Source organism: Pacificibacter marinus, from assembly GCF_018860505.1.
GTDB classification, from domain to species: Bacteria; Pseudomonadota; Alphaproteobacteria; order Rhodobacterales; family Rhodobacteraceae; genus Celeribacter; species Celeribacter marinus_B.
The window spans coordinates 113,706-171,376 of record NZ_JAHKPU010000018.1 but is presented as its reverse complement, the minus strand read 5'-3'; the positions used below and the strand labels follow the sequence as shown (position 1 = coordinate 171,376).

General features: G+C 53.8%; 52 protein-coding genes (2 of these 52 cut by a window edge). 30 read left to right on the top strand and 22 right to left on the bottom strand.

The genetic code is table 11. The annotated features are described in order from the left end of the window. Positions 1-491, bottom strand: partial view of a pyruvate carboxylase gene (locus tag KO503_RS04785; protein ID WP_215990424.1) — the 5' end (the start) only. 2,950 nt of this gene lie to the left of the window's left edge; the window shows 491 of its 3,441 coding nt (coding positions 1-491); the start codon lies at positions 489-491; its stop codon lies beyond the left edge, outside the window. A 186-nt stretch (positions 492-677) separates the two neighbouring features. Further along, on the bottom strand, positions 678-2,192 hold the full coding sequence (locus KO503_RS04780; protein ID WP_215990423.1) for an MDR family MFS transporter: 1,515 nt from the start codon (positions 2,190-2,192) through the stop codon (positions 678-680). Between the two features lie 133 nt (positions 2,193-2,325). Between KO503_RS04780 and KO503_RS04775 the strand changes: the two genes are divergently transcribed. Together KO503_RS04775 and KO503_RS04770 are read left to right on the top strand one after the other, a co-directional pair. Beyond that, positions 2,326-2,925, top strand: coding sequence for a MarR family winged helix-turn-helix transcriptional regulator (locus KO503_RS04775; protein ID WP_215990422.1), 600 nt, complete (start codon positions 2,326-2,328; stop codon positions 2,923-2,925). Positions 2,926-3,045: 120 nt separating this feature from the next. After that, entirely contained in the window at positions 3,046-5,466 is a 2,421-nt protein-coding gene (locus KO503_RS04770; protein ID WP_215990421.1) for an ATP-dependent helicase, read from the top strand. A gap of 614 nt (positions 5,467-6,080) precedes the next feature. Here the strand turns inward: KO503_RS04770 and KO503_RS04765 are convergent. Next, positions 6,081-6,296 (bottom strand): DUF1127 domain-containing protein, encoded by a 216-nt coding sequence (locus KO503_RS04765; RefSeq protein WP_215990420.1) that lies wholly within the window; start codon positions 6,294-6,296, stop codon positions 6,081-6,083. 304 nt (positions 6,297-6,600) lie between these two features. Between KO503_RS04765 and KO503_RS04760 the strand changes: the two genes are divergently transcribed. The 8 genes from KO503_RS04760 to murD all read left to right on the top strand — a co-directional run bounded on the left by KO503_RS04760 (position 6,601) and on the right by murD (position 16,444). After that, the gene (locus KO503_RS04760; protein WP_215990419.1) at positions 6,601-7,692 is read left to right on the top strand and encodes an Mrp/NBP35 family ATP-binding protein; all 1,092 of its coding nucleotides are present in this window, start codon (positions 6,601-6,603) and stop codon (positions 7,690-7,692) included. 711 nt (positions 7,693-8,403) lie between these two features. After that, a complete protein-coding gene (gene mraZ, locus KO503_RS04755; protein WP_252729578.1) occupies positions 8,404-8,895 on the top strand; it encodes a division/cell wall cluster transcriptional repressor MraZ in 492 nt (163 codons plus the stop codon). Positions 8,896-8,898: 3 nt separating this feature from the next. Further along, complete coding sequence (gene rsmH, locus KO503_RS04750) at positions 8,899-9,900, top strand: 16S rRNA (cytosine(1402)-N(4))-methyltransferase RsmH (RefSeq protein ID WP_215990418.1); 1,002 nt, start codon at positions 8,899-8,901, stop codon at positions 9,898-9,900. Continuing rightward, entirely contained in the window at positions 9,900-10,256 is a 357-nt protein-coding gene (gene ftsL / locus KO503_RS04745; protein ID WP_215990417.1) for a cell division protein FtsL, read from the top strand. The genes rsmH and ftsL overlap by 1 nt, the downstream gene beginning before the upstream one ends. Next, entirely contained in the window at positions 10,253-12,028 is a 1,776-nt protein-coding gene (locus tag KO503_RS04740) for a peptidoglycan D,D-transpeptidase FtsI family protein (protein ID WP_215990416.1), read from the top strand. Before ftsL ends, KO503_RS04740 begins: the two co-directional genes overlap by 4 nt. A 57-nt stretch (positions 12,029-12,085) precedes the next feature. Continuing rightward, positions 12,086-13,558: a UDP-N-acetylmuramoyl-L-alanyl-D-glutamate--2,6-diaminopimelate ligase gene (locus KO503_RS04735; RefSeq protein ID WP_215990415.1), complete on the top strand. Its 1,473-nt coding sequence runs from the start codon at positions 12,086-12,088 to the stop codon at positions 13,556-13,558. A gap of 160 nt (positions 13,559-13,718) precedes the next feature. After that, positions 13,719-14,801 carry a phospho-N-acetylmuramoyl-pentapeptide-transferase gene (mraY, locus tag KO503_RS04730; protein ID WP_215990414.1) on the top strand — a complete coding sequence of 361 codons (1,083 nt, stop codon included), beginning with the start codon at positions 13,719-13,721 and terminating at the stop codon, positions 14,799-14,801. Positions 14,802-15,046: 245 nt separating this feature from the next. Next, positions 15,047-16,444, top strand: a complete 1,398-nt coding sequence (gene murD, locus KO503_RS04725; protein ID WP_215990413.1) for a UDP-N-acetylmuramoyl-L-alanine--D-glutamate ligase — start codon at positions 15,047-15,049, stop codon at positions 16,442-16,444. 4 nt (positions 16,445-16,448) lie between these two features. On the opposite strand, the gene KO503_RS04720 is transcribed toward murD, so the two are convergent. Further along, positions 16,449-17,381 carry an L-lactate dehydrogenase gene (locus KO503_RS04720; RefSeq protein WP_215990412.1) on the bottom strand — a complete coding sequence of 311 codons (933 nt, stop codon included), beginning with the start codon at positions 17,379-17,381 and terminating at the stop codon, positions 16,449-16,451. Between the two features lie 255 nt (positions 17,382-17,636). Between KO503_RS04720 and KO503_RS04715 the strand changes: the two genes are divergently transcribed. From KO503_RS04715 to recN, 12 genes are all read left to right on the top strand, one after another. Then, a complete protein-coding gene (locus tag KO503_RS04715; RefSeq protein ID WP_215990411.1) occupies positions 17,637-18,803 on the top strand; it encodes a peptidoglycan glycosyltransferase FtsW in 1,167 nt (388 codons plus the stop codon). Positions 18,804-18,827: 24 nt separating this feature from the next. Next, positions 18,828-19,919: an undecaprenyldiphospho-muramoylpentapeptide beta-N-acetylglucosaminyltransferase gene (gene murG / locus KO503_RS04710; protein ID WP_215990410.1), complete on the top strand. Its 1,092-nt coding sequence runs from the start codon at positions 18,828-18,830 to the stop codon at positions 19,917-19,919. Positions 19,920-19,971: 52 nt separating this feature from the next. Next, positions 19,972-21,375: a UDP-N-acetylmuramate--L-alanine ligase gene (gene murC, locus KO503_RS04705; protein WP_215990409.1), complete on the top strand. Its 1,404-nt coding sequence runs from the start codon at positions 19,972-19,974 to the stop codon at positions 21,373-21,375. Between the two features lie 54 nt (positions 21,376-21,429). Then, positions 21,430-21,675: a DUF2484 family protein gene (locus KO503_RS04700; protein ID WP_252730939.1), complete on the top strand. Its 246-nt coding sequence runs from the start codon at positions 21,430-21,432 to the stop codon at positions 21,673-21,675. 12 nt (positions 21,676-21,687) lie between these two features. Beyond that, a complete protein-coding gene (locus tag KO503_RS04695) occupies positions 21,688-21,939 on the top strand; it encodes a DUF2484 family protein (protein ID WP_215990408.1) in 252 nt (83 codons plus the stop codon). A 48-nt stretch (positions 21,940-21,987) separates the two neighbouring features. Next, entirely contained in the window at positions 21,988-22,938 is a 951-nt protein-coding gene (murB, locus tag KO503_RS04690) for a UDP-N-acetylmuramate dehydrogenase (protein ID WP_215990407.1), read from the top strand. 386 nt (positions 22,939-23,324) lie between these two features. Next, on the top strand, positions 23,325-24,287 hold the full coding sequence (locus tag KO503_RS04685) for a cell division protein FtsQ/DivIB (RefSeq protein ID WP_215990406.1): 963 nt from the start codon (positions 23,325-23,327) through the stop codon (positions 24,285-24,287). Between the two features lie 16 nt (positions 24,288-24,303). Next, complete coding sequence (ftsA, locus tag KO503_RS04680; protein ID WP_215990405.1) at positions 24,304-25,635, top strand: cell division protein FtsA; 1,332 nt, start codon at positions 24,304-24,306, stop codon at positions 25,633-25,635. A 469-nt stretch (positions 25,636-26,104) separates the two neighbouring features. Further along, positions 26,105-27,769 (top strand): cell division protein FtsZ, encoded by a 1,665-nt coding sequence (gene ftsZ, locus KO503_RS04675; RefSeq protein WP_215990404.1) that lies wholly within the window; start codon positions 26,105-26,107, stop codon positions 27,767-27,769. A 297-nt stretch (positions 27,770-28,066) separates the two neighbouring features. Then, a complete protein-coding gene (gene lpxC, locus KO503_RS04670) occupies positions 28,067-29,008 on the top strand; it encodes a UDP-3-O-acyl-N-acetylglucosamine deacetylase (protein WP_215990403.1) in 942 nt (313 codons plus the stop codon). 136 nt (positions 29,009-29,144) lie between these two features. Continuing rightward, on the top strand, positions 29,145-29,981 hold the full coding sequence (locus KO503_RS04665) for an outer membrane protein assembly factor BamD (protein ID WP_215990402.1): 837 nt from the start codon (positions 29,145-29,147) through the stop codon (positions 29,979-29,981). A gap of 19 nt (positions 29,982-30,000) precedes the next feature. Beyond that, a complete protein-coding gene (gene recN, locus KO503_RS04660) occupies positions 30,001-31,653 on the top strand; it encodes a DNA repair protein RecN (protein WP_215990401.1) in 1,653 nt (550 codons plus the stop codon). A gap of 16 nt (positions 31,654-31,669) precedes the next feature. Here the strand turns inward: recN and KO503_RS04655 are convergent, their stop codons facing one another. Beyond that, positions 31,670-33,040 carry an FAD-binding oxidoreductase gene (locus KO503_RS04655; protein WP_215990400.1) on the bottom strand — a complete coding sequence of 457 codons (1,371 nt, stop codon included), beginning with the start codon at positions 33,038-33,040 and terminating at the stop codon, positions 31,670-31,672. Between the two features lie 109 nt (positions 33,041-33,149). Here KO503_RS04655 and KO503_RS04650 point away from each other — a divergent pair, with 109 nt between their 5' ends. Further along, entirely contained in the window at positions 33,150-34,835 is a 1,686-nt protein-coding gene (locus KO503_RS04650) for a chloride channel protein (RefSeq protein ID WP_215990399.1), read from the top strand. A gap of 96 nt (positions 34,836-34,931) precedes the next feature. Here KO503_RS04650 and KO503_RS04645 read toward each other — a convergent pair whose 3' ends face one another. The 4 genes from KO503_RS04645 to cobS all read right to left on the bottom strand — a co-directional run bounded on the left by KO503_RS04645 (position 34,932) and on the right by cobS (position 40,277). Then, on the bottom strand, positions 34,932-35,273 hold the full coding sequence (locus tag KO503_RS04645) for a DUF427 domain-containing protein (protein ID WP_215990398.1): 342 nt from the start codon (positions 35,271-35,273) through the stop codon (positions 34,932-34,934). Between the two features lie 59 nt (positions 35,274-35,332). Further along, positions 35,333-37,120, bottom strand: coding sequence for an aminopeptidase P family protein (locus KO503_RS04640; RefSeq protein ID WP_215990397.1), 1,788 nt, complete (start codon positions 37,118-37,120; stop codon positions 35,333-35,335). 79 nt (positions 37,121-37,199) lie between these two features. Then, a complete protein-coding gene (cobT, locus tag KO503_RS04635; protein ID WP_215990396.1) occupies positions 37,200-39,074 on the bottom strand; it encodes a cobaltochelatase subunit CobT in 1,875 nt (624 codons plus the stop codon). A gap of 234 nt (positions 39,075-39,308) precedes the next feature. Then, the gene (gene cobS / locus KO503_RS04630; protein ID WP_215990395.1) at positions 39,309-40,277 is read right to left on the bottom strand and encodes a cobaltochelatase subunit CobS; all 969 of its coding nucleotides are present in this window, start codon (positions 40,275-40,277) and stop codon (positions 39,309-39,311) included. A 263-nt stretch (positions 40,278-40,540) separates the two neighbouring features. Here cobS and KO503_RS04625 point away from each other — a divergent pair, with 263 nt between their 5' ends. Continuing rightward, complete coding sequence (locus KO503_RS04625) at positions 40,541-41,107, top strand: fasciclin domain-containing protein (RefSeq protein ID WP_215990394.1); 567 nt, start codon at positions 40,541-40,543, stop codon at positions 41,105-41,107. A 153-nt stretch (positions 41,108-41,260) separates the two neighbouring features. Next, a complete protein-coding gene (locus tag KO503_RS04620) occupies positions 41,261-42,235 on the top strand; it encodes a DUF808 domain-containing protein (protein ID WP_215990393.1) in 975 nt (324 codons plus the stop codon). 109 nt (positions 42,236-42,344) lie between these two features. Here KO503_RS04620 and KO503_RS04615 read toward each other — a convergent pair whose 3' ends face one another. Beyond that, positions 42,345-42,983: a DnaJ domain-containing protein gene (locus tag KO503_RS04615; RefSeq protein ID WP_215990392.1), complete on the bottom strand. Its 639-nt coding sequence runs from the start codon at positions 42,981-42,983 to the stop codon at positions 42,345-42,347. A gap of 73 nt (positions 42,984-43,056) precedes the next feature. Here KO503_RS04615 and KO503_RS04610 point away from each other — a divergent pair, with 73 nt between their 5' ends. Continuing rightward, a complete protein-coding gene (locus KO503_RS04610; protein ID WP_215943429.1) occupies positions 43,057-43,314 on the top strand; it encodes a BolA family protein in 258 nt (85 codons plus the stop codon). Positions 43,315-43,320: 6 nt separating this feature from the next. Here KO503_RS04610 and KO503_RS04605 read toward each other — a convergent pair whose 3' ends face one another. From KO503_RS04605 to KO503_RS04580, 6 genes are all read right to left on the bottom strand, one after another. Further along, positions 43,321-43,728 (bottom strand): DUF4177 domain-containing protein, encoded by a 408-nt coding sequence (locus tag KO503_RS04605; RefSeq protein ID WP_215990391.1) that lies wholly within the window; start codon positions 43,726-43,728, stop codon positions 43,321-43,323. Between the two features lie 173 nt (positions 43,729-43,901). Beyond that, positions 43,902-45,416: an Asp-tRNA(Asn)/Glu-tRNA(Gln) amidotransferase subunit GatB gene (gatB, locus tag KO503_RS04600; protein WP_215990390.1), complete on the bottom strand. Its 1,515-nt coding sequence runs from the start codon at positions 45,414-45,416 to the stop codon at positions 43,902-43,904. 96 nt (positions 45,417-45,512) lie between these two features. Continuing rightward, positions 45,513-46,616, bottom strand: coding sequence for a Hint domain-containing protein (locus tag KO503_RS04595; RefSeq protein ID WP_215990389.1), 1,104 nt, complete (start codon positions 46,614-46,616; stop codon positions 45,513-45,515). Between the two features lie 280 nt (positions 46,617-46,896). Beyond that, on the bottom strand, positions 46,897-48,123 hold the full coding sequence (locus KO503_RS04590; RefSeq protein ID WP_215990388.1) for an FAD-dependent monooxygenase: 1,227 nt from the start codon (positions 48,121-48,123) through the stop codon (positions 46,897-46,899). Between the two features lie 136 nt (positions 48,124-48,259). Beyond that, complete coding sequence (locus KO503_RS04585) at positions 48,260-48,484, bottom strand: hypothetical protein (protein WP_215990387.1); 225 nt, start codon at positions 48,482-48,484, stop codon at positions 48,260-48,262. A 167-nt stretch (positions 48,485-48,651) separates the two neighbouring features. After that, a complete protein-coding gene (locus KO503_RS04580) occupies positions 48,652-49,302 on the bottom strand; it encodes a pyrimidine 5'-nucleotidase (protein ID WP_215990386.1) in 651 nt (216 codons plus the stop codon). Between the two features lie 114 nt (positions 49,303-49,416). Between KO503_RS04580 and KO503_RS04575 the strand changes: the two genes are divergently transcribed. After that, a complete protein-coding gene (locus tag KO503_RS04575; protein ID WP_215990385.1) occupies positions 49,417-50,097 on the top strand; it encodes a GntR family transcriptional regulator in 681 nt (226 codons plus the stop codon). 80 nt (positions 50,098-50,177) lie between these two features. On the opposite strand, the gene KO503_RS04570 is transcribed toward KO503_RS04575, so the two are convergent. Both KO503_RS04570 and carA read right to left on the bottom strand, forming a co-directional pair. Continuing rightward, a complete protein-coding gene (locus tag KO503_RS04570; RefSeq protein WP_215990384.1) occupies positions 50,178-52,580 on the bottom strand; it encodes a glycosyltransferase family 2 protein in 2,403 nt (800 codons plus the stop codon). Positions 52,581-52,882: 302 nt separating this feature from the next. Continuing rightward, the gene (carA, locus tag KO503_RS04565; protein ID WP_215990383.1) at positions 52,883-54,046 is read right to left on the bottom strand and encodes a glutamine-hydrolyzing carbamoyl-phosphate synthase small subunit; all 1,164 of its coding nucleotides are present in this window, start codon (positions 54,044-54,046) and stop codon (positions 52,883-52,885) included. 200 nt (positions 54,047-54,246) lie between these two features. On the opposite strand from carA, the gene KO503_RS04560 reads away from it, so the two are divergent. Together KO503_RS04560 and KO503_RS04555 are read left to right on the top strand one after the other, a co-directional pair. Beyond that, positions 54,247-54,705 (top strand): GatB/YqeY domain-containing protein, encoded by a 459-nt coding sequence (locus KO503_RS04560; protein WP_215990382.1) that lies wholly within the window; start codon positions 54,247-54,249, stop codon positions 54,703-54,705. Positions 54,706-54,897: 192 nt separating this feature from the next. Beyond that, on the top strand, positions 54,898-55,086 hold the full coding sequence (locus KO503_RS04555) for a hypothetical protein (protein WP_215990381.1): 189 nt from the start codon (positions 54,898-54,900) through the stop codon (positions 55,084-55,086). Between the two features lie 22 nt (positions 55,087-55,108). Here KO503_RS04555 and KO503_RS04550 read toward each other — a convergent pair whose 3' ends face one another. The 3 genes from KO503_RS04550 to KO503_RS04540 form a co-directional block, all read right to left on the bottom strand. Then, complete coding sequence (locus tag KO503_RS04550) at positions 55,109-55,645, bottom strand: DUF2244 domain-containing protein (RefSeq protein ID WP_215990380.1); 537 nt, start codon at positions 55,643-55,645, stop codon at positions 55,109-55,111. A 22-nt stretch (positions 55,646-55,667) separates the two neighbouring features. After that, positions 55,668-56,357 (bottom strand): DUF4336 domain-containing protein, encoded by a 690-nt coding sequence (locus tag KO503_RS04545; RefSeq protein ID WP_215990379.1) that lies wholly within the window; start codon positions 56,355-56,357, stop codon positions 55,668-55,670. Positions 56,358-56,449: 92 nt separating this feature from the next. Further along, positions 56,450-57,070, bottom strand: a complete 621-nt coding sequence (locus tag KO503_RS04540; RefSeq protein WP_215990378.1) for a cation transporter — start codon at positions 57,068-57,070, stop codon at positions 56,450-56,452. A gap of 70 nt (positions 57,071-57,140) precedes the next feature. Here KO503_RS04540 and KO503_RS04535 point away from each other — a divergent pair, with 70 nt between their 5' ends. After that, the gene (locus tag KO503_RS04535; protein WP_215990377.1) at positions 57,141-57,560 is read left to right on the top strand and encodes a MerR family transcriptional regulator; all 420 of its coding nucleotides are present in this window, start codon (positions 57,141-57,143) and stop codon (positions 57,558-57,560) included. 83 nt (positions 57,561-57,643) lie between these two features. Here the strand turns inward: KO503_RS04535 and KO503_RS04530 are convergent, their stop codons facing one another. Beyond that, positions 57,644-57,671: the end of a cytochrome c oxidase subunit I gene (locus tag KO503_RS04530; RefSeq protein ID WP_215990376.1), read on the bottom strand. The gene runs 1,664 nt beyond the window's last position; the window shows 28 of its 1,692 coding nt (coding positions 1,665-1,692); its start codon lies beyond the right edge, outside the window; it ends in the stop codon at positions 57,644-57,646.

Here is a 57,671-nt window from a genome sequence, read left to right as displayed (position 1 = left end):
CAGGACGCTTTGAGCATCAAAGGAAAGCCGACCTCTTTGGCCTCTGCGCGGATCGCATCGAAATCGTCGCCCAAGACTTCTGTGGCAGGAATAACAGGTACGCCAGCCTCAACAGCCACTTTGCGAGCAGATGCTTTGTCGCCCAACTGACGCATGGTTTTGGCTTTGGGGCCGATAAAGGTGATGCCAGCCTCGGTGCAGGCGTCTACAAATTCAGGATTTTCGGACAAAAGCCCATAGCCAGGGTGGATCGCATCGGCGCCAGATAATTTGGCGACACGGATGATTTCCTCAATAGACAGATATGCCGCAACTGGTCCCATGCCTTCGCCAATCTTATAGGCTTCGTCCGCTTTGAAGCGGTGCAGGGACAGTTTGTCTTCTTCGGCATAAATAGCGACCGTTCGTTTCCCCATTTCGTTTGCAGCGCGCATCACGCGGATCGCAATTTCGCCGCGGTTGGCGATGAGAATTTTCTTGAAGTCGGTCATAGTCTATTTTCCCCTAAGATAGTGATGACGTCGGTACGCTATGTTTTTTTCTGCGATGCAGCAAACACAAATTGCGTTTTTTGGTCGCAGTCTTGTAATGGTTGCGCAAACAAAACGAAAGGTCAGGACGTTCGAGACTTGGGAAAATAGCCTCAAACATCGATATTGCGGGAGTAAACCCTTGTTTTAACGATTTCTTGCCCCTTGGAGTTCTTCATCTTTGAGGAACAGTGAAACAATGAATGCTGTGAAAGAAAGTCCTGCTACGATCCAATATACAGGTTGGATGGCGTTGGTCACGGCGTGCGCGATCTGATCTTGAACGGCCGCTGGCAACTCTGCCAGCATTTGTGGGCCCAGTTCCGCAATCGATGTCATGCCTTCAATTTCGACACCGCCTAATGATCTCGCAACGCCTGAGGCAAAGATCGCGCCAAACAAAGCCACGGCCACTGACCCGCCGATTTGACGAAACAAAACACCCGCCGCTGTGGCCGTACCAAGATGGGTGCGTGGCACAGTGTTTTGCACGGCTGTGCTGATCACGGGAAAGTTCATCCCAAGGCCCGCGCCCATAAGGATCAGCATGGCCGAAAAGAACAGGCCGCTCATATCGCTCGAAATTTGTGTCAGTCCCAGCGCACCAAATGTCGCCAAAAACGTGCCGATGATAGGCAATCTACGGTAGCGTCCTGTTCTGCCCATATAGCGCCCCGCGATTGTGGAGCCAGATAAGACCCCGATCGTCAGCGGGATAAGTTGTAAGCCAGATGTTGTGGGGCTTACGCCTTTGGCCATTTGCAAAAATAGTGGTAAAAAGGTGATGGAGCCAAGCATCATAGCGCCTGTGAACAGGGCCAAAAGTGAACACACCACAAAGACATTCATCCGAAACAGGCCCAGCGGTAAAATCGGCTCGGCTGCGCGTTTTTCTGCTATGATGAATGCTGCGGTTGACGCAAAACACAGGGCGATTAACCCCAGTGCAGCAGCGCTATTCCATGCAATATCTCTGCCGCCCAAAGCGGTCACCAGCACCAAAGCAGACAAGGCAATGGTCAGCGTCACGACGCCAGAAAAATCGATGGAGGCTGACTTGCGTTTTCCTGTCGGTTTGAAACCGATCATGAACCCGATCAAAGCCAGCGCGCCAATGGGGAGGTTGATAAAGAAAATCCAGTGCCAGCTCAGCGCATCCACAAACCAACCACCCAACAGCGGGCCGACCACTGAGGATATGCCAAAAACGCCAGCGAATACGCCTTGGATTTTACCGCGATCTTTGGGTGGCAGCACGTCACCAATAATGGACAAAGCCAAGACGAACAGGCCGCCACCGCCAAGCCCTTGGACGGCACGCGCCAAGATCAGAAACATCATTGATCCAGCCAAACCGCACAGGATCGACCCGATCAAGAACAGGCTTACAGATATGAACACCATATTGCGGCGTCCGAATAGGTCACCAAATTTGCCATAGAGTGGCGCGACGACAGTTGAGGCCAAGATATAAGAGGTAACCACCCAAGACAGATGCTCAAGCCCGCCAAGGTCCGCGACAATCGTGGGCAGGGCGGTGGAAACGATGGTTTGGTCAAGCGCAGCCAGTAGCAATAAAACAGCGACAGAGGCGATCACCAAGCCGACAGATTGAGATTCTGCGCTTGAGGCGTGCGGCGCGGGAGATTGGGTGTGTGGCATGTGCGTTCCTTAACGGTATCTTATACTTTTATCTTTGGTGTTGGTTTAGGGGGTGAGAATATGTGTGTCAATGTCACATATGTGACAATCGCACACACTTGACGGTCATATATAATTATGGCACCCACAAAGCATGTCTCAAAAAACGCCCCCTTATGCATCGACGCAATCTAAAGACTCTGGGTTCAAAAATGATCCCCGCATTCAAAATGGAATCCCCGACTTTCTCAAAGAAAAAGGGTTCTCGGCAGAGGCGACAGACGCGCTGTTGCAGTTTGATGTCGCAAATTTTCAGTGGCGCAGGATGTGGGAACGCGAAGAATTTCGCGGCAAAGTTTTAAATGACTTAAGCGAAACGTTAGAGCCAGCCTTGTTGCAGGGGCTGATTTCTGTGGCGCGTATTCAAGGCGGTATCGGTCGGCCTGAGCCGATGTTGCCAACTGTTGGTTTGGTGGCCGAGATGATGCAAGTGGACCCGTCGCGGGCCTCGCGCATTGTTGCAGATATTGTGTCTCGCGGTTATGTCGAACGCGGCGTCGCACAAGATGATGCGCGTAAAGCCGTTTTGATGGTGACGACCAAAGGCTACGGGTTCTTGAATGAATTCATGCGGTCGAAATGGTCTTTGATGGTGCAAGCTTTTGAGGGCTGGACCGAAGCTGAAATCGAAACCTTTTCCAAGCTGTTTCAACGCTATGTCAGATCCATCGAGCGCGTGGTGCAAACGCCCTAAAATCCGCTAAGGCAGCAATCGCACGCTTAAGGTCGTGCCGAAGGCGCTTTTGTTGAATTGTTTGCGAACAATTGCAGAACACTCTTTTCCTCACGGCGCGTCTGCATTAACGTCTGGCTCATGAGCAGATTTGATGAAGAAGACGCCTTCGAGGCCGCCGTTGCCCCCGCTGGGGGCTCACTCACCCAACGGGCGATGGCCGCGCGGCCGATGCCTTATCTGGATGGTCTGAACCCTGCGCAACGCGAAGCGGTTGAGACTTTAGATGGTCCCGTTTTGATGTTGGCGGGCGCTGGCACAGGAAAGACCAAGGCCTTGACCTGCCGTATTGCTCATTTGCTCAACACTGGACGGGCCCGCCCGAATGAAATTTTAGCCGTGACCTTTACCAACAAAGCCGCGCGCGAGATGAAAGAGCGTGTGGGCGGTCTGATGGGCACCTCCGTTGCGGGGATGCCGTGGCTTGGCACCTTTCACTCTGTCTGTGTGAAGCAACTGCGCCGTCATGCGGAACTTGTGGGGCTAAAATCCAATTACACGATTCTGGACACTGACGATGTGGTGCGCTTGCTTAAGCAGTTGATCAAGGCTGAAGGCATCGATGAAAAACGCTGGCCCGCGCGCCAGTTGGCGGGTGTGATCGATGCGTGGAAAAACCGCGCTTTGACGCCTGAAAAAGTGTCGGCGGCGGATGACGAGGCCTTCAATGGCTATGGGTTAAAACTGTACCGCCAATATCAAGACCGCTTAAAGGCTTTGAATGCCTGTGATTTTGGTGATCTTTTGTTGCACATGGTGACGATTTTTCAAACGCACCCTGACCTGCTGGAACAATATCAGCGCTGGTACAAATACATTTTGGTGGACGAGTACCAAGATACCAACGTGGCACAATATTTATGGCTGCGCTTACTCGGTGCGGCACATAAAAATGTGTGCTGTGTTGGCGATGATGATCAGTCGATCTATGGCTGGCGCGGGGCTGAAGTGGGCAATATCCTGCGCTTTGAAAAGGATTTTCCGGGCGCCAAGGTCGTGCGTCTGGAGCAAAACTACCGCTCTACGCCGCATATTTTGGCCGCAGCGTCTGGCGTAATTGCAGGCAATACAAATCGCTTGGGCAAAGACCTGTGGACGGCAGAACCTGAGGGCGAATTGGTGCGCTTAATCGGTCATTGGGATTACGAGGATGAAGCGCGCTGGATCGGCGAAGAGATCGAGGCCATGGCCTCTGGATCGCGCGCCAAACTGCGTCAGTTTTCCTTGGAAGATATGGCGATTCTCGTGCGCGCTTCGCACCAAATGCGCGCTTTTGAGGATCGGTTCCTCAAGATCGGCTTGGCCTATCGCGTGATTGGTGGGCCGAAGTTCTATGAGCGTTTGGAATGTCGCGATGCCATCGCCTATTTCCGCGTGGTGATCCAACCTGAAGACGATTTGGCGTTTGAGCGCATCATCAACACCCCAAAGCGCGGTGTCGGCCCGAAAGCCTTGCTTGATATTCAAACCATGGCGCGGGCCAATGGTGTGGCGTTGAAAGAGGGCGCGCGTTTGGCCCTGCAAGAAGGGATGCTGAAAGGTAAAGCCAAAACGGCCGTGGCTGAATTGGTCACGCAGCTTGACACGTGGTCATCGCTTGCGGTCCAACAAATTCGCTACCCTGGTATTGATGATGACGAAGCGGTGGTCGAATCTGTCGACTATGTCCCCGCAGAGATCAGTCATGTTGAACTGGCTGAGCGCATTTTGGACGAAAGCGGCTACACCGTGATGTGGCAAAACGACAAAACCCCCGAGGCACCGGGGCGTTTGGAAAACCTTAAAGAGCTGGTCAAAGGCTTGGACGAGCATGACAACCTGAACGGATTCTTGGAAAATGTGGCGCTGAGCGTTGATAATGATTCCAATGAATTTGATCCCAAGGTCACCATCATGACCCTGCACGGCGCAAAAGGTCTTGAGTTCCCTGTGGTGTTTTTACCCGGTTGGGAAGAAGGCTTGTTCCCGTCTCAGCGGTCGATGGATGAAAGCGGGTTGAGCGGGTTGGAAGAAGAGCGGCGCTTGGCCTACGTGGGAATCACCCGCGCCGAAGAGTTATGTACGATCTCTTTCGCCAGCAATCGTCCCGTGTTTGGCCAATGGCAATCGCAATTGCCTTCGCGGTTTATTGACGAGATGCCGCATGAACATGTCGATGTGATGACGCCGCAGGCCGTGGGAAGTGGCTTTGGCACGTCGCGTGCGAGTACCGCATCCTTTGATGACCGTGTTTCTGAGGCAGATGTTTACAATTCTCCGGGGTGGAAACGCTTGCAAAGCCGCCAACATCGCGCTCCTGCCGCCAAACCGATTACGCTTGATATGAAAGCCGCGACATCGTTCGTTGCAGGTGAACGTGTGTTCCATGTCAAATTTGGCTACGGCGAAGTGATTTTGGCTGATGGCGACACTCTCACGGTTGAGTTCGATCATGCGGGCGCCAAGACCCTAAAGGCGCAATATGTGAAGCCTGCCGCCCAAGCGGATGACGCGCCCTTTTGATGTTTTTTGACGGGAAGGCTTAGCGTCAAACCTTGTGGTGTCTTGGTGATAAAGGCCAATGTGATAAAGGGCAGTAAAGGGCAGTTGGCCCGCTGCCTGTGGGCATATGCGGACTTCGCATCCAGTCGTTACCCAAGTCTCAAACGTTAACAGCGCCCTCAAAACGAAAAACACCCGCGCCAGGGAGGATGGCGCGGGTGTCTTTTTTTGTCGAACCATGATGGGAGGATCAGGTTCAAGACTTAAGGCTGCACCATCAGGGAGGAGGAATGATGAAGCAACCTTGCCTTAGGTCTCTTAGGGAGGAGGAAAAGAGACCAAAGAAGGTGTGGGCGTTTAGCCCGAATTTCTGCGGTGATGTCAGGGAGGAGGAAGACATCACCGCCTTGCTTTAAGTCCCTCAGGGAGGAGGAGGAGAGACCCAAGACCGTGTGGGCGTTAAGCCCGAATAAGTGCGATGAAGTAGGGAGGAGGAAACTTCACCGCGAGGTCTTCATGGCTTCAGGGAGGAGGAGGAAGCCGTGAATTCCAAAAATGTCGACAGCGTCAGGGAGGAGGAAGACGCTGCCGTCGTAATCAGGACCCAAGGGAGGAGGAGGGGCCCGATATAAGAATTAGTTTCCGTAGGCTGCTTCAAGTGCGACAGCTTTGATGCCAGCGCGGCTGAGGCCTAGGTCATTGAGTTCGCGGTTGGACAGATTTTCGAGTTCTGCCTGTGTTTCGCGGTAAACGCGGTAACGAGCAGCGCGTTCAACAAGAGTGTTTTTGATTGCGTTGAAACGACCTGCGAGACCAAAGTCAGCTGTGTGTGATGCGTTTGCGTATGCCATCTTCTGTAAACCTTAAGTGCGTGGGCGCTTGCCCTTGTGTATTTCTTGGCGGTTGGCGCTCATTGCTGTGTCGCTGTCTGCCTTGCTTGATACTGAATTTAGAGCATTGCTGCGGATGCACAATCCACCCAATGGTCATTGCCGCCATGCAGAAAATGCATAGCAAGTGCTGACCTATTTTTAAGCGCTTTAGGGAGCTTTTGAGGCGCTATGAAAACTTCTTGTCAAAAAGCTGATCTGACAGGTGGTGTCAGGGGGAATTTGGCCCTATTTCAAGGGAGAATTAGACAGAGGGGGCATTTATATGTCGATAAGTCGTGACACAATTATGACAGTGCTGGCTGGAATTGCTTTGCCAAATGGCAATACGCTTGCGCAAGGCGATGTGGTCAAGGCGCTCACCGTTAAGGATGGGGTGGTGAGCTTTGTGATTGAGGCGCCAGATGCCGATGCCGCGCGGGCTTGGGATTCGGCGCGTTCAGATGCAGAGGCGGCGCTCAGGGCACTTGCTGGCGTTCAGTCAGTCTCTGTCGTCATGACTGCGCACAGCGGCACGCCTTCTGCGCCGTCGGCTCCCACCGGTGGGGCGGCACCCAATCTCAAGATCGGTCGTCATCCAACGCCGCAAAAAGGTAAGATGACTGTGCTTGGTGTGAAAAGCATCATCGCGATCGCCTCAGGCAAGGGCGGTGTTGGTAAATCAACTGTATCGTCTAATTTGGCTGTGGCTTTGGCCAAGCAGGGCCGCAAGGTCGGTTTGCTGGATGCGGACATATATGGTCCTTCGCAGCCGCGGATGATGGGCGTGTCTAAAAAACCGGCCAGCCCCGATGGCGAAACAATCGAGCCACTCTATGCGCATGGCGTCACGATGATGTCTATCGGGCTGATGGTGGAAGAGGGCGAGGCGATTGTCTGGCGCGGTCCGATGTTGATGGGTGCGATGCAGCAAATGCTAGGTCAGGTGCAATGGGGCGAGCTGGATGTTTTGTTGATCGACATGCCGCCCGGCACTGGCGATGTGCAATTGACGCTGTGTCAAAAAACCGAGATCACGGGGGCGATTGTGGTTTCGACACCGCAAGATGTTGCGCTGCTTGATGCGCGGCGCGGGATTTCCATGTTTGAAAAGCTTGGCGTGCCTGTTCTGGGCCTTGTGGAAAACATGTCGACCTATGTTTGCCCTGATTGTGGGCATGAGGCACATATCTTCGGCCATGGTGGTGTCTCTGATGAAGCCGAGAAAATTGGCGTGCCGTTCTTGGGGGCTTTGCCTTTGGCTTTGCCGACGCGTTTGGCGGGGGACAGTGGTGTGCCTATTGTTGTCACCGATGAGGCCTTGGGGGAACCCTATATGCGTCTTGCGGATCGCTTGGTGCAAGGCGGCATCGCTTAAAGCAACACTTCGACGAATTGAAACCTTTGTGGCGTGCGGGGCATTTGCTTTGCGCGCCATTTTTTTGTGGGTGTCAATCATGATGCCAGCGCTACCTGCCGGTGCTTATGTTGGCGCATGGTACTTTTGTGGGAATTGGTGGGAAATGATCTATTTTTGTGAAATTGATAATGTCATCCATTCAGATGTGATGGTTAGGCTATATTTTTTTCTAAAACCCTGCCTGAATGCCTCTGTCTATATGTAGTTTTGTTTTTTAATTTATGTCTACTTGTGGTGTTTTGTTTGAGATGTTCATTTTTTGTTCAACCCTGTGCTCCTAAATGAAACGCTGTTTTGATTTCTGTGCCCAAAGAAAACCATTGATTACCATGAATTCCCGTGGCATCTTGAGTGCATCAGATGAGACGGGAATGAGCGGCACATCAAGAACCGCGAACATAACCAAAAAAACAAGTCAGGCTTCATACAGGCGCCCGCATTCATCGATACAAAGAGATCCAGCGCGCGAGCGAGCAGACATCCCCCCAGGTGGCGCGCGCAGCTGGACAGGCCCGAAAATCGGGTGCCCGGAAACGGGATGAGAGCGGCGAATTGAGCAGTGGCAGCAGCTCGGTTCGCCGTTTTCCGTAAACGGCCTCGGGTTCGGGGCGCAAGTGTACCAGTCCCAAGTTGGGACGAAGAGAATGAAGGAGCGCCGCATTGGCCGGCATGTTCATTGGCGAACACACCTTTAAGGTGGACGGAAAGGGACGCGTGTCGATCCCTGCCGATTTTCGTCGTGAACTTGAAGAGGGTGACCCCCTTGCTAGCCAGTCAGGCCGCCCCCGTATGGTGATCGTTTACGGTCACGACGCGCAAAAGCAGCTGCAAGTTTACACATATAATGACTACCGCGCTTTGGCGGCTGAAATCGCGCAAATGCCGCGCGGCTCGAAGCAGCGCAAAATCATGCAAAGCCTTATCCTGAACAAAGCCCGCCCGACCGAAGTTGATAGCGATGGTCGTTTGGTTTTGCCGCAAGCGCTGCGTGACAAAATCGGCCTTGAGGGTACTGCGTATTTTGGCGGCATGGGTGAAACATTTGAAATTTGGAAGCCAGAAGTCTTTGAGGCCAATACGGCGTCCGTGACCGAAACTTGGCTGGAAGAGCAGGGCGATGATTTCGATCCTTTGAGCCTGCTCAATGATTTGGAGGGCTGAGGTATGACCTCTCCCGAGTACGATACACCGAAAGCCCCGCATGTTCCCGTTTTGCTGCGTCCGCTTTTGCGCCAATGCGCGCCGATTTCCGGACGTTGGCTGGACGGCACCTTTGGCGCTGGCGGTTACACCAAAGGCTTGATCGCTGAGGGCGCTGATTTGGTTTATGGCGTGGACCGCGATCCTTTGGCGCATGAAATGGCGTCAAAATGGGTTGGCGATTATGGTGGCAAAATCGAATTGGTTCTGAGCACATTCGGCCAGATGGATGACTACGCGCAAGATTTGGACGGTGTTGTCTTGGATCTTGGCGTATCGTCGATGCAGCTTGATTTGGCTGAGCGTGGCTTTTCGTTCATGAAGGACGGCCCGCTGGATATGCGTATGTCGCAAGACGGGCAAACGGCTGCTGATTTTGTGAATTCTGCGGATGAGGCCGAATTGGCCGCAGTGCTGTTTCATTACGGCGAAGAAAAACAATCGCGCAAAATCGCCAAAGCGATTGTGATGGACCGTGTCGAAAAAGAACCGTTCACAACGACCTTGCAATTGGCAGGGCTGATTGAGCGTATTTTACCGCGCAAAAAACCGGGCCAAAGCCACCCTGCGACGCGTACATTTCAAGCGATCCGCATCGCGATCAACGACGAATTTGGGCAATTGATCGAAGGGCTTGAGGCTGCTGAGCGTGCGCTTGCCCCCGGTGGTCAACTGGCTGTTGTGACATTCCATTCCTTGGAAGACCGCGTGGTAAAGCGGTTCTTGCAAGAACGGTCCTCTACTGGCGGGGGCGGATCGCGTTATGCGCCCGTGGTGGCTGAAAAAACGCCTGCATTTGAAAAACTATCTAAGGCTATTGGCCCTGATGAGGATGAACTTGAAATCAACCCGCGCGCGCGTTCTGCGCGTTTGCGTGTTGCCACAAGAACATCTGCGCCTGCCGCGCATGTTGAGCGTGCAGGGCTTGGGTTGCCAAAACCTGTTTTGTCACGAGGTGCCAATTAATGCGTTCTGTTTATATTGTTTTATCCGCTTTATTCGTCATGGGGCTTGCAGTGTGGGCCTATAAAGAAAACTACGCCACCCAAGAGGTGCTGCGCGAGGTCAGCCAAATTCAACGCGACATCGGTCACCAGCAAGAAGAGCTGGCCGTGCTGCGCGCGGAATGGGCTTATCTGAACCGCCCCAGTCGTTTACGCGATCTGGCAGAGCTTAACTTTGATCGATTGGGTCTGTTGCCCTTGTTGCCAGAGCAATTTGGCGACGTCACCAGCGTGGCCTTTCCCGTTGAGGAAGACATTTTAATGGAGTTGGACAACCCCGTTTCAGTGGTTGGCAGCTTGGAGGCCATCGTACAATGAGCATGCGTACACCGCTGCGCCCCTTGGCGCGTATCTTGAAAGCACGATCCTCAGGTGAAAATCCTGACACAATCGAGCGCGAGAACCTGCGGCTGCGACATGAGGAAATGCGTGACACCACACGTTTGCGTGCTGAAGGGCGTCTGCTGGTTTTAGGTCTGTGCTTTGTTTCGGCTTTTGTGGTCGTTGGATTGCGCATGGGGCAGGTGGCTGCCTCAAATCCTGAAGAGCCACAAGCTGTCACCACAGGCACTTCGATTTTGGCGCAACGCGCTGATATCGTTGATCGTAATGGTCGCATTTTGGCGACCAATCGCACAACGCACAGCCTGTACGCGCAACCGCAAGAAATGATCGATCCGCTTTATGCGGCCAAAGAACTTGCCAAGATTTTTCCCGATTTGAACGAAGAGAAATTGATCAAAGACTTTACGGGTACGCGTAAGTTTTTGTGGATCAAGCGGCAAATCGCGCCTGAGCAACAACAAGCGGTGCATGATATCGGCGATCCTGGGCTGCTGTTTGGCCCGCGTGAATCGCGCCTCTACCCGAACGGAAAACTTGCCAGTCACATTCTGGGCGGGACCAAATTTGGCCGCGAGGGTGTGATGAGTGCTGAAATCGTTGGGCAATCTGGTATCGAACGCTACAGCGATGAGTATTTGCGTGATCCGGCCAATGGTCACAAACCTTTGCAACTGTCGCTTGATCTGTCCGTGCAATCGACCATGCGTGAGGTATTGTTCGGCGGTATGCATTTGCTCAATGCCAAAGGCGCCGCTGCTGTTTTGATGGATGTGCACACTGGCGAAATCGTCTCGATGGTGTCCTTGCCTGATTTTGATCCCAATGGGCGTCCCACATTTGCAGGCCAAAATGCCGCTGATAACCCGCGGTTCAATCGCGCCGTGCAAGGTGTGTACGAGCTTGGATCGACGTTTAAGATTTTCGCTGCCGCCCAAGCGATGGAGCTTGGGATCATGACGCCGGATACTTTGATTCCTGCGACACCGCCATTCAAGTGGGGCAAGCATAGTATTCGTGAGTTCGAAGGGCATAATTACGGCCCGATGTTGTCGTTGACGGGCATGATTGTGAAATCATCGAACGTGGCCACAGCGCATGTCGCCCAACAAATCGGAGTGACACGTCAAAAGGCATTTCTTGACTCATTGGGGTTTCTTGACGCAACGCCTGTTGAGCTGACTGAAGCCTCTGGTGCCAAGCCCTTGTTGCCGCCCAATTGGTCTGAGTTGTCTACAATCACCATCGGCTTTGGTCACGGGTTGTCTGCCTCGCCATTGCATTTGGCAACGGCTTATTCGTCGTTGTTGAATGGTGGCACCCGTGTCACGCCAACCTTGATCAAACACCAAGGGCCCATTCGACTTGGCCCGCGCGTTGTGCGGCCTGAAGTGTCTGCTGCCTCGCGCGCAATGCTGCGCGCTGTTGTGGCGGAAGGCACGGCTTCATTCGGCGATGTGCGCGGTTATCAAGTGGGGGGAAAGACAGGTACCGCCGACAAGCCACGCGAGAACGGAAAAGGGTATTATGACGACAAAGTCATCACCACGTTTGCTTCTGTTTTCCCAGCTGACGAACCGAAATACGTCTTGATCGTGACGATGGATGAAGCTGTTGAGACCTCTGGTCCCAAACCACGGCGCACCGCTGGTTGGACAGCTGTGCCGGTTGCGGCTGAGGTGATCCGCCGCGTCGCGCCGATTTTGGGCATCAGGCCCGATGTTGAAACCCTCGCGCTGGGACAGTAATACTGTTGGAACCGTCAAGCTGAAGACGAATAACACTTATCAAAGGCACGCGCGCGCATGGCAAAAATGCTTTCCGAATTGGGGCTCACTGCAAAAGGGGCACGCGATGTTCCTATCAGTGGCCTTGCTGTCGACAGTCGCGAAGTGCGTGCGGATATGTTGTTTGCGGCGCTGCCGGGCGTCAATGTACACGGGGCTGAATTTATCACCTATGCCTTGCGTATGGGGGCGACCGCGATTTTGACAGACCCTGAGGGCGCGCGGATCGCGGCAGATACCATTGCTGAACACGACCCCGCTATGGTGATCGTTGAAGACCCGCGTCAAGCTTTGGCCTATACGGCCGCGCTTTGGTATGGTCGTCAACCCAATGCGATGGTGGCTGTCACGGGTACCAATGGCAAAACATCGGTGACGAATTTCACCCGACAGATTTGGCAGTTGATGGGGCACCCTGCGATCAACATCGGCACCACAGGTGTTGAGGGCGATTGGCAAACCCCAAGCCCGAATACCACGCCAGAACCGATTACCTTGCACAAGATGCTTTCTGATGCGGCTTCCGAGGGCATAACTCATGGCGCGATGGAAGCGTCAAGTCACGGGCTATCACAGCGCCGCCTTGATGGTGTGCGCCTTATGGCGGCTGGGTTTACCAATTTCACCCAAGATCATTTGGATTACCATGAGACATTCGAGGCCTATTTTGCCGCCAAAGCCGGTTTGTTCACTCGGGTGTTGTCCGAAGAAGGTGTCGCTGTGGTCAATATCGATGACGCACGCGGCATGGAGGTCGAAGCGCTTTGCGCCGAGCGCGGGATTGATGTCATGCGGATCGGGCGCTCTGATGCAGCGGATTTGCGCATCTTAGGTCAGCGTTTTGATGCCACAGGCCAAGATTTGCGTGTTGATTTCGTTGGCAATATTTATCAAGTACGTCTCGATCTAATCGGTGGGTTTCAGGCGGAAAATGTGATGGCCGCTGCGGGCCTTGTGATGGCCTGTGGGGGCGATCCTGAGGAAGTGTTCTCTTGCCTGCCAGAGTTGACTGGCGTGCATGGACGTATGCAGCACGCGGCGACGCGTGATAATGGCGGGACGGTATTTGTTGATTACGCGCATACGCCTGACGCGGTTTCCACGGCGATCAAGGCCTTGCGTCCCCATGTGATGGGACGGGTGATTGCTGTGGTCGGAGCCGGCGGGGATCGTGATGCTGGCAAACGTCCGTTGATGGGGCAGGCTGCGGCTGAAAACGCTGATTTGGTGATCGTGACCGATGATAATCCGCGTTCCGAAGATCCTGCCACTATTCGCGCCGCTGTGATGCAGGGCGCGCCTGAGGCGCTTGAGGTGGCGGACCGCTCAGAGGCGATTTTGCGCGGTGTTGATGCTCTGCAATCAGGTGATGCTTTGATCGTTTGTGGCAAAGGCCATGAAAGCGGGCAGATCGTTGGTGATATTGTCTATCCATTTGATGATGTTGAGCAAGCCTCGATCAGCGTGGCAGCTTTGGATGGCGCTTTGTGACCACGTTTTGGACCTTTTCGGGTGCATTATTTGATCGAAGAGTCAAAAGGATCAAATGTGAGCCAGTGCTTGACGGCATCCGAAACTTGGGGCATCCGCTCCTCAAATACTACGCGGCCAAGCTGAAATAGGCAGGCTAAACTTTAGGGATACAAAGCAGATGTTATATTGGTTGGCCGAACTGTCAGATGGTGGCGATTTCTTTAACTTGTTTCGCTATATCACCATGCGGGCGGGTGGAGCGTTTTTCACCGCTTTGATTTTCGGCTTTATCTTTGGTCGCCCTTTGATCGATTTGCTGCGCCGCCGCCAAGGCAAAGGCCAGCCCATTCGTGACGATGGCCCCGAAAGCCATTTCGCCAAAGCGGGCACGCCGACCATGGGCGGGCTGTTGATTTTGACCGCTTTGCTGACCTCTACCCTGCTTTGGGCACGACTTGATAACGGCTATGTCTGGCTGGTGCTGTTCGTCACCTTTGCTTACGGCGCGATTGGTTTCGCCGATGATTTCGCCAAGGTCTCAAAGGCCAATACCAAAGGCGTGTCGTCCAAAATTCGCCTGATCCTTGGCCTTGTGATCGCTGTGATCGCTGGCGTCTGGGCGTCTCTATTGCACCCCGAAGCGCTGACCAACCAGCTGGCTTTGCCTGTGTTTAAAGATGTGTTGATCAATATGTCATTTGCCTTCGTGCCCTTCGCTGTGATCGTGATCGTGGGCTCTGCCAATGCTGTGAACCTTACCGATGGTTTGGATGGTCTGGCCATCATGCCTGTGATGATCGCTGCTGGCACCTTGGGGGTGATCGCCTATGTTGTGGGGCGTGTGGATTACACCGAATACCTTGGCCTGCATTATGTGCCTGGCACCGGTGAGATTTTGATCTTTACCTCAGCACTGATTGGCGGAGGTCTTGGGTTCTTGTGGTACAACGCCCCGCCCGCAGCTGTGTTCATGGGGGATACAGGGTCTTTGGCGCTTGGCGGCGCTTTGGGGGCCATCGCTGTGGCGACCAAACACGAGATTGTTTTGGCCATCGTTGGCGGCTTGTTTGTGGTCGAAGCCCTGTCTGTGATCATCCAAGTCCTGTATTTCAAACGCACCGGAAAACGCGTGTTTCTAATGGCGCCGATCCACCACCATTACGAGAAAAAAGGTTGGGCGGAATCCACCATCGTCATCCGCTTTTGGATCATCTCTCTGGTGCTGGCGTTGATCGGCTTGGCGACACTGAAACTGCGTTGAGCTTACGCTTTTCATTTAGAACAAGATATGAGAGCCTTCACCCATTGGGTGAGGGCTTTTCTTTTAAAGCCTTTTAAAAAAACCGCAATGACGCTTTTCCCAAGGTTGATCTTGTCGGTGATTTGTTCGCAGCAGATTAAAGGTCGCGCTTGGTTCTTACGATGCGCAGTGAAATCAAATGATGTGCTCTTTCCATTTGCGCCCAGACCGTCGATGATGTGGCGAAAGAAATTGCGGGTGATACGATGATTCCAGTCTATGGATATGACGGACAGAATGTAGCTGTTTTGGGGCTTGGGCGGTCTGGCATGGCCACGGCACGCGCTTTGGTCGCGGGCGGCGCTGAGCCGATTTGCTGGGACGACAGTGTTGAGGCGCGGGAGGCTGCTGAGGCCGAGGGATATACTCTGCGCGACCTCAGCAAGCACGAGGCCTTTGACGGTATTGCAGCCCTTATCGTGTCTCCGGGGATCCCGCATCTCTACCCAGAGCCAAATAAAATCATCCAAGCCGCATGGATGGCGGGCGTGCCAGTGGACAATGACATAGGCTTGTTTTTCCGATCGTTTGGATCGGGTGAGTGGATGGACCATGACACGCCACCACGCATTATTACGGTGACGGGATCAAACGGTAAATCCACCACTTCGGCGCTGATTCACCATATTCTCACCGCTACGGGCACGCCTGCGCAATTGGCGGGCAATATCGGCCGTGGCGTGCTTGATCTCGACGAGCCGGAAGACGGCGAAGTGATCGTGCTTGAACTCTCAAGCTACCAGACAGATTTGGCGCGATCGATGACGCCTGATATTGCTGTATTCACCAACCTTTCCCCCGATCATCTGGATCGTCACGGCGGTATGGGCGGCTATTTCGCGGCCAAGCGGCGCTTGTTTGCTGAAGGCGGACCAGATCGCGCCATCATCGGCGTGGACGAGGTCGAGGGGCAATATATGGCCAATCAATTGGTCGATAGCTTTGCTGACGGGCGTTTGATCCGTATTTCCAGCGGACAAAAGCTTAAAGGCGCTGGCTGGAATATCTACGCGCACAAAGGGTTCTTGAGCGAGTGGCGCAAAGGGCGTCAGGCGGGATCAGTTGATCTGCGCGAGATCGCGGGGTTGCCCGGTGCGCATAACCATCAAAATGCCTGTGCCGCTTATGCTGCTTGCCGCGCGATCGGTACCTCGCCGAAATTGATTGCGGAAGCCTTGAACAGTTTCAAAGGTCTGCCGCATCGGTCGCAATTGGTTGGCGAAAAGGATGGTGTGCGTTTTGTGAATGATTCCAAAGCCACAAATGTCGATGCCGCGGCCAAGGCCTTGCAAGCGTTCAAATCGATCCGCTGGATTGCAGGCGGGATGGGCAAAGATGGTGGCATTGCTGAGCTGTCCGCGCATTTGGGCGCCGTGGCTAAGGCGTATTTGATCGGGTTTTCCGCCAAAGAGTTCGCGCTGCAATTGGGCGATACGCCTTACGAGCTGTGCGACACGATGGAGGTTGCCGTGGCCCGCGCAGCAGCTGAGGCACAAGCGGGGGACACGGTTTTGCTGGCGCCTGCGGCGGCGTCTTTTGATCAATATCCGAATTTCGAGAAACGCGGCGATGACTTCATCGCGCAGGTCGACGCGCTGTTGTAAAGGCTTAGAGTTTCAGCGCCACGTAGGTGTCTTTGAGCTTGCGCGCAGAGGCCGCAAGTGCGCTGTGTTCTGCCTTGTTCAGCTCGGGGAACACTTCCGTGTCTGCGCCGCGCGCGCCGACGATACGTGGAATCGATAGGGCGACAGTGTCAACGCCTTCAATCTTTGGTGTGACGCAAGATACGGACAGCACGGCTTGTTCATCGGTGGCAATCGCACGCACGATACGTTCCAGTCCTGCGCCGATCCCATACCATGTGGCGCCTTTGCCTTTTATGATGGTCTCAGCCGCACCGCGCACGCCGTCGTCAATCTGACACTTAATGTCGTCTGTCAAAGGCACGCCACGCTGGGCGGCAAAATCAGCAAGGGGCAAGGCGCCAACGCGGGCCGAACTCCACGCCAGAACTTCGCTGTCGCCATGTTCGCCCAACACATAAGAATGCACAGAACGCGCCGCGATCCCAAGGTGCAGGCCAAGCAGGTGGCGAAACCGTGCGCTGTCCAAAATGGTGCCTGAACCGATCACGCGGGAAGCAGGCAGGCCGCTAAGCTGTGTGGCGATCTGGGTCATGATGTCGACGGGATTGGACGCGATCAGCATAATGGTTTGGGGCGGGATCGGGCCGAGGTCTGACAGGATGGACCGGAACACATCTGCGTTGCGCGATAATAGATCAAGGCGGCTTTCTCCGGGTTTCTGTCCGACGCCTGCGGCCAAGATGATCACATCGGCCCCATGTAGGGCTGCGTAATCGCCAGCCGAGACCCGCGTGGCGGATGAAAACGGCACGGCATGTGCGATGTCTTGCGCCTGTGCACGGGCAAGATTAGGGTTTTGGTCAACAAAAATAATGTCGTTGGCTGTGCCTTTCAATGCGATGGCGTAACCTGCGGCCGAGCCGACCATGCCTGCGCCGATGATGCCGATTTTCATAGTGATTGCCTCATACCGATTGTCCCTATGGATGTGATGTGTTGCACCAACTTTTATTATGTCGTGCCTCGTTGGCAATGACACGGATCAAGGGGGCTCAGGGGGCTGATCATGACTGTGAAGGGCGCGATCGGCTGAACATCGCCCGCAAAACAGGCAAGATGCAATCTATTGTAGCAAAACACGCCAAAGCCCGCTAGGTTGTTCGCATAGATCCGCAAAAGCGGACAAAGGCAGTAGAGGCATAGGCATCCCATGACAGAAATGGTGTATGGTTCCATTCCCGCACGGGAAGGGGAGCCGGTTCTTCCACGTTGGTGGCGCACGATCGACAAATGGACGCTTTCTTGCGTGTTCATGTTGTTTGGTATCGGCATTTTGCTGGGCTTGGCGGCCTCTCCGCCCTTGGCTGAGAAAAACAATCTTCCGTATTTTTATTTTGTACAGCGCCAAGTTTTCTTTGGATTTATTGCGCTGAGCACCATGATTTTCGTGACTATGATGGACCCGCATAAGGTGCGGCGTTTGGCAGTTGTAGGCTTTGTCGGGGCGTTCATTGCTTTGGCTTTGCTGCCGTTTCTTGGCACTGATTTTGGCAAAGGGGCTATGCGCTGGTATTCGTTCGGGTTCGCTTCTGTGCAGCCGTCCGAATTTTTGAAGCCTGCCTTTGTGATCACCTCGGCTTGGTTGATCGCCGCAGCGTTAGAGGTCGGTGGCCCGCCTGGACGCTTGTATTCCTTTATGTTGACCGCAGTCATTGTGGTGATGCTGGCTTTGCAGCCCGATTTCGGTCAGGCCTGTTTGGTACTGTTTAGCTGGGGTGTCATGTATTTCGTCGGCGGCGCGCCTTTGTTCTTACTGATCGGCTTGGCCGCTTTGGTCGTGTTCGGCGGCACGCTGGCTTATAATGGCTCAGAGCACTTTGCGCGGCGTATTGATGGGTTTTTGAACCCTGACATCGATCCGACCACGCAGATCGGTTATGCCACAAACGCGATCCGCGAGGGTGGTTTTTTCGGCGTTGGCGTGGGCGAGGGGACCGTGAAATGGTCATTGCCCGATGCGCATACTGATTTCATCATCGCTGTGGCTGCCGAAGAATACGGGACGATTTTGGTGATCGCGATTATTGCGCTTTACGCAACGATCACTGTGCGGTCCTTATGGCGTTTGCTGCGTGAACGTGATCCGTTTATCCGTCTGGCAGGCACGGGGTTGGCCTGTGCCTTTGGTGTACAAGCATTCATCAACATGGGCGTTGCTGTGCGGCTTTTGCCGGCCAAAGGCATGACCTTGCCGTTTGTGTCCTATGGTGGCTCATCCGTGATCGCATCTGGTATTGCCCTTGGCGCGCTTTTGGCGTTTACCCGCACGCGCCCCCAAGGTGAGATCGGCGATTTGTTGATCCGCCGCGGGCGCTAAGGTGACGCTTTGAAAGGGACTGTTATGTCTGGCCATTCTTCACTTGTCGTGATCGCTGCTGGCGGCACAGGCGGGCATATGTTTCCTGCGCAATCTTTGGCCGAAGTGCTTCTGGCTCAAGGTTGGCGTGTGAAGCTGACGACCGATCCGCGCGGCGCGCGCTATGCGGGCGGCTTTCCCGAAGCTGTCGAGATCGAGGTTTTGACCTCAGGCACGTTCGCGCGTGGTGGGATCTTGGCCAAGTTGGGTGTGCCGTTCAAAATCGCGGGCGGCGTTCTGGGCGCTATGGTCAAGTTTCGCAAAGACCGCCCCAATGTGGTGATCGGTTTTGGCGGCTATCCGGCTATTCCGTCTGTGGCAGCGGCGACCTTGATGAAATTGCCGCGGATGATCCACGAGCAAAATGGCGTTTTGGGGCGTGTGAATACAGTGTTCGCCCCCAAGGTTGCGCAAGTTGCTTGCGGCGTCTGGCCGACGGATTTGCCCGACGGGTCGCGGGGCGTGCACGTTGGTAACCCTGTGCGCGGTGCTGTGTTGGAACGCGCTGGCGCATCTTATATTCCACCCGGCGATTACCCGATGGAAATCTTGGTTTTGGGCGGCTCTCAAGGCGCTCGGATCACGTCAGACGTGGTGCCCGAGGCGATTACAAACTTGCCCGAACATATTCGCAAACACCTGCGGGTTAGCCAACAAGCGCGGCCCGAAGATGTGGAACGGGTCGAGCAGCATTATATGCAGCACGGTATGTCAGCGGATATCAGACCCTTTTTTGACGATGTTCCCAATCGCATGGCCGAAGCGCAGTTGGTAATCGCGCGCTCTGGTGCTTCAACCGTTGCAGATATTTCCGTTATCGGACGTCCTTCTATTTTGATCCCGTTTGCCGCAGCTACGGGCGATCACCAAACCGCCAATGCGCGAGGGTTGGTGAATGCAGGCGCTGCAATTATGATCCCTGAAAGCCAGTTGACGGCTGCGAGCCTGACCGAACAAATTGCTTTGGTTTTTGACAATGCAGACGGGGCCTCCAGCATGAGCCAAGCGGCTTTGTCAGTTGGCAAGCCCGAGGCAGCATATGAATTGGCAGAGCTTGTAACACAGCTTGCCCAGTAATTTTACAAGCGACCCCCACAAGAGCCGCACTGAGACAGAAGAGAGATACGATATGAACGCATCCGCAACCAAGCTGCCCACCGAAATGGGACCCATCCACTTTGTTGGCATCGGCGGTATCGGTATGTCGGGGATCGCAGAAGTGCTGTTGAATCACGGGTATACGGTGCAGGGATCGGATTTGAAGGGCTCGAAGATCACCAAACGTCTGGAAGAATTGGGCGCAAAGGTCTTTGTCGGGCAGCGTGCTGAAAACCTAGAGGGCGCGGCTGTTGTGGTGATTTCATCCGCGATCAAACCGGGCAATCCTGAATTGGACACAGCGCGTCTGACGGGCTTGCCTGTTGTACGCCGCGCTGAAATGCTGGCCGAATTGATGCGACTGAAATCCAACATCGCTGTTGCGGGCACCCATGGTAAGACGACGACGACCACGATGGTTGCTGCGCTTTTGGATCAGGGCGGCATTGATCCCACGGTGATCAACGGCGGCATCATTCACGCCTATGGGTCTAACGCCCGCGTTGGGGCCAGTGATTGGATGGTTGTCGAGGCGGACGAGAGTGACGGCACGTTCAACCGTCTGCCTGCGACCATCGCGATTGTCACCAATATAGATCCTGAGCACATGGAACATTGGGGCGATTTTGATACGCTGCGCCAAGGCTTTTTGGATTTCGTGTCCAACATTCCGTTTTACGGTCTGGCCGTGTGCTGCACCGATCATCCCGAGGTGCAAACACTGGTGGGCAAAATCACTGACCGCCGCGTTGTGACTTTTGGCTTCAATGCCCAAGCCGATGTACGTGCGATCAACTTGACCTATAAAAAGGGTGTGGCGCATTTTGATATCGCGCTGCAGCAAGATGATATCGTGATCAAGGACTGCAGCCTGCCGATGCCAGGCGATCACAACGTGTCCAACGCTTTGGCGGCTGTGGCTGTGGCGCGTCATTTGGGGATGAAGCCAGATGAAATCCGCGAAGCCTTGGCAAACTTTGGCGGCGTGAATCGCCGCTTTACCCGTGTGGGCGAAGTGGGTGGTGTGACTATTATTGATGACTATGGTCACCATCCTGTGGAAATTGCAGCCGTCCTCAAAGCCGCACGTCAAGCCACCGAAGGCCGCGTGATTGCCGTGCATCAACCGCACCGGTTCAGCCGTTTGCATTCACTGTTCGAGGATTTCTGCACCTGCTTCAACGAGGCAGATGTGGTCGGCATTGCCGATATTTTCTCGGCGGGCGAAGATCCGATTGAGGGGGCTGGCCGTGATGATCTGGTTGCAGGGCTGATCCGCCACGGGCATCGTCATGCACGAACAGTGACCTCTGAGGAAGACTTGGAACGTCTGGTGCGCGAACAAGCCCGCGACGGCGATATGGTTGTTTGCCTTGGGGCGGGTACGATTTCGACTTGGGCTTACGGTCTGGCCGAACGCCTTGCCAAGACCTAGGGTGAATTTCGTAAGTTTTGGTGAGCGCCATTATGACGCCTTTGGAGCAATCCATTGACCTCAATCACCGCGATGTGCATTTGGGCGCTTGCCACCATGGGGCTTGCACCGTTACCAATTAAGTACCAGATTCTGCCTGGGGTGGGGCTTTTGCTCGTCTTGCCCGTGCTTTTGATCTGGCTGGGGCGCGATTATGGCGCGCTGCCGGTTGTTGTTTGTATTTTTGCTGCTGTGTCTATGTTTCGCAAGCCGTTGATGGCCCTTGCCTTGGGCTTGAAACGTTGGATCACTCGGACCTGAACAGAGGTGCTTATGACGCTATCCCTTATCCTTGCTTGCCTTTGGGCGATCGTGGCGAATGTCATCGCCATGCTGCCGTCTCGCACGTCCCATTGGCGCGCAGCTTATGTTTTGATCGCGGTTGGGGTTCCCATTTTGGGCTTTGTTACCTATGAAAACGGCCCATGGGTTGGGCTGGTCGTTTTGGCAGCGGGGGCGTCTGTTTTGCGGTGGCCATTGCGGTATTTGGCGCGCTGGATCAAGGCAAAGCTTACCCAATTCTAATTCTGGCAAAGGCCTGACCTCATCGGGCCTTAACGATAAGGCGTTTTTATGAACCTCCCTGATGTGCGCGGCACTTTGACCGAAAACCGTCCTTTGGCTGATTTGACGTGGTTGCGTGTGGGCGGGCCTGCGGATGCTTTGTTTCAACCTGCCGATATTGAGGATCTGCAAGCGTTTTTGAAAGAACTCGACAAGGATATCAGTATTTTCCCAATGGGGGTCGGGTCGAACTTGATCGTGCGCGATGGCGGCATTCGGGCGGTCGTGATCCGCATGGGGCGCGGCTTTAATGGTATTTCATTTGATGGCAACCTGATCACGGCTGGCGTGGCCGCCTTGGATGCGCATGTGGCGCGCAAGGCCGCTGCTCAGGGGCTGGATTTGACGTTTTTGCGTACTATTCCTGGGGCCATTGGCGGCGCGATACGCATGAACGCGGGCTGTTACGGGTCTTATGTCGCGGATCATTTTGTATCTGCGAAAGCGGTCACGCGCAGGGGCGAGATCGTCACGCTCACCGCCGATGATTTGAATTTCGAATATCGTGGTTCAACCTTGCCTGAGGGTTGGGTTTTGATCGAAGCGACATTTAAGGCAGGCCGCGGTGATGCTACGGAGCTTGAGGCGCGGATGCAGGCCCAGCTCAAAAAACGCGACGAGACGCAGCCCACCAAAGATCGTTCTGCGGGGTCGACCTTTCGCAACCCCGCTGGATTTTCCTCAACAGGGCAGGCGGATGATGTGCATGACTTGAAGGCATGGAAGGTCATCGATGATGCGGGACTGCGTGGTTTTTCCATCGGTGGCGCACAAATGAGCCCGATGCATTCTAACTTTATGATCAACACCGGTGACGCCACTGCGCATGATTTGGAAAGCCTTGGCGAAGAGGTGCGAAGAAAAGTGTTTCAAAACTCTGGCCTTACGCTAAGATGGGAAATTAAGCGCATCGGAGAATTTTTAGGCAAACCTGTTGTCAGCGGGTGCTCCACTGGTTAAACGATTCGCAAGACCTCTTTGCAATGAGGTGATTTGGGCTTAGCCCTTAAGAGATAAGTATAAATTGAACCGCAAAAGGTTCAAAAAAGCACAGGGACCAACAAGGTTCCGGAGTATGAGGCACTTGTGGGTATGTCGAGCAGGACACCCCGAAAAGTGGCGGTATCGATTGACGTGGCTTCGCTTGAACGCGAGGCATCGTTGTCGTCGTGGCGTATTGGCGCTGCCGCGCTTAGGGGTATAGTGAGCAAAGATGTCGGTTTAGGCACAGTCGCATTGCTGTGTCAGCGGATTTGTGTCGCCTATACCGTTTATGTTGTATCGCGACTGCTCTTGTCGGTCTTTGCATTGCCGCAGCCTCAGTCATTATTGTCGGAGGTCAAGTGATGCGTCCTGTAGATCCATTGACCTTTGCCAAACCTGCATCTGCCGGAGGGTCCGTCCGCGTATCCGAGGCTGTGGCGCGGGTGATCCGAGCGCGCACAGGCACAAGCGAAAGTGCCGTACCGCGCCCACGTGATCCAGCACCCTCCCGTGCAGCCTATAAGATGAGCCGCTTGTGGTTGACCCCGTCGTTTCGCTTTGCGATGCGCAAATTGGCACCCCTTGCGGTTGTTTTGGCTGTCGTCGGGGTTTGGGTCTCCAATGAGGACAACCGCCAAATCATCGCCGACCAATATGATGTGATGAAAGCTGAGCTGCAAAACCGCCCTGAGTTTATGGTCAAGATGATGGCGATCGATGGCGCCTCCCCCGATTTGTCTGCCGACATTCGCGAAGTGGCCCCTGTCGATTTTCCGATTTCCTCATTTGATCTCGACCTGAACGGCATGCTTGATCAGATCGAAGGTCTAGATGCCGTTGCGAATGTTGGCCTGCGTGTCCGCGCAGGCGGGATCTTGCAGGTGGATATCACCGAGCGCGTACCCTCCGTTGTATGGCGTGGTCCGCAAGGGCTTGAGCTTCTTGATGTTGATGGACATCGGGTTTCCGCATTGGTCTCTCGCTTGGATCGCCCTGATTTGCCGCTGATCGCAGGCGAGGGGGCTGAGCGCGAAGTGGCCCAAGCGTTGGGTCTGCTCAAAGCAGCCGAGCCTTTGATGGACCGGATCCGTGGCATCGTGCGAGTCGGCGAGCGTCGTTGGGATATCATTTTGGCCAACGACCAAGTCATTATGCTGCCAGAGACCAATCCTTTTGCTGCGCTGGCCCAAGTGATTGCCTTGGATCAAGCCCAAGATCTTTTGGCGCGCGATGTGCGTGCTGTCGATATGCGTAACCCCGACCGGCACACCTTGCGGATTTCAGACGCCGCACGTGATGAATTCCGCCGTCTTCAAGGGCTATAACCGGAGTGTTTTTACAATGACCGATCTTTACTCTGCTCAACGCGCCATGCGCAATATGCGCAAAGCGGCTATCCAACGCGGTGTCATCGCTATTCTGGACGTGGGCACATCAAAGATTGCCTGTCTTGTCTTGCGCTTTGATGGTGACAAATTCATTGGGGCTGACGGTGTTGGTTCGCTAGCAGGTCAGTCAGGATTTCGGGTGATTGGGGCCGCGACAACGCGGTCACGCGGTGTGAAATTTGGCGAAATTGACGCCATGGGTGAAACAGAACGCGCCATTCGGACCGCCGTGCAAGCCGCGCAGAAAATGGCGCAGACCCGTGTGGATCATGTGATCGCCTGTTTCTCTGGGGGCGCACCGCGCTCTTATGGCTTGGCGGGGCAGGTTGATCTCGACGGTGACTCTGTATCAGAACAAGATGTGGCGCGGGTTTTGGCCTCTAGCGATGTGCCAGATTACGGTGCGCATCGCGAGGTCATCCATGCGCAGCCGGTGAACTTTGCGTTGGATCACCGCTCAGGCATGGCTGATCCACGTGGTCAGATCGGGTCCACTTTGGCGGTTGATATGCACATGTTGACTGTCGATACGGCGACGATCCAGAACCTTTTGTATTGTATCAAGCGTTGCGATCTTGAGGTGGCGGGCATTGCATCCTCTGCTTATATGGCGGGCGTGTCGGCTTTGGTTGAAGACGAACAAGAGCTGGGCGCGGCCTGTGTCGATCTTGGTGGCGGAGCCTCGGATGTGTCGATCTTTATGAAGAAACACATGATATATGCCGATTCCGTGCGTATGGGGGGGGATCAAGTGACCTCTGATATTGCGATGGGGCTGCAAATTCCAAACGCGACGGCGGAGCGGATCAAGACCTTTTATGGTGGCGTTGTTGCCACTGGTATGGATGATCGCGAAATGATTGAGATTGGCGGCGACAGCGGCGATTGGGAGCGTGACCGTCGCACTGTGTCACGTGCAGAACTTATCGGCATCATCCGTCCGCGGGTTGAAGAAATTCTTGAAGGCGTGCGCGATTGTTTGGATGCGGCTGGGTTTGAACATCTGCCAAGCCAACAGATCGTTTTGACAGGGGGCGCAAGCCAGATCCCTGGTCTTGATGGGTTGGCGCCGAAAATTCTGGGGCAACAGGTGCGTATTGGTCGGCCTTTGCGCGTCCAAGGCCTGCCACAGGCAGCAACGGGCGCGGCTTTTGCCTCTGCCGTTGGACTATGCCTTTTTGCGGCGAACCCGCAAGATGAATGGTGGGACTTTGAAATTCCGGCTGAGCGCTATCCTGCGCGATCATTAAAGCGTGCTGTGCGTTGGTTCAAAGAGAATTGGTAAGGCTGTAGCAACTGATTTGTGAAGAAAACGCGTGTGAAATGGGTTTGCACCTGTGCTTTTTCGAATTAAAGTTATGTGGAGAAGCGCGCCGAAAGGCATAGATCAGAGAATCGTAACGATCAAGATCATTCGCTTCGCGTCAGGCACCGAGCAGTGTTTTGGCAAGAATGTTAACGTTTGCGGGGTTTTTGCCTCCGACTTCGTCGCGAGCGCCTCTTGCGGCTAGGCTATTTTGGTGTGAGCGCCCCCAAATATGGAGGGGTGCGCAAAATACCGCCTAACTTTATGTAATAATCTACCACATTTTGTGTCTCGATTGTGTTTTTTGGGTGACGCCGCCGTCGAAAACCCATAGAATGAAGCGTGAATAGGTAAGATTTGTCCGGCGTAATGTTGGGCAGGGACAGTAAATGGGCAAGTGTGTAGGACAGCGCGCTGCCTCGTAAACAGATAAAACAGGCGGTAGATCATGGCTTTGAACCTCACGATGCCCGAGCGGGAAGAGTTGAAACCTCGTATCACAGTGTTTGGCGTCGGTGGCGCCGGTGGTAACGCGGTCAACAACATGATCGAAAAGGAATTGGAAGGCGTTGAATTCGTTGTTGCGAATACTGACGCGCAGGCTTTGCAGCATTCCAACGCCGCCGCAAAAATCCAAATCGGTATTAAAGTGACCGAAGGTCTCGGTGCTGGCGCACGCCCCACGGTTGGTGCCGCCGCCGCTGAAGAAAGCATCGAAGCCATCGTGGACCACCTTGCTGGTGCGCACATGTGTTTCATCACTGCCGGTATGGGCGGTGGCACTGGGACCGGTGCAGCCCCAATTATCGCGCAAGCCGCGCGTGAGTTGGGCGTTTTGACCGTTGGTGTTGTCACTAAGCCGTTCCAGTTTGAAGGCAACAAACGGATGCGCCAAGCGGATGAAGGCGTCGAAGCGTTGCAAAAGATGGTCGATACATTGATCATCATTCCGAACCAAAACCTGTTCCGTCTTGCCAATGAGAAAACGACATTCACCGATGCTTTCTCGATGGCTGATGATGTCTTGTATCAAGGCGTGAAGGGTGTGACCGATTTGATGGTACGCCCCGGTCTGATCAACCTCGACTTTGCAGATGTTCGCGCCGTGATGGACGAGATGGGCAAAGCCATGATGGGCACAGGCGAGGCAGAAGGCGAAGATCGCGCGATCCAAGCGGCAGAAAAAGCCATCGCAAACCCATTGCTCGACGAGATGTCATTGATGGGCGCCAAAGGCGTTTTGATCAACATCACTGGTGGCGACGATTTGACCTTGTTCGAACTCGACGAAGCCGCCAACCGCATTCGCGAAGAAGTCGATCCAGAAGCCAACATCATCGTCGGCTCTACAATGGATCCATCCTTGGGTGGCAAAATGCGTGTGTCTGTTGTGGCCACAGGTATCGATGCGGCGCCAACTTCTGCTGATGTTCCAACTCCACGTCGTCGTCTGGCGGAGCCTCTTGCACCTGCGGCAGCTATTGCCGCTGTCGAAGCTGCTCCAGCACCTGTTGCACAGCCAGAGCCGCAAGATGCACCAGTTCAACAGCAAGCGCCTGCACAACCCACTTTGGATGTTTTTGACGCTCATGCTGCTGCGGCAGAAGAACAAGCGGAAGAGCTGTTCGATACCGCCGATGAAATGCCTGCGCCCGCCTATCAGCCGCGTCCAGAGCCGACCTATCAGCCCTCCATGCATGAACCTGAAGCGGATTCCTATGTTGCGCCGCGCGCACCATCTGCGGGCACGCCGTCGCCCGAGGCGATGTCACGTTTGCAAGCGGCTGTGTCTAAGCGTCCAGAAGCGCCAATGCACCGTCAACCGCAGCAGCCTCAGGTCCAACATCCTGGTCCGCAATCGCGCAGCTTTGGTGCGCCTGAGCAACCCAAGCAGGGCCGTTTTGGTATCAACTCTTTGATCGGTCGTATGACCGGAAATGGTGCAGAAGACGCACAAGCTGAACAGCCGCGTCATGCCGCGCCAGCGTCACGTCAGGCGGCACAACCGAGCCGTCAGCCGCAGGTGCATCAGTCATACGACGAAGATCAGGATCCAAATCCTGAACAAGAAAAGATTGAAATTCCAGCGTTCCTGCGTCGTCAGGCAAACTGATAATTCACACTCTGCGCTTGGGTTTCCTAGCGTAAGGTGATCACAATCTTTGTTTGGTAGAATAAGAAAAGGCCGGTTTTCTCCGGCCTTTTTGTTGTTTATCAGGCACTTGCCGCGCTGCGGCGCATGTGTGCGCGGCTTGTCGCCCGTGGGGTAGGGGTTATGTTACATTTCGTTACAAAGATTGAGTTGAGTGGTCGCGCAAACATGCTTACCCAAGTCTCAACAAGTTTTGCTGTATCTGTGCGCGTCGATTTGACGGGCTAGCAGCAAACAGACCAAAGATTGAGGCACAGCGTGCAAAAGACAGTCGCCAAGACAATTACCTTTGACGGAGTGGGCCTGCACTCAGGTGCCCCAGTGCGTATGACGATTGAACCTGCGCGTGCAAATTCTGGCATCTCTTTCATACGCTCTGATATTGCGGCAGATGTCACGGATACCCGCAATGCCTCAATTGCTGCGCGTTGGGATTCGGTTGTGCCATCTAAACTGTGCACGCTGATCCGCAATGACGACGGTGTTGAAATTTCTACAATCGAACACATTATGGCAGCCCTTGCTGGCTGTGGCGTGATCAATGCTGTTGTGCATGTCGACGGACCCGAAGTGCCGATCGAAGACGGTTCTGCAGCCCCTTTCGTGGCCGCTATTCTGGCCGCAGGGTTGTCACGTCAAGAGGGGCCAAGCCGTGCGTTGAAGATTTTGAAACCTGTTGAGGTTATCCTTGGTGATGCGACAGCCCGTTTGGAAGCTGCGGAAACCTTGGAAATTGATTTTCATATCGATTTTGAAGACGCGGCCATTGGGGTGCAAAGTAAAAACCTCGTGATGGCCAATGGGGCTTTCATTCGTGAATTGTCGAACTGCCGTACATTTTGCCGCAAAGCTGAGGTTGATTGGATGCAATCCAACGGTCTTGCGCTTGGGGGTATTCCCGGTGAAAACGCTATCGTGTTTGATGGCGCTAAGGTTGAAAGTGGTGTTGCTGGTCTGCGCCACCAAGATGAACCCGTGCGCCATAAGATGCTAGATGCTTTGGGGGATTTGGCACTTGCTGGTGCACCGATTCTTGGGCGTTACGTTGGGGTGCGCTCAGGACATGCGATGACAAACGCGTTGTTGCGCAAGGTTTTTGCAACCCCTGGCGCATGGGCTTTTGTCACGGTTGATGACGCGACAGCGCAAACTTTGCCTGGTGCGGGTGTCACAGCTTCGGATCTCGCTTACTGCGCGTGATCCGCTGGTTTTCGCCATCAACTCTTCACTTCTTAATTTTCCGCACCAAAGGCGTTTTGCACCGAAAATTTCTGTGCTAGGAGTTGATCCATCGCTCGCGTTCGCGGGCACGATAATTGACGAAGGTGGAACGTTCATGCGTGCAGGACTGTATAGCGGCCTTAAAGTGGCAGCAGTTTTCTCAGTGGCAGTCTTAACAGCTTGTGGAGATGTCGCGCCCACGCGTGATCTTGAAGGCTATTCTGCTGAAGAGATCTATAAGCGCGCGGAATATGAAATCAGCACCAATGATTTTGATACAGCGGCGCATCACTTTGGCGAAATTGAACGGCTTTACCCCTATTCGTCATGGGCCAAGCGCGCGTTGATTATGGAAGCCTTTTCCTATCACCGTGATCGCGACTACGAACAAGCACGCCTTGCAGCCCAACGTTTCATTGATTTTTACCCAACAGATGCCGATGCTGCCTATGCGCATTACCTGTTGGCCTTGTCCTATTACGACCAAATCGATGACGTCGGCCGCGACCAAGGTCTGACATTCCAAGCACTGCAAGCCTTGCGCGTCGTGATCGAACAATACCCCGAAAGCGAATATGCGCGGTCGGCGATTTTGAAGTTTGATTTGGCTTTTGATCATTTGGCAGCCAAAGAAATGGAAATCGGGCGTTATTATCTGAAACGCAAACATTACACGGCGGCCACCAATCGGTTCCGTGTTGTCGTTGAGCAGTTCCAAACCACACAACATACCGCTGAAGCTTTGCACCGTCTGGTCGAATCCTATCTTGCTTTGGGGCTGATCGAAGAGGCACAGACCGCAGGCGCAATTCTGGGTCACAACTACAAATCTACCGAATGGTACGCAGACAGCTATGCCTTGTTGACGCGGCAGGGGCTTGAGGCCAAATCCTTGGGCAACAATTGGTTGAGCGCTGTTTACCGCCAAATGGTGCGCGGCGAATGGCTCTGATCGGTGGCGTGTCGTTACCATGCTAAGAAGTCTTGATATCCGTGACATGTTGATTATCGATCGGTTGGAACTGTCGTTTCAGCCCGGTCTCAACGTGCTCACGGGCGAGACTGGCGCTGGTAAATCCATCTTGCTCGACAGTCTTGGTTTTGTTCTAGGCTGGCGTGGACGTGCAGAGCTTGTTCGTGCTGGGGCCAAACAAGGTGAAGTAATCGCCGAATTTGATGTGCCGCAAGGGCCTGTCGCACAAGCGATCTTGGATGAGGCAGGCATCGACACCAGCGATGGCGAGTTGATTTTACGCCGTATCAACACCGCAGATGGCCGCAAAACCGCATGGATCAATGATCGTCGTGTCTCTGGCGATGTGCTGCGGCGTTTGTCTGAACTGCTGGTGGAATTGCACGGCCAACATGATGATCGTGGCTTGTTGAACCCTCGTGGTCACCGTGTGTTGCTTGACACTTTTGGCTCACTGGATGCCAAGCTTGAGAAAACCCGCAAAGCATGGAAAACGCTGGCGGTCATCCGCAAATCTTTGCAGGTGGCGAAAGATCAACAGGTTGCGCTGAAGGCTGAAGAAGAATTTTTGCGCCACGCTGTGGGCGAGCTGGATAAGATCAACCCAGAAGCTGGCGAAGAAGCCAGACTGGATGCCGAACGTCGGTTGATGCAATCGGCGGAAAAGATCGCTGTCGATATTTCCAAAGCGCATCAAGCCATGTCTTATGATGCTGCAGAGGGCGCTTTGATTGATGCGCTGCGCTGGTTAGAGGGCGCCGCTGACAAGGCCGATGGGCGTCTGGATGCCCCGATTGAGAGGCTCAATCGCACCCTTAATGAATTGGCCGAAGCACAGTCGGGTGTCGAGGAATGCATGGATGCCCTGCGGTTCAATCCGCATGAGTTGGAAAACATCGAAGAACGCCTGTTTGCCATTCGCGGCCTCGCGCGCAAACACAATGTGCTTGCAGACGATTTGGGGCCTTTCGCCGATACATTGCGCAGCAAACTCAAATCGCTTGATGGTGGGGCGGATGATTTGATCCGTCTCGAACAAGAGTTGAAAGACGCGGAGGCTCGCTACACGCAGGCTGCAAGTGCCTTGACCAAAGCGCGCATCGCAGCTGCCAAAGAACTGGATGCGCTGATGGGGGCCGAACTTGCGCCACTCAAAATGGAGCGCGCAGTTTTTGCCACACTGGTGGACGCTGGCGAAGCAGGCCCAGACGGCCAAGATGCTGTGTCTTTCACTGTCGCGACCAACCCCGGTGCTCCTGCGGGGCCGCTCAATAAAATCGCCTCAGGTGGCGAGTTGTCGCGGTTCCTTTTGGCGCTTAAAGTCTGTCTGACACGTGACCAATCCGATGTGACGATGATCTTTGATGAGATTGATCGTGGTGTTGGCGGGGCCACGGCGGATGCTGTTGGGCGTCGCTTGAAAGCCTTGGCCGATGACGGCCAAGTGCTTGTCGTCACCCATTCCCCGCAGGTGGCCGCCTTGGGCGCACATCATTGGCGTGTGGCAAAACGGGTTGAAGACGGCATGACATTGTCCGAAGTGGTGCCGCTTGTAGATCAAGATCGCGTCGATGAAATCGCGCGGATGCTGTCGGGTGATACCGTGACCGATCCTGCGCGTGCGGCAGCGCAGGCTTTGCTCGACGGCTAGAGTTTGGCCCCAAGAATTACGGCACAAGCTTTCCAGGGTTCATGATATTTTTCGGATCAAGTGCCGCTTTCAATGCCCCCATCGTGGCCCAAGCCTCGGCCCCGTGTTCGCGGGTCATAAAGTCTTTTTTGCCAATCCCAATCCCATGTTCGCCAGTGACAGTTCCGCCAAGTTTGAGCGCACGCAATGCCATGCGATGCGCCAATCGTTTGGCCTCTGCCAGCTCCAGTTCGTTGTCGGGCTCAACCAGCAGGACCGAATGAAAGTTGCCATCCCCCACATGGCCCAAAATAGGCCCGTCGATAAAGGATTGCGCGATGTCATCTGCCGTCTCGCTGACGGCTTCGGCCAGTTTTGAGATCGGCACGCAGATGTCCGTGACAACGGAAATACATCCCTTTTTCAATGCCAAACAGGCATAGAACGCGTTGTGGCGCAGTGTCCAGAGCGCATTGCGGTCCTCAAGTTTTGCGGCCCAGTCAAAACCGGATGCGCCAAAATCCTGAACGATTTCGCCAAACATCGCCACTTGATCGGCGACGCCCACCTCAGATCCGTGAAATTCAACGAACAAATGAGGCTTCAAAGGATAAGTCGTCCCAGCGTAGGCGTTCACCGCTTCAACGCTTTTGCTGTCCAAAAATTCGATACGCGCCATGGGAATGCCCATTTGGATCGTCGCCATCACTGCGTTCACAGCACTGTCCAAGTCGTCAAAGGCGCAGACCGCCGCATTGATCGTCTCTGGCTGGCCATGCAAACGCAGGGTGAGTTCGGTAACAAGGCCAAGCGTGCCCTCGGAGCCGACGAAAAGCGCGGTTAGGTCGTAACCGCTGGACGATTTGCGCGCCCGCGATCCGGTGTGAATTATAGTTCCATCCGCCAAAACCACTTCGAGCCCAATGACATTGTCGCGCATGGTGCCGTAGCGCACGGCGGTGGTGCCAGAGGCCCGCGTCATCGCCATGCCGCCAAGCGATGCATTGGCGCCTGGATCAACCGGAAACATCAATCCGGTGGACCGCAGGTCGGTGTTCAGCTGTTCGCGGGTCACGCCCGGTTGCACCGTGACGTCCATATCCGCATCATGCACTTTAACAATCGCGTTCATTTGTGAAAAATCGACACATAACCCGCCTTGCACTGCCAGAGTTTGCCCCTCAAGCGAGGTGCCAGTGCCCCATCCGATGACAGGAATCGCTTGCGCGTGACAAATCTTCATCAACGCGCTGACCTCTGCCGTTGTATGCGGATAGGCCACCGCATCAGGGGGCGTATTTGCAAACCACGTCTCGGATTGGCCATGTAAATCAAGATCGGACTTGGAACGAGTCACACGACCCTCTAGAACGAGAGAAAGTTCGGTAAATTGAGTGTCTGTGATCATATGGGGCTCGTTTGCTGGTGGGGCTGTGATGCCTTAAGGGTGCAGTGCCAATGTGAAAAGCGCAAGTGACAATGCGGACAGCAGATAGCAGATAGGACCGGCGAACTCCATGGCCGACGATAACTCATCTTACCCACATAAAGCGTGGCACGACATTTGTAGCGGTTTCAAATCGGCGTTGCAGTTGATGCGTCTGCGCGGCCCATCACAAGTGCAGTTTTGGTTTATAGCACTTTTGATCGGTGTGGCCTCGGGCTTTGCAGCGTTATTCTTTCGCAAGTGGATCAACGGCTTGCAATCGTTTTTCTATGGGGTAGACGATCTTCATATCTTGCACAGCGCAGCCAAAGATTTGCCGTGGTTTTGGGTGCTGTCTTTGCCTGTGATGGGCGGGCTGGTCGTTGGTGTTATCCTCAATTGGTTCACGCCTGATGGGCGTGTGCGGTCTGTTGCGGATGTGATTGAGGGAGCTGCGCTGAATCAAGGACGCGTTGAAAAGCGCGCGGGCTTGGCCTCTGCGGCGGCGTCTTTGATCACCTTATCGACAGGCGGATCGACTGGACGTGAGGGCCCTGTGGTGCATTTGGCTGCAGTGATTTCAAGCTGGGTGTCCAATCGAATCCATGCCAGCGGCATCACCGGACGCGATCTGATGGGCTGTGCTGTCGCTGGGGCTGTGTCAGCCTCGTTCAATGCGCCGATTGCGGGGGCGCTTTTTGCGCTTGAAGTCATCTTGCGCCATTTTGCCGTTCACGCTTTTGCGCCGATTGCCATTGCTGCCGTAGCTGGCACCGTGATCAACAGGTTGGAATTTGGTGATGTGACGGAATTCACATTGGCGGCTGAAGGGGCGCTGTCTTTTTACGTCGAGCTGCCCGCCTTTATGTTGTTGGGCTGCGTTTGCGGATTGATCGCTGTGTTGATGATGCGGTCTATTTTTATGGCCGATGATTTTGGCTCTTGGGTGGTGGAAAAAATACATCTCCCGCCTGTGTTCCGTCCTGCTTTGGCGGGGTTGATGTTGGGACTTTTGGCGATTGTGTTTCCCCATGTGATTGGGGTTGGATACGAGACCACATCAGCGGCGTTGACGGGGCAATTGTTGATCTGGCAGGCCATCGTATTCACTGTGATTAAGGTCGCAGCCGTGGCCATCACCATGGCGGGGCGCATGGGGGGCGGCGTGTTTTCACCTGCGTTGATGGTTGGTGCGATGTCAGGTTTGGCATTCGGTTTGATCGCCACGGCCGTGTTCCCTGACGTGTCTGGCACCGTGACGCTTTATGCTTTGGCGGGCATGGGGGCTGTGGCGGCTGCTGTTTTGGGGGCACCGATTTCGACAACATTGATTGTGTTCGAGCTGACAGGCGATTGGCAAACGGGGCTGGCTGTGATGGTGGCTGTGTCCTTATCAACAGCCATTGCGTCAAAGCTTGTGGATCGGTCATTCTTTTTGACATTATTAGAACGCCGCGGCGTGCATTTGGCCGCAGGGCCGCAGGCTTATTTACTGGCCACTGTACGGGTGCATCAGTGCTATCGCGCCCCAGATGCGGCACGGGCTGCCAAAGAAGACGAGTGCAAAAGGCTGATAGAAAAGGGTCTTTATATTTCACCAAATGCGACACTTAAGACCGCGATGCCGATCTTTGAGGCGCATAATTTGGTGTTTATTCCCGTTGTGACATTGCTTGAGGGCAGCGAGCCTGAATTGCATGGTGCGCTATTTCACGTCGATGCCTTGCGGGAGTTTAGCAAAGCCTTGGCCGAGACCGCCGCTGAAGAGCATAGCTGATCAGGCGCTGATTTTGGACGACATAGATATAAATTCGACATGAAAAAGGCGCCTCAGAGAGCGCCTTTTCATAGCTTTACCCATGTTCGAAACGGGTCAGAGCATTTCTACTGCGGCTTTTTGCGGATAAAACGCGATGTGATCTTTGATGCGCTCGATACCTGCTGTGGGGGCTTCATATGACCAAGCGGCATCTTTAATCAAAACAGACTTGGTTTGAATGGAAAAATGAGAGGCGACGCCTTTGTGCGGGCAGGTAGATGTCGTGTCAGACGCGTCCAAGAATGCCATGGCCAGCGCGTCGCGTGGAAAATAAATCACGGGCGGGTAATCACCTTCGGTCAGTTCCAATGCCGCATTTGTTTCGCCCAAAACGGCACCGCCAGCACGCACAACCCAGGTCCCAGGTGCCACGCGAATGTGTATATGGTCAGTCATTATCTGTCCCCCTCGTTCAATTTAGTTTATTCTAGCAGACCAGTCTTAACAGCTATATGTCACAACGCAGCGGTGGCCTGCCGCAACCACTCGCGTGCGGCCTCGCTCACGCGCGGGGAAATAACATCCCAGACCTGTGCGTGATACCCGTCAAGCCAATCGCGTTCCCATGGTGCCAATTCATCGGCGTTTATCATGTCGCGGTCAATTGGCACAAAGGTCAGAGTTTCGAAATCCAACATGTCGCGGGCATCACTGCCCAAAATCGCGTCAGCTTTGCGCACAACAATCAGGTTTTCGATGCGAATGCCATATGAGCCAGCTTTATAATACCCTGGTTCGTTAGACAAGATCATGCCTTCTTGCAAGGCCAATAGAGATGCCCGTGAAATGCGTTGCGGACCTTCATGTACAGACAAATAGGCCCCAACGCCGTGGCCTGTGCCGTGGTCATAATCACGCCCCATCCGCCACAAAGGCGCGCGGGCCAGAGCATCCAAATGCGCGCCTGCCACTCCGCGTGGAAAACGCGCGGTTGAGAGTGCGATCATGCCTTGCAGCACAGCTGTGAAAGAGGCGCGTTCTTCGGCTTTGGGATGCCCCAGAGACACCGTGCGGGTGATATCCGTTGTGCCATCAACATATTGTCCGCCACTGTCGATCAATAGAATTTCGCTTTCGGACAGCGGTCGATCTGTATCTGTATTGACGCGATAATGGACGATAGCGCCATTCGGCCCTGAGCCGCTAATGGTCTCAAAGGAAATATCTTTGAGCTGGTTGGTGGCAGCACGAAAGCCTTCAAGCGCTGTGGCGGCTGAAATCTCAGACTGCGTGGTTGGATCTTGCGCGTCGAGCCAAGCCAGAAACTCGACCATGGCAGCACCATCACGCAAATGCGCCTCGCGCGCACCTGCGATTTCGGCTTCGGTTTTACAAGCCTTGGGCATGATGCAGGGGTCTTCGCCGGTAACAATCGTGGCTCCTGCGTCCTCAATCAAACTGCGCAAGGCATAAGGCGCAGAGGTCGGATCGATCAGAACCTTGCCTTCAAGTGTTTGTAAATAAGTTTGAAATTCAGAACGCGGTGCAGTCGAAATGCGCGGATCAGGGCCAAGGTTTTCGTATTTCGATACCTCATCAAACAGGTGCATTTTACCGTCTATGTTCAGCGTGGCAAAGGCCTGCACCACGGGATTGTGGGCAATGTCAGCCCCGCGAATGTTGAGCAACCAAGACAAGCTATCAGGCAGGGTGAAGACAACCGTGTCGGCCCCTGCAGCTTTCACTGCCTTAATAATCATCGCAAATTTGTCTTCCGAGGATCGCCCCGTCAGCTCAACTGGTAATGACATTACGGGAGCGTTGGGACGTGCAGGGCGGTCAGTCCAAATTTTGTCGATCACATTGCTGGTCGCCACAACCGTTTTGCCGCTGGGCTCAAGCGCTTTGCGCAGGGCGATGATGTCTTGTTCTGTGTGCAGCCACGGGTCAAAGCCAATGATTTCAGCATCGCGCGTCGCAATCCATGCACCAAGTGACGTGGCAGGCCAGTCAACATAGTCAAAAACCTCTGCATCACATTGTGCGCGCACTTGTACGGTATAACGCCCATCGGTGAACATGGCCGCGGCATTGCGCGCAACAACGCAAAACCCTGCCGAGCCCGTGAAACCTGTCAACCAAGCAAGGCGATCATCGCAGGGGGCAACATATTCGCCTTGGTGTGCATCGGCGCGCGGCACGATAAAAGCATCTAACCCCGCATCTGCCATAGCGACGCGCAGGGCTGTGACGCGGGGGGCGGCTTGCTCGGGGCTGCTTGTGACATCAAAGTTTTGAAACATCTCATAGATCCTTGTATTGGGCGCCATGAGGCGTCGGCATCATTCACGTATTTTTCATATCACCTGTGGATCGCGTGTCTTACATGGCTTTGCGAATGCCTGCAAAACGGGCTCTTGCGCGCGGATCTGTGTCAAACAAAGACGCCAACTGTTCGGTCATCGCACCGGCCAATTGTTCCACGTCTGTGATGGTCACAGCGCGCTCGTAATAACGAGTCACGTCATGGCCGATGCCAACCGCAATCAGTTCGACCTGTTTGCGTTTTTCAACCAATTCAATCACATCGCGCAGGTGTTTTTCCAAATAATTCGCTGGGTTCACAGACAGGGTGCTGTCATCCACAGGCGCACCGTCAGAGATCACCATCAAGATTTTACGCGCCTCAGGGCGTGCCATCATTCTGCGGTGTGCCCATTCAAGCGCTTCGCCATCGATGTTTTCTTTCAGCAAGCCTTCCTTCATCATCAGACCCAAATTGGCCCGTGTGCGGCGCATCGGCGCGTCTGCATTTTTGTAAATGATGTGACGCAGATCGTTCAAACGACCGGGCATTTGCGGGCGGCCATGGGCCAGCCATTCTTCGCGGCTTTGCCCGCCTTTCCATGCGCGTGTGGTAAAGCCGAGCACTTCGACTTTGACCGAACAGCGTTCCAGAGTGCGCGACAATACATCGGCACAGATCGCCGCGATTGAAATCGGGCGACCACGCATAGAGCCTGAATTGTCGAGCAAAATGGTTACGACTGTGTCGCGGAACTCAGTGTCTTTTTCGTGCTTGAACGACAAAGGCGTGGTGGGGTTGGCAATCACGCGGGCCAAGCGGCCAGCGTCCAATGTGCCTTCCTCCAAATCAAATTCCCATGATCGGTTCTGCTGGGCCTGCAAACGGCGTTGCAATTTGTTGGCCAAGCGCGATACCGCGCCTTTCAAAGGCTCAAGCTGCTGGTCCAAATAGGCACGCAGACGTTCCAATTCGGCGGGCTCTGCCAAATCTTCGGCAGTGATTTCTTCGTCATATTTCGTTGAAAACACTTGGTAGTTTGGATCGGCGTCAGAAACGGGCGCCTGCTGAGGTGGCTCGGCTTCGGCTTCCTCATTGGGCATTTCCATCTCGTCGGCATATTCTTCTTGCGCCATATCGTCTGACGACACCGTGGCCTCAGAGGCGTCTTGTTGTTCCTCTTGAGCGCTCTCAGGCGCGGCATCTTGGTCGTCTTCTTGTTCTTGATCTTCGCCCTCGGATTCGACGTCGTCTTGGTCTTCGCCGTTTTCAGCGTTTTGGTCTTCGTCAGAATCCAATTCATCTGGGTCATCGCCCAGTTGATCGCCATAGCCGAGGTCTTCGATCAGGCGGCGCGCAAGGCGGGCAAAAGCGCGTTGGTCGTCTAAGAAACTGTCGAGATCATCAAATGCGCCCGTTGTTTGCTGTTCGATGAAATTGCGCCAAATCTCCATCACGTTTTGCGCACCGGCAGGCAGATCACGCCCTGTCGTTAGGTGGCGCATGTAATAGCCCATAGCCTGAGCCAGAGGCGCATCATCGGTGGATTTCACCCCGTCATAACCTCGGCGCATCGCATCGTTGCCGATTTTCGCATCGATGTTTTTGCTCGTGCCTGGCATGTGGCGCGCGCCGACAGCTTCGACCCGTGCGGTTTCCAGTGCGTCATAAATATCGAACGCCATTTGCCCTTGAGGCGCGTAGCGGTTGAAGGTGCTGTCGTTGTGAAACTTGTGCCGTAAAGCCAAGGCGTCAGCCGTACCGCGTGCGATCAACACCTCGTCGCGGGTCACCCGACGTGAAATCTGCGGCAAACGCACAGTGTCAGGTGTCAGGCCCGATGGATCCATGGAATAGGTGATGGTCAAATCAGAATCATTGGCCAAGACTTTGGTGGCCTCTGCTAGGGCCTTTTTGAACGGATCTGCGGGGTTGTCGCTGGGCTTTATCATGCCTCGTGTTAAATCACTCTGCGCGGCGGCGGGCAAGGGAAAGCACGTCGGAACGGGCGCAAAATCGACCGTAACACTGACAGGTCAAGCCGCTCATCCAGAAAAAAATCACGGCAGTTGGATATCTATATTTTATGGTATCTGGGCCAAACCCAAAAGAGGGACGCAACCTGCATCCCTCTTTCTTTATTTTATAACAGTCATGTATAAGCCATTGTGGCTGTGATGGCTGGCTTACATTGTCATGCTGACTGCGGATTCCGGCAATTCTTCGTCAAAGCAGCGCTGGTAAATTTCGGCCACTGTCTGACGCTCAAGCTCGTCACATTTGTTGAGGAACGTCAGGCGGAAGGCATAGCCAACATCGCGGAAAATCTCGGCGTTTTGCGCCCAAGTGATCACGGTGCGCGGTGACATCACAGTCGACAAATCGCCGTTCATGAAGGCCGTGCGAGTCAACGACGCAGTTGTCACCATTTGGCTGATTTGTTTGCGGCCTTTTTCAGTGTTGTAATGCGGGGTCTTGGACAGAACAATGTTGGTTTCCGCATCGTGGTTCAAGTAGTTGAGCGTCGCCACCAAAGACCAACGGTCCATCTGCGCTTGGTTGATCTGTTGTGTGCCGTGATAAAGCCCGGTTGTGTCACCAAGGCCCACTGTGTTGGCCGTCGCGAACAGGCGGAAATACGGGTTCGGCGTGATGATTTCATTTTGGTCAAGCAAAGTCAGTTTGCCGTCTGTTTCCAAAATCCGCTGGATCACAAACATCACATCTGCGCGGCCTGCATCATATTCGTCGAACACGATCGCAACAGGGTTACGCAATGCCCAAGGCAAGATGCCTTCATGGAATTCAGTGACCTGTTTGCCGTCGCGCAGTTTGATCGCGTCTTTACCAATCAAATCGATACGCGAAATATGGCTATCAAGGTTCACACGCACAGAGGGCCAGTTGAGGCGCGCTGCCACTTGTTCAATGTGGGTGGATTTCCCCGTGCCGTGGTAGCCTTGGATCATCACGCGGCGATTGTGCGAAAAGCCCGCCAAGATTGCCATCGTGGTGTCTGGGTCAAACTTGTAGGTGCTGTCGACCTCAGGCACGCGGTCGGTGCGATCCGCAAACCCTTTGACGGTCATATCCGTGTCGATACCAAAAACATCGCGGACTGAAATCACTTCGGTAGGTTTTGCATTCGCATCCATGGTGTGGCCTGTTCTGATAGCTGTTGTGTCTTTGTGCCTTCTTGCCCGTTTCAGGCCGAGGGTGCAAGGGGCGCGCGGGGCATCAATGGCTATAAAGATGTTTGCGCGCCTACGTTTCAGTGCAGGTCTTGGATCACATTTTGATCTCAATTCAACGTGACCATCATGTGATGATTTTTAATGGTCCAAAGTCAAAGGGGCTCCGTACCCATTGTAACCTCGCCAAGATGGACGAGGGTTTTGACACCCAACGGAGAAACATCATGACTTTCGCTAAAACACTTCTTTCAGCCACAACTGCAATCGCTTTGACCGCTGGCGCCGTTTACGCCGATCACCACGGTGAAAACCCGATGGTTGGCGGCGCTGAAATGTTTGCTGATAAAAACATTGTTGAAAACGCTGTAAACTCTGCCGATCACACAACTTTGGTAGCGGCTGTCACGGCGGCTGGTCTGGTTGACACATTGGCAGGCGAGGGTCCGTTCACAGTGTTTGCGCCAGTGAACTCAGCCTTTGAAGCACTGCCTGAGGGGACAGTGGAAACGCTGTTGATGCCTGAAAACATTGACCAATTGACCACGATCCTGACCTGTCACGTTGTGGGTAAAGCTGTGATGGCAGACGCATTGCAAGGCATGATCGCAGACGATGGCGGCAAGCACCCCGTGCCAACTTTGGGCGGCTGTACATTGCAAGCCTCTTACGTTGACGGCGTGATGATGTTGGAAGACGAAAACGGCAATATGGCCTCTGTGACCATCGCTGACGTGAAGCAGTCAAACGGCGTGATCCACGTGATCGACGCGGTGATGTTGCCAGCGATGTAAGTTGACGACGACAGTTTTTTAACGAGTGTTATGGGGCGTCCTTTACGGGGCGCCCTTTTTTATGGGTCGAAACCGAGGTAAAACTTGACGATCATTTGCCTCTGGCTGCGCGCACCTCTACATATAAGGCAACAAAAGCATGAGGACGAATATATGAGTGGCTTGTTGGCCCTTTTGGATGACGTGGCTGGGATCGCCAAAGTTGCGGCCGCCAATGTAGATGATATCGCAACGCAGGCGCTGAAGGCCTCAAGCAAAGCGGCGGGTGCTGTGATTGATGACGCTGCCGTGACGCCCAAATACGTGCAAGGGTTTCAACCCGCACGCGAATTGCCCATTGTTGGCAAGATTGCTTGGGGGTCGATCAAGAACAAACTGATTGTTTTGTTGCCTGCGGCCTTGCTGTTATCCACCTTTGCACCTTGGCTGATCACGCCGCTGTTGATGCTGGGCGGGGGATATTTGTGTTTTGAGGGGGCTGAGAAAGTCTATCACTTGTTCAAACCTCATGCGCCCTATGCGGATGGGCAAAAAGCGGGCGACGGCGATCCGGTGCATTTGGAAGAGTCCAAGGTGGCCGGTGCCGTGAAAACCGATTTCATTCTATCGGCTGAGATTATGACGATTATTTTGTCAGGCATTGATCCAGAAGGTTCGATTTGGTTCAAAGCAGGGGCCTTGGGCTTGGCTGGGATTTTCATCACCGTTGCTGTTTATGGTGCTGTGGCGCTGATCGTGAAAGCTGATGATGTTGGCCTGTGGTTGGCGCGGGTTGGGCGCTTGGGCCTGACGCGGGCTTTAGGCCACGGGATCGTGAAATTCATGCCTTATCTGATGAAGGCGTTGCTGATCATCGGCACCGCCGCGATGATTTGGGTTGGCGGGTCTATTGTGATCCACGGTCTGCACGCATTTGGGCTGCATGAACCTTATCAAAGTATTCATGATATCGCCGAGGGAACTGCGCACATGGTCGGTCGTGCCACGGGATTTGTCACATGGTTTGTCACCGCGTTCTTTGATGGGATTTTCGGGCTGATCGTCGGCCTGCTGCTGATCCCTTTGGTGGCGAAGATCATTGATCCGGCGATTGCCAAACTGACGGGAAAAGAAAACACGCATCACTGATTTCATGCATGTTGTATGACTATGCAAAAAGGCCGCCCAAATGGAGCGGCCTTTTTTATATTTGATCTGCTAAGTGCGCTTAATCCGTGGCGGACCTAAACCAAGTGGCTTACTTGAACCAACGGCTTTCTTTGACCTGATCCCACGCCCAAACAACTTGTTGCAGTTGTTCTTCTTGTGACCGGTCGCCGCCGTTGACGTCTGGGTGCAAAACTTTGATCAAGCTGCGGTACTGCTTTTTGATCTCGGCTTTGGTCCAGTGATCTTTGACTTCCAGAATCTCAATCGCTTGACGCTCAAGTGGCGGCAATTTGCGCGTTGAGGCACCGGGGTCGCTTCTTCCGGGGTTCTGGGTGGCGTTTTCACCCAAAACTTGATGCGGATCATCCACGCCAAGACGTGCCCAAGCACGTTCTTCACTGGTGACTTTACGGCCAAAAGGCTTGGTTGGGCGTTCACCCGTTTCCGATGCCTTATGCTGTTCGTCTATTTCTTCGGGCGTCGCATTGTCGAAAAAATTCCATTTCAGGTTATAGGCCCGAACATGGTCTTTGCAGAACCATTTGAATTCATCCAAATGATCAGGGGAGCGCGGGGCGCGGTATTGACCGGCTTCGGTACATCCTTCGTGTTCGCACTCTCTTTTCGAGGTCTCGAACGCACCTGACATGCCGCGGCGTCCGCCGCGACGCTTTTGTTTGTCCTTCGCTGCGGACATATCGAAACCAAAGGGATCGTCTTTTTGCATGTGGTTTAACCTTCTAGACTCAGGCAAAAGACCATAGACGATATGGAGAATTTGGAAAGAGGAGAAAGCCTAAATGTCGATCTCAGATGACATGAAATCACGATTGACCGACGCTTTTTCGCCGACACGCTTGGAAGTGGTCGATGACAGTGCCTCGCATGCGGGACATTCGGGCAATCCTGGTGGCGATGGCGAAACGCATTTCAACGTTTTGATCCGCTCTGCCGCCTTCGACGGGCTGTCGCGTGTGGCGCGTCATCGTGCCGTGCACAAGGCGCTTGGCGATATCGTGCCGCGCATTCATGCGCTGGCACTTGATTTGGACGTCTAATGTGATCTAGGCGCGTTCTGCGTCGTCTTGATCGCCGTTGTCGTTGGCTTCCGTTTGTGTTGCGGCCTCTGCTGTGGCTTCATCCGCCAAAGCTTCGGCTTCCTCGGCTGCGGCCAGCGCGTCGGCGTCCTCTTGGGCAAAGGTGCCGAAGCCTTTGTTTTCTTCCGTGAATATGCCGTAATCAGCGTCGCGGCGGAAAATCAATACGGTGTGATAGCTTACGGATTTGGAGGTTAGCCCTGCACGTTCTTCCATGGGCACAACATCAGAGCGCAGATATTCCCAGCCCTCTTCACCAAGGGCGTTCAGGCGGGTTTCCATAGCCTGTGCCATACGAGCTTCAGGAGTTTTGACCCCCTTGGCTTTTTCACCACGACGTGGGGCAGGGATAACGCGGTACTCATAGGCTGACATGGAAAGGCTCCGTTCTTGGCTGGCTTTGTGCGACCTTAATGGAGGGCGTGTCGCATGAAAAGGTTTGCGTTTTTGCAAATGGTCTCAAAATTCTGGTAACGCGTTAAAAAAACGGGGCCTCAAATGAGCACCCCGTTTTTCAGTTTTTTCATGATCGTAAAGCTCGGATTTGGTTAAAGCCCAAGCTTTTTCACAACCAATTCGTTCACCGCCGCAGGGTTGGCTTTGCCGCCGGAGGCTTTCATCACCTGACCCACAAAGAACCCAACGAGTTTGGGGTTTTGTTTGGCTTTTTCCACCTGCGCGGGGTTGGCTGCGATGGCTGCGTCTACAGCCGCTTCAATCGCGCCCATATCCGTGACCTGTTTCATGCCGCGCTCTTCCACGATTTTCGCTGGGTCGCCGCCCTCGGTGTAGACGATTTCGAACAGGTCTTTGGCGATTTTGCCAGAGATGTCGCCGGATTTGATCAATTTGACCACGCCGCCAAGTTGTTCTGCTGACACAGGGCTGTCTGCAATGTCTCTGTCGTCTTTTTTCAAGCGGCCAAACAATTCGTTGATCACCCAATTGGCGGCCAGTTTGCCGTCCGTGCCCTCTGCCACGCGTTCAAAGTATGCGGCATTGGCAGTGTCAGCGGTCAAAACCGATGCGTCATATTCGGACAGGCCAAATTCGATCACAAAACGGGCTTTTTTCTCGTCTGGCAATTCAGGCAAGCTGGCTTGGATGTCATCCACCCAAGCCTGTTCGATTTCCAAAGGCAACAGATCAGGATCAGGGAAATAACGGTAATCGTGCGCTTCTTCTTTAGAGCGCATAGAGCGGGTTTCGTTCTTGTCCGCGTCGTACAGGCGTGTTTCCTGCTTGATCTCTCCACCGTCTTCGATGATGGCGATTTGGCGGCGCGCCTCATAGTCGATCGCAGCTTGGATGAAGCGGGTGGAGTTCATGTTTTTCAACTCACAACGCGTGCCCAAGTGACTAAAATCACCTGTTTCTGCAAATTTCTCGTACTGGCCCACACGGCAAACAGAGACGTTCACATCCGCGCGCATAGAGCCGTTTTGCATGTTGCCATCACAAGTGCCCAAATACCGCAGGATTTGGCGCAGTTTCAAAACATAGGCCGCCGCTTCTTCAGGGCCACGAATGTCAGGGAAGGACACGATTTCCATCAATGCAACACCGGTGCGGTTGAGGTCGACGAAAGACATCGTCGGGTCCATATCGTGAATGGATTTGCCCGCGTCTTGTTCCAAGTGAATGCGCTCGATGCGCACTTTGCGTGCCACACCGGGTTCCATATCGACCAGAACTTCGCCTTCGCCCACGATGGGATGATAGAGTTGCGAAATTTGGTACCCTTGGGGCAAATCAGGATAAAAATAGTTCTTGCGATCAAAGGCAGAGAACAGGTTGATTTTGGCTTTCAGGCCAAGACCTGTACGCACCGCTTGTTCGACACAGTATTCGTTGATCACAGGCAGCATGCCGGGCATGGCGCTGTCAACGAAAGCCACGTTCGAGTTGGGCTCTGCACCGAATTGCGTAGAGGCGCCCGAAAACAGCTTGGCGTTGCTTTGCACCTGTGCGTGAATTTCAAGACCGATGACCAGTTCCCAGTCGTGTTTTGCACCCGCAATCACTTTGGGCTTTGGACTTGTGTATTGAATGGTGTCAAGCATGACGCGGGCTCCGGTAAATCAGGTTCATCCGCGTTCTAAGATATGGCAGGGCGGGGGGCAAGGCCTATGCCCGCCGGCCGTTGTCAGTAATATAGGTTAAACAGCGCGTTTAAGAGCTTCTGCTTCCCATGATTTCAACTCATAGCGCGACAATTGTGCTGTGCTGGTGTCGTCACTCAGTTCGGGGAAGATGGTTAAAATCTCTGCGCGTGCGTCACCAGACACGGCATCAAGCGCCTCTTGCCCCGGAAACAGGCTTTCTGTGGGGCAACTTTCGGCGAAGATGATCTGGTGTGTGTCAAACAGCATGTGGAAATAGTCGACCGTGCCACCACTCACGATGCGGATTTTATCGTCGTTGACCAGATGTTTGGCGGCGACCAGAACATCACGTTCACCGAACAGGATTTGCGCTTGGGGGCCGCGCACCAACATGCGGTGATTTTGCGACACTTTGAGGTCACGCAGATTGCCCATGGCGCCGGCTTTGATCAGAACGGGGGCCAACGCGGCTTGCGCGGGCATGGTGCGGGCGCCGATCCAGCGAATGGCTTGTGGGCCGTTGTCGAGCGTGTTGACCATGTCGCCCGTTTTCAAGGTCTCGATGTATTTGGGGCCATTTGGAGTGTCGATCAACGTGCCACGGGTCAAGCATACGGCAGCCCCGATGATATCTTCGGCAAAGACGTTGTTGTCGACGTTAAAGTTGCCGTCGCCAACCCTATCGATCACGCCATCGCCATCATAATCCACGTCGGTTTCATGATCGATCTGGATGATCGGGCGCAGGTCCGTGAGGTCTTGCCCTGGTGCAATCAATACGTTGTTTAAACTTGGGCCTCCATCAGAAGAGACCAGCACGTTTGCGTTAAAGCGCAAATATGTATCACCCAGCCCTGAAAGATCGCTTTGAATCGTGGCTGATTGTCCAGGGTTCATAGGCTCATAGGTGTATTTCACCGTGCCGTTTACATAGTCGGTGGGAGAATCGTAGACGATGATGCCGACGACCTTGCTTTGACCTGTCACCTCACCATTGTAGACGTTTTCCACAGTAATGACGATGACATCGTCTGTATCAAAATCGGTGTCACCGTTCTTGATCATTATACGGCCGCCATTTTGGCCGCCGTGGTTTGTACTGACAGAAACGTTGTCGAGAAGGGACGAGCCCATCACGAGGATCTCTTCGGTTGCCATATGCTTTGCCTGTATGTCTTGGGTTTTGACACCCGCTGCCTCAAGGTGACGCTTATCTATGGGCTACAGGTCTTCTATCGAGACCCTTTGCGCAGCACCACGCGCCTAAGGAGGAAGGTTAAGGCTAAAAGTGTTAATTTGTCTAGCGGCTTGCGGATCCTGCTGCATGTCGTGGGAAAAGCGTGACTTTTGCGCAAACACGCGACTGTTCTGGCTGAATAGGCTGAATATGATAGCATCCCGTCGCGTTTCAAGCATGAGCTTTGGCGAGGCGTTGGCCTTAAAGTGGTTCAAGCCCTGCACGCATGACGCCCATTCGCACAGGCTTGATGTCATGAACGGCCTTAAGACCCAGCAGGCGCACAGATTGCAAAATGCTGTCTTCGGATTGCACCACACGGTTAAACAAATCAACGACGCGGGCGCGGGCGGTGATGTCGCGGTGTCGGCTGCGCGCATAGGCGTCAAGCATCGCAGTATGACCTATATCGTCGCCATTGGCCTCGCACAGCGTCAACAGTTCAGCCAGATCGTTCAGCGATGTGTTCAAACCTTGCGCGCCAATAGGCGGCAGCACATGCGCAGCCTCTGCGATAATCGCCACACGCTGCGCAGACAGTTTATCCGCCACTTGGGTGATAATGGGAAAGACCCCGCGCTGTGAGGCCAGTTCAAGATTGCCGTAAAGCCCCGCAGAGCGATCCGTCATTTCTGCGTTAAAGGCGGGTGTATCCATCTTCAAAAGCTCAATCGCCTTAGGGCCCTTGTTCATCCACACGATGGCGGACGCTGGCCTGCCGTCTATGTCTTTCAGCGGCACCATGGTGAAAGGGCCACCGTCGCGGTAAATCTCGGTCGATAGATTGCTGTGTGGCAAGTCGTGAAAGGCTGTAAAGGCCAGCGATTTTTGCCCATAGCGCGTGGTGGACACACCGATCCCTGCGGCTGTGCGCACCGACGAGTCGCGCCCGTCGGCGGCCACAACCAATTTCGCCTCAACCGACGCGCCGTCCGTCAATGTGACAATGGCAGACCCCGTGCGGGTCAACATGGATTTGAACCCAACGCCATAGCGGATTTCTGTTTGTGGGATGTTCGGCAAAATGCGCATCAATTCGCGCCGCATGTGCCAGTTGAGAAAGTTCCACCCAAAGGGTTCGTCGGCTGTCTCACGCCCTTCAAATTGACGCTCGTTGCGCAACACAGGCCCATCCGGACCATCGATGGTGTCGACAATGCGCAGACCCTCAAGCGGTGTGGCATGGGGGGCAAGCTGGTCCCAAACGCCTATCTTTTCAAACAGATCGCGGGCAGGGCGTAAAAACGCGGTCGAGCGTAAATCAGAGCCGACCCCATCGCCTACGATCACAGGCGGAACAGGGTCAATCATCAAGGTTTTAAACCCAGATGCGCCAAAAGCCGCCGCTGCAATCATGCCTGAAATGCCCCCGCCAACAACAAGCACATCGACTTTGGGGCGGTTTGGTTTTTGAGACGCTTGAGTCATGAGGCTGTTCCTTCGCGCATGGTGGCGCAAATGTTGCAAGTCTTGGCGTAAGTGCAAGTCTGAGCCCAAGTGATAGGCGCAAATCCATGCAATGTCCAAGCGGCAGCCTGTCTCAGGGCGATGTCAGAGGAAAGTTCTATTTGCCGACGGTCAAAAGAATCAAACAGACAAAGACGATTGGCACACAGGCCAAGGCCACGAGACCCAGAACAGGCCAGCCAAACAGCGCGATGGCTCCAGCAATAACTGCACCAAGGAGGGTGATGATCGTCAGCGTCAAAGCAACTTGACGCGGTGTTGCGATATATTTCTCATCATGGTGTTCAGTGTCTGTCGAAGGGGTGGCCTGTGCGTGTGTCATTCTGACTCTCCGTCAATGATGTATTTCAAAGTCAGCTTTTAACGAAGGACTGTCAGCACTTCAGGGTGGCGGGGTGTCGCATGACAACCTCAGACCTTGGCGATACAGAACTTACATGCCCACAAAGCAGCAAAGCTTGTGGCGCATACGCATGTCGATCATCGGCTTTATTGGGTGCTAACTAAAAAATGCGCCAAATCATCCGTATGATGGTGAACATACGCCCGATCCGTGATCTCATTTTGGGGGGCGACGTGGACGGTTTTCATGCCTAAAGTATGCGGCACTTCTAGATTCCGAGGGTCATCTTCGAACATCGCGGCTTCGGTGGGATCAAGCCCGTCTTGTTCAATGATACGCGTATATGCATCAGCATTTGGTTTTGGCTCAAAGTTTGCGTGTTCAACACCATAAGTGGCATCGAACACACCAGATAGCCCACGTGCCTCTAACACATCGCCTGCATAGGGCGCGGTGCCGTTTGTGAAAATGATCTTGCGCCCTGGGAGCGCCTCAATCGCTTTGCGCAGCTTCGGGGCAGGATCAAGTATAGTGAAATCAATGTCATGCACATCTTCCAAGTAGGGATAGGGCTGTACGCCGTGCAGTTTCATCAGCCCTGCCAATGTGGTGCCATGATCACGCCAATATGAGGTGCGCAGGGCGCTCGCTTCAGCGTGGGAAACGCCAAGAGTTTGCATCATAAACGCCGTCATCTTGATCTCGATTTGCGGAAACAACGAGGTTGCAGGCGGGTAAAGCGTGTTGTCGAGATCAAAGATCCACGTGCGCACATGAGAGAATTGTTTTTGGACCATGGCACCTTGTTAGGCCTGAGGTTTGGATCAAACAAGCCCCTTTAGCCTGTTAAAGCTTGAACCATCGCAACGGGCCTGTTTATGGTGCAGCCTCGTACGGTAAAGGGGACGCCGATGAAAGATGCACATAAAGATCACGCTTCAGGCCAGATCTCTGGACAGGCCGTCGGACAAAAAGACGCCTATAGTTTGATCTTGGAAGCCATCGATACAGGTATTTATCGCCCTGGCGATCGCTTGGTTGAAAGCGAGCTTGCCGAACGCTTTGGTGTGTCGCGCACGCCTATTCGTGAGGCGCTGCAACGCTTGGAAACCCAATCAATGCTCACCCGCGATGGGCGGTCCTTGATTGTGGCCTCCTTGGATCACAATCAAATGGCTGATCTTTACGTGGTGCGCACCGAACTTGAAGGTTTGGCGGCTCGACTGGCCGCGCGCCATGCCACGCCAGAAGAAATCCGTGTTCTGCGTGATATGGTCGATGAAGATCGCGCTTTGGTCGCTGATCCTGATGCGCTTTCAAAGGCGAACAGACGGTTTCACAAACAGATTCATTTGGCGTCGCACAATCGCTATTTGGTCAAGCAGTTGGATTTGGTGCACCGCTCCATGGCGCTTTTGGCGACGACCTCTTTGGCTGTCGAAGGTCGTGGGGAAGAAGCCATCGATGAACACAATCAAATCGTATCCGCGATTGAAGCTGGCGATGGCAATGCCGCTCATGCCGCTTTGAGCAATCATATTTCCAAGGCCTTTGTGACGCGCCTTAAAATAGATGCGGAAACAGAGCGTTAAGAAATTCATTTCCGCTTTGGGCTAAGGCCGTTGATTGCGCGTTTTAAACGATGGTGTTTTTGACGGGGCGAAAAGGGCAATCACTCGGGTATGTCTAAAAACGCCGCCGCATGCGCCATGTCGGGCGCCATGTGTGTGTTATCCGCGACTGGGTGCGGTACATTTTGCAGCAATTTTGGCATAATATGCTGGCCGGTGGCGAATTGGTTTTCATGTGCCGATGTGTCTGAGGCATGGCGCTTTGGCGCTGGGCATACAGGTGACAGATCACTGTGCGCGCCAGTGAAACCTGCGTCGTTTTGCGCTGACATTGACACTGGCACGATGTCTTTCGCATCATAGGCTAAATTCAATCCAAATGTCAGGCGTCGCTGCCTAGGCCTTGCCGTTGGCAGAGTGTCAAAATCTGCGCGGGGCTCACGAAACCCTGACGCGTGTTTGAAGGATGGCGGATCAACGCGATTGGCCTGCGTTAATTTATATGGCACATCCCCTATGGCAACACGGTTGCAGGCCTTTAAAACCAATGGCGCATTATAGTGTAGAACCGTTGCATCCGAAGGGGTTTGTACGCTTTGTGTCTCGGCAAAAGCTTCAACACTCAATTGGTCGCCGGCTTTGCGGTCTACATCTTGGGCACGCCTTTTCGGCTTTTGTTCAGCTTGGGGTGTGATGCTGTTTTCGTTATCTGGATCGGCAATCAGATCATGCAAACCATGTGCCGTTTTATCCCAATAATATGGTCGTGTGACCACTTCCCACAGTCCCTTGATCGCGGCCAGAGTGCCCAGAGGATAGTAGAAATGCAATGTGGGTACCCATTTCCAAAGCCCTTTGTGTTTCGGCGTTGAGGTGGCCAGCATGCCAATCGCAACGGTGATCACTTCTGACATTAAAAACAAAGCGCCCAATGCCAAAAAAATTCCATTGGGCACGACGTCTTGCAAGGGGTGGTGCAGACCGAGTGGCATAGACCAAAACGACCACAACAGCGGCGCAAGTAAGAAATTGGACAAAGCCCCAAAGAACAAAACCTGTACGCCAAAGAATTTCCACCAGCCCAAGTCCGCCAAAAGTTTGCGCGGATTGCGCATATGCATCGCCCAGGTCATCGCATAGCCTTTGAGCCAGCGTGATCGCTGTTTGACCCACGGCCACAATCGGCAATTGGCTTCTTCGTCGGTGACAGTCCGAATCAGCTCAGTGCGATAGCCATGGCGGGCCAACCGAATGCCCAAATCGGCATCCTCTGTCACATTATGAGCATCCCAACCGCCAAGTTTTTCAATGGCTTCACGACGGAAAAACAAAGTTGTCCCGCCCAAAGGCACGACCAACCCAAGGCGTTCATACCCAGGTAAAATGATGCGAAACCAAGAGGCATATTCAACGGTAAAACACCGCGCAAGCCAGTTGGTGCGGGCGTTGTAAAAATCCAGAATGCCTTGCACGCAGGCCACATCGGGGGGCGCTTGGGCAAAATGATGCGCCACTTTGTGGATTTGGTCCCGCTCGGGCGCGTCTTCTGCGTCATAGATGCCAATGATGGTCCCACGACAAAAGTCGAGTGCAAAATTCAACGCCCGCGGTTTGGTTTTGACGCCGCCACGGGGCACAACAATCATGCGCATCCAACGAGGCAGGTCTGTGCGTGCAACGGCGTCTTGGGTGATGGTGTCATCTTCTTCAACCACAAGGCAAATGTCCAAAAGTTCGCGCGGATAGGTCAGCTTTGACAGACGCTTGACCAGCCGTCCTGCAATCTCGCGTTCATGAAACAGCGGCACCATCACCGACACGGTGGGTAATTTTTGCACGCGCCGTATCGTGCTAAAGGTAGATTGGCGTTTTTGCGACAAACGCGCCTGTGCAACAGCGGCCGCTAATTTCAAGACAGAGGTAACGACAAGAACCAAAATAGCCCAGCACACCAGCGCAAAAAACATCGCATGTGGAAAGGCGATTGTCGTGGCGATGATGACAAAACCGATAGCCGACAACACACGGGTGAGGCGGGCAATATCCAGCTCGCGACAGCTTTCATGTGCGGCGACGCGTGTCTCTGCTGCCTTTGCAAGCTTGCGTTGACGCGATTGCATCAAAGCGTCATGCATCGTCGTTTCTGAGGCCACTGCCATGCGAACAGGCCCAAACAGAGCGGTCAGGCGGGGGCGCATGTCTTCGAACTGTTCGGGACGGCAAGATGCGATAAGCACGGTTGAGCCCACGCGGCGCCAAGGCAGCACCCCCTGACGCAGGCACGCGTCGGCCCCGAACGTATCTATCAGGCGCACATCTGCTGCATAGGCGTCAAAATTCGCAACCTCTGCACCATATTGCTTGGCTAAAACGGCGTATAATGTCGTCTCGTTCACCATGCCATGCGCCAACAAAATATCGCCGATCCGCGCATCATGGCGTTGTCGCATCGCAGTGGCGCGGACCAAATCTTGCGGGGTCAGCGCGCCTATGTCGACAAGCATTTGCCCGATTGGTGTTCGGCTGGCGTTGTTTGAGGCCCGAGAGGCCTGTGAGCTCGCGCCCCTAAAGGGAGAATCTTTAAATATACCGTGCCGCAGTCGCGTCATGTCCCACCAAAAATCCAGTCCAAGCAAGGGATTTTGTCCCTATGGTAGGATGGCGTAAGATGGTTAATGGCCCGTTAATTGTTAACCATGTTTGGTGAGAAGATGGGGCCTAAACTGCGATAGATATGGATCGTTTCGCATGTTTTACGAAAAAAGCCGACTTAGAAAGCCGGCTTCATCGAAATATAGTCAGTGGTTTAAGCTGCCGCGCGGGCTGTCATGGCCTCTGCAAAGCGTTCAAACAGGTAGTAGCTGTCCATCGGACCAGGGGAGGCCTCTGGGTGGTACTGAACTGAAAATACAGGTTTTCCAGAAACTTTGATGCCACAGTTGGATCCATCAAACAAAGATATATGCGTTTCGACAACACCTGCGGGCAGGGTTTGCGCATCCACAGCAAAACCGTGGTTCATTGATGTAATTTCCACCTTGCCTGTGTCTTTGTCTTTTACAGGGTGGTTTGCACCGTGGTGGCCGTGATTCATCTTGACGGTTTTCGCCCCAAGCGCCAATGCCAGCATTTGGTGACCAAGACAGATGCCAAACACAGGAATATCGGCGGCCAAGACAGCTTTGATCATCGGAACGGCATAGACGCCGGTCGCTGCAGGGTCGCCGGGGCCATTGGACAAGAAAACGCCGTCTGGCGCGTGTGCAAGCACCTCTTCTGCCGTGGCAGTGGCTGGTAGGACAGTGACGTCGCAACCTGCTGAGGCAAGACAGCGCAGGATGTTGCGTTTGGCACCAAAATCGATGGCAACGACCTTAAAGCCTTTGCTGGCGCGTTTGGGGTATCCATCAGGCCATGCCCACCGCATTTCATCCCAAACATAGGATTGTTTGCAGGTCACGTCTTTGGCCAAATCTGTGCCTTCAAGCCCTTTGAAATCTCGCGCCATTTGTACCAGTGCAGCGATGTCAAAGTTGCCTTCAGGATCGTGGGCCATGGCGACATGCGGTGCACCTTGTTGGCGGATCGCACGGGTCAGCCGGCGGGTGTCAATGCCGCCCATGCCGATACGTCCGCGTGCAGACAACCATGGGCTCAGCTCGTTTTCTGTGCGCCAATTCGATGGGTCTGTGGGGTCCCATTTGACCACCATGCCTGCGGCGACAGGATCGGATGTTTCGTCATCTTCCGCGTTCACGCCGGTGTTGCCGATGTGTGGAAACGTAAAAGTCACGACTTGTCCTGCGTAAGACGGGTCTGTCATGATTTCTTGATAGCCGGTCATGGCGGTGTTGAAACACAACTCGGCGGTGGTGGTGCCTGTGGCCCCAAACCCTTTGCCGTAGAAAATAGTGCCGTCCGCAAGCGCCAAGCATGCTGTCGGTTTCGCAGTTGAGTGTACGGTGGTCATGGCACGACTCCCCTTAAAAGGCCCAAAATTGTCGGGAAACTAAGGAAAGCGGCGGGGGGCGTCAAGCGCGTGTTGCAATTTTACGTGAAGTTTCTGTTGTCTATATTTTTCAATGAGTTACGCCTTTAGTTAAGATGTTGTTAATTGCGGCTCTTTTGGATAGTGTGAGGACTTGCAATGGCTCAGGGGATGAGACACCAATGGATATACGAACGCGACTTAGCACGGCTTTAAAGACGGCTATGAAAGATAAAGATGCAGCACGCCTGTCAACATTGCGGTTGATCAGCGCTGCGATAAAAGATCGCGATATCGCGCTGCGTGGTGAAGGCAATGATGCAGGGGTCTCTGATGCAGATGTCCTTGGTATTCTTGAGAAAATGGTCAAACAGCGCAAAGAAAGCGCCCGTGCATTTGACGAAGGCGGCCGCATTGAAATGGCCGAAAAAGAACGCGCCGAGATCGTCGTGATCGGTGATTTCTTGCCGCGCCAATTGAGCGACGATGAGGTCTCACAAGCCATCGATGATGCGATTTCCGCCTCTGGCGCTGAGTCGATCCGCGACATGGGCAAGGTGATGGGCGCGTTGAAAAGCAAGTACACAGGTCAGATTGACTTTGGTGCTGTTGGTCCCCGTGTGAAAGAAAAATTGGCTTAATTCTTAGAATTTGCACGGGTTATGTGCAAAATAAAGTCATATTAATAAGGCCGCCGCAGCTTCGGCGGTCTTTTGCATTTTACCCGTGAGCAAAACATCGTTTCTATATTTGCGGTTTTTTAAGATGTCTCGGTCACTTTCAGTTGAATTGGGGCTTACGATTTGGCCCTGCATTTGATTTGGGAGGATTCTGTGACAACACGTTTGATTTCATCTTTGCTTGAAACTCGTCACGCTGCTGAAATGGCGTATTTGGCTAAAATAGATGCCGACACGGCTCAAAGTTTGGAGGGGCTGTCTCGCCAAATGTTTGATCATTTAACGGCAGGTGAACTGGCAGAAATGTCGATGGTTCCCTGTAAACAGTCTGCGGCGGCCTAACCCCTTATGGATTAGTTTTGCCTTATCTCGTCTTAAGCTGCCCAAAGACAAAGGCCAAATTTTGGTACAGGGTTTGGCGTTCTTCTGGTGATAAAAAGGCGGCCAATTCGACGGCGCGTCCGTTGTCTGTGGTGCTGCTGTATAGGGTCAAATAGTGTTCGACGGGACCGCCCTCTGCACGCAAGTGCAGCTTGATCCAATAGGGATTGGCTTGCCACTCTTGGCGCAGGCCTTTTGCTGTCCAATGGGTCAATTCCACTTTGTCAGGCCAGATCAACAGTTCTTCGCGTAAATGTTCGCGGTCAGAAAGGCGCAAAGCCGTCCATAGGGCCGCTAATGTAATCAGCAAGCCCGCCAATAATACCCAAAACGCCGCTGTGCCGATAAACGCGAGCACTGGCAGGCACCCTGCTAGAAACATTAACCAAATGGCGGCTTTGAACCCCTTGTTTGGCATGGAGCGATGTGGCCAAATATCCAAACGTATCAATGGCTCGGCTGTGGTTTGAACAGGCAAAGTCCTGAGCGTTTGGTGATCTGGTGTCCATTCATAAGGCATTTGATTTTGTCCACTGTTCTGCCTAGGGCATAAGCCAAGCAAAAGCGCGTTTCAAATAGCGGTTTGCGTCTTTGGTCACTGGGCGACCATGAGCCATAAGCACTTGTGAGGCGGGCCAACCAAGGATGGTTTTCACAGCGCCCCTGGCCGCGTCGTAATCGCGAAACGCCAAGCGAAATTTGCGCGGGACTTGGGGTTCGGTGCCTTCCAAAAAATCCAATCGCGCGACGATGGCGCGCCATCCGGTAAACCAACCTTTGTCGAACTGCTGCAAAATATCGGTAAACAACACAGTGCCGCTGGCCTTGTGAAAAAACACCACTTCGTCGGTCAACATATTGCCGCGCACAATCACCTGCGCCAGCTCGCCTGTCCAAATCACATCAGGGGTATCGGTCAGGGTCGCATCGAAATGAACGTCTGCGCGTTTTTTCTCAAGACGCGGAGCGGCAAAACACTTTGCCTCTGGGTAGGCGAGGGCCCAATCTTTGAAGAACAAGTGATGAAAAGAATTTGGTGCAACCAAGGCTTTGACGGGACCAAGGGCATCTATGGCTTCTTTTAGGTCCGACGTTAAAGTGACTGGCGACCAAATCACCAAGTTTCCGTCACTAAGCCGGACAATGGCGCAGCGTGTGGGGTATTTAAACCCTGCCGTGGACAGAATTGGCCCTTTTGCGATCCAAATATTGGTGCCAAATGGTGTGAGCATAACTGTTTTCGACGTTCCTCGTGTTACTTATGGTTGTATCGGTTTTATCCTGAATGAAAAGCCCCACATCGTTGTGGGGCCCTGTGCAGGTTTTAGCTATGCTTGTGCTGTCGCAGTTCTGCGACTGATTGATGCAAAATTTGCCAAGCAGATGATAGAAATAGCCCTGCCATCAACAGGGCGACGACCAAATCAGGCCATGCGGTTTGGGTGATCCAAACGGCCAAAGCGGCGACCATCACTGCGACATTACCGATGGCGTCGTTGCGCGAGCAAAGCCAGACTGAGCGCACATTGGCATCGCCGTCTTTGTATTTCACCAAAAGCATAACGCTGACCAGATTGGCTGCGAGCGCTAAAAAACCGACACTTCCCATCAGCGGGGCCACGGGCACTTCTAAGAAAAGGAATTGATAGGCCGTCATAGAGAACACCCAAATCCCCATCAATAATAGGCTGATCCCTTTGGCAAAAGCAGCCCAAGCGCGCATCGAGATTGCCGCACCGATCACCGCCAAAGATAGCCCATATGTGGCGGCATCTGCCAGAAAATCCAAAGCATCGGCTTGTAAGGCTTGTGATCCGGCAGCTTTCCCTGCGCACATTTCAACACCGAACATCACAGCATTTATGGCTACGACGGCCCAGAGGCGGCGTTTGTAATCTTTTGATAGCCCATCAAATTTGGCGGTGTTGTCGCAACATGCAGACATGTGAGTCGTCCTTTTCTTTGGTCTGCAATATATCTAATCTCTCTAGTGACTAGAGGTTCAAGAGGTTTTTATGCTCTCCATTGGAATGCTGTCCAGACGCTCCGGCGTCAAAGTCCCAACCATTCGCTATTACGAAGAAATTGGGATTTTGAAAGAGGCCGAGCGTACAGCTGGCAATCAGCGGCGCTATAGGGATAGTGATTTGGAACGGCTCGCTTTCGTAAAGCATGCCCGCCAATTGGGGTTCTCGTTAGACGGAATTTCAAGCCTGATCGCGTTGCAAGAGCACCCCGATAGGTCTTGTGCAGAGGCAGGTGAATTGGCGCGTGCGCAACGACAATTGGTGAAAGACAAGATCGCGCGATTGCAAAGGCTGGAACAAGAGTTGCAGCGGATATCGGACGGTTGCACAGGGCAGGGGACGACTGGAGACTGTTATGTGCTGAGCAGTTTAGGGGATCACGGGGGCTGCGTGACCGAGCATGAATAGATTTGTATTTGAACAGTGAAGCATATTCTAGAAATGCAAAAGGCCCCGCAAGTTGCGGGGCCTTTGTTTAGACTGTCATGGGATTAGTGCGCAGGCGCTTTGTCCCAGTCT

Excerpts from the sequence above, each read along its gene's own strand:
- KO503_RS04580 (WP_215990386.1), bottom strand. The coding sequence starts at position 49,302 with ATGGTCCAAAAACAATTCTCTCATGTGCGCACGTGGATCTTTGATCTC.
- KO503_RS04740 (WP_215990416.1), top strand. The coding sequence starts at position 10,253 with ATGAGCATGCGTACACCGCTGCGCCCCTTGGCGCGTATCTTGAAAGCA.
- murB (WP_215990407.1), top strand. The coding sequence starts at position 21,988 with ATGAACCTCCCTGATGTGCGCGGCACTTTGACCGAAAACCGTCCTTTG.
- mraZ (WP_252729578.1), top strand. The coding sequence starts at position 8,404 with ATGTTCATTGGCGAACACACCTTTAAGGTGGACGGAAAGGGACGCGTG.
- KO503_RS04715 (WP_215990411.1), top strand. The coding sequence starts at position 17,637 with ATGACAGAAATGGTGTATGGTTCCATTCCCGCACGGGAAGGGGAGCCG.
- KO503_RS04765 (WP_215990420.1), bottom strand. The coding sequence starts at position 6,296 with ATGGCATACGCAAACGCATCACACACAGCTGACTTTGGTCTCGCAGGT.
- KO503_RS04695 (WP_215990408.1), top strand. The coding sequence starts at position 21,688 with ATGACGCTATCCCTTATCCTTGCTTGCCTTTGGGCGATCGTGGCGAAT.
- KO503_RS04775 (WP_215990422.1), top strand. The coding sequence starts at position 2,326 with ATGTCTCAAAAAACGCCCCCTTATGCATCGACGCAATCTAAAGACTCT.
- rsmH (WP_215990418.1), top strand. The coding sequence starts at position 8,899 with ATGACCTCTCCCGAGTACGATACACCGAAAGCCCCGCATGTTCCCGTT.
- murD (WP_215990413.1), top strand. The coding sequence starts at position 15,047 with ATGATTCCAGTCTATGGATATGACGGACAGAATGTAGCTGTTTTGGGG.
- ftsZ (WP_215990404.1), top strand. The coding sequence starts at position 26,105 with ATGGCTTTGAACCTCACGATGCCCGAGCGGGAAGAGTTGAAACCTCGT.
- KO503_RS04735 (WP_215990415.1), top strand. The coding sequence starts at position 12,086 with ATGGCAAAAATGCTTTCCGAATTGGGGCTCACTGCAAAAGGGGCACGC.
- KO503_RS04665 (WP_215990402.1), top strand. The coding sequence starts at position 29,145 with ATGCGTGCAGGACTGTATAGCGGCCTTAAAGTGGCAGCAGTTTTCTCA.
- KO503_RS04655 (WP_215990400.1), bottom strand. The coding sequence starts at position 33,040 with ATGATCACAGACACTCAATTTACCGAACTTTCTCTCGTTCTAGAGGGT.
- KO503_RS04590 (WP_215990388.1), bottom strand. The coding sequence starts at position 48,123 with ATGACTCAAGCGTCTCAAAAACCAAACCGCCCCAAAGTCGATGTGCTT.
- KO503_RS04545 (WP_215990379.1), bottom strand. The coding sequence starts at position 56,357 with ATGCTCACACCATTTGGCACCAATATTTGGATCGCAAAAGGGCCAATT.
- cobT (WP_215990396.1), bottom strand. The coding sequence starts at position 39,074 with ATGATAAAGCCCAGCGACAACCCCGCAGATCCGTTCAAAAAGGCCCTA.
- mraY (WP_215990414.1), top strand. The coding sequence starts at position 13,719 with ATGTTATATTGGTTGGCCGAACTGTCAGATGGTGGCGATTTCTTTAAC.
- KO503_RS04610 (WP_215943429.1), top strand. The coding sequence starts at position 43,057 with ATGTCGATCTCAGATGACATGAAATCACGATTGACCGACGCTTTTTCG.
- murC (WP_215990409.1), top strand. The coding sequence starts at position 19,972 with ATGAACGCATCCGCAACCAAGCTGCCCACCGAAATGGGACCCATCCAC.
- KO503_RS04645 (WP_215990398.1), bottom strand. The coding sequence starts at position 35,273 with ATGACTGACCATATACACATTCGCGTGGCACCTGGGACCTGGGTTGTG.
- gatB (WP_215990390.1), bottom strand. The coding sequence starts at position 45,416 with ATGCTTGACACCATTCAATACACAAGTCCAAAGCCCAAAGTGATTGCG.
- KO503_RS04650 (WP_215990399.1), top strand. The coding sequence starts at position 33,150 with ATGGCCGACGATAACTCATCTTACCCACATAAAGCGTGGCACGACATT.
- KO503_RS04625 (WP_215990394.1), top strand. The coding sequence starts at position 40,541 with ATGACTTTCGCTAAAACACTTCTTTCAGCCACAACTGCAATCGCTTTG.
- murG (WP_215990410.1), top strand. The coding sequence starts at position 18,828 with ATGTCTGGCCATTCTTCACTTGTCGTGATCGCTGCTGGCGGCACAGGC.
- KO503_RS04575 (WP_215990385.1), top strand. The coding sequence starts at position 49,417 with ATGAAAGATGCACATAAAGATCACGCTTCAGGCCAGATCTCTGGACAG.
- cobS (WP_215990395.1), bottom strand. The coding sequence starts at position 40,277 with ATGGATGCGAATGCAAAACCTACCGAAGTGATTTCAGTCCGCGATGTT.
- KO503_RS04540 (WP_215990378.1), bottom strand. The coding sequence starts at position 57,070 with ATGTCTGCATGTTGCGACAACACCGCCAAATTTGATGGGCTATCAAAA.
- KO503_RS04535 (WP_215990377.1), top strand. The coding sequence starts at position 57,141 with ATGCTCTCCATTGGAATGCTGTCCAGACGCTCCGGCGTCAAAGTCCCA.
- KO503_RS04605 (WP_215990391.1), bottom strand. The coding sequence starts at position 43,728 with ATGTCAGCCTATGAGTACCGCGTTATCCCTGCCCCACGTCGTGGTGAA.
- KO503_RS04560 (WP_215990382.1), top strand. The coding sequence starts at position 54,247 with ATGGATATACGAACGCGACTTAGCACGGCTTTAAAGACGGCTATGAAA.
- KO503_RS04585 (WP_215990387.1), bottom strand. The coding sequence starts at position 48,484 with ATGACACACGCACAGGCCACCCCTTCGACAGACACTGAACACCATGAT.
- KO503_RS04780 (WP_215990423.1), bottom strand. The coding sequence starts at position 2,192 with ATGCCACACACCCAATCTCCCGCGCCGCACGCCTCAAGCGCAGAATCT.
- recN (WP_215990401.1), top strand. The coding sequence starts at position 30,001 with ATGCTAAGAAGTCTTGATATCCGTGACATGTTGATTATCGATCGGTTG.
- KO503_RS04595 (WP_215990389.1), bottom strand. The coding sequence starts at position 46,616 with ATGGCAACCGAAGAGATCCTCGTGATGGGCTCGTCCCTTCTCGACAAC.
- KO503_RS04615 (WP_215990392.1), bottom strand. The coding sequence starts at position 42,983 with ATGCAAAAAGACGATCCCTTTGGTTTCGATATGTCCGCAGCGAAGGAC.
- ftsA (WP_215990405.1), top strand. The coding sequence starts at position 24,304 with ATGACCGATCTTTACTCTGCTCAACGCGCCATGCGCAATATGCGCAAA.
- carA (WP_215990383.1), bottom strand. The coding sequence starts at position 54,046 with ATGACCACCGTACACTCAACTGCGAAACCGACAGCATGCTTGGCGCTT.
- KO503_RS04550 (WP_215990380.1), bottom strand. The coding sequence starts at position 55,645 with ATGCCTTATGAATGGACACCAGATCACCAAACGCTCAGGACTTTGCCT.
- KO503_RS04640 (WP_215990397.1), bottom strand. The coding sequence starts at position 37,120 with ATGTTTCAAAACTTTGATGTCACAAGCAGCCCCGAGCAAGCCGCCCCC.
- KO503_RS04620 (WP_215990393.1), top strand. The coding sequence starts at position 41,261 with ATGAGTGGCTTGTTGGCCCTTTTGGATGACGTGGCTGGGATCGCCAAA.
- ftsL (WP_215990417.1), top strand. The coding sequence starts at position 9,900 with ATGCGTTCTGTTTATATTGTTTTATCCGCTTTATTCGTCATGGGGCTT.
- KO503_RS04770 (WP_215990421.1), top strand. The coding sequence starts at position 3,046 with ATGAGCAGATTTGATGAAGAAGACGCCTTCGAGGCCGCCGTTGCCCCC.
- KO503_RS04760 (WP_215990419.1), top strand. The coding sequence starts at position 6,601 with ATGTCGATAAGTCGTGACACAATTATGACAGTGCTGGCTGGAATTGCT.
- KO503_RS04570 (WP_215990384.1), bottom strand. The coding sequence starts at position 52,580 with ATGCTTGTCGACATAGGCGCGCTGACCCCGCAAGATTTGGTCCGCGCC.
- KO503_RS04685 (WP_215990406.1), top strand. The coding sequence starts at position 23,325 with ATGCGTCCTGTAGATCCATTGACCTTTGCCAAACCTGCATCTGCCGGA.
- KO503_RS04720 (WP_215990412.1), bottom strand. The coding sequence starts at position 17,381 with ATGAAAATCGGCATCATCGGCGCAGGCATGGTCGGCTCGGCCGCAGGT.